Annotated in this window: 51 protein-coding genes and 1 tRNA gene (2 of these 52 running past the window's edge); 28 read left to right on the top strand and 24 right to left on the bottom strand. The window is 59.6% G+C overall.

Annotated features, from left to right (window positions below):
* The 6 genes from EAY64_RS02625 to EAY64_RS02650 all read left to right on the top strand — a co-directional run.
* On the top strand, positions 1–462 hold the final stretch of the coding sequence (locus EAY64_RS02625; protein ID WP_103523233.1) for an ABC transporter substrate-binding protein. The gene continues 1,116 nt to the left of window position 1, outside the view; 462 of the gene's 1,578 nt are visible here — the last part of the coding sequence; the start codon falls outside the window, past its left edge; its stop codon occupies positions 460–462.
* A 527-nt stretch (positions 463–989) separates the two neighbouring features.
* The gene (locus tag EAY64_RS02630; RefSeq protein ID WP_103523234.1) at positions 990–2,153 is read left to right on the top strand and encodes an efflux RND transporter periplasmic adaptor subunit; all 1,164 of its coding nucleotides are present in this window, start codon (positions 990–992) and stop codon (positions 2,151–2,153) included.
* Between the two features lie 15 nt (positions 2,154–2,168).
* Positions 2,169–5,312, top strand: a complete 3,144-nt coding sequence (locus EAY64_RS02635) for an efflux RND transporter permease subunit (protein WP_103523235.1) — start codon at positions 2,169–2,171, stop codon at positions 5,310–5,312.
* Positions 5,312–6,751 carry an AdeC/AdeK/OprM family multidrug efflux complex outer membrane factor gene (gene adeC / locus EAY64_RS02640; RefSeq protein WP_103523236.1) on the top strand — a complete coding sequence of 480 codons (1,440 nt, stop codon included), beginning with the start codon at positions 5,312–5,314 and terminating at the stop codon, positions 6,749–6,751. The genes EAY64_RS02635 and adeC overlap by 1 nt, the downstream gene beginning before the upstream one ends.
* Positions 6,752–6,841: 90 nt before the next feature.
* A complete protein-coding gene (locus EAY64_RS20335) occupies positions 6,842–7,492 on the top strand; it encodes a TetR family transcriptional regulator (RefSeq protein ID WP_158604599.1) in 651 nt (216 codons plus the stop codon).
* Between the two features lie 134 nt (positions 7,493–7,626).
* The gene (locus EAY64_RS02650) at positions 7,627–9,030 is read left to right on the top strand and encodes an EAL and HDOD domain-containing protein (protein ID WP_103523285.1); all 1,404 of its coding nucleotides are present in this window, start codon (positions 7,627–7,629) and stop codon (positions 9,028–9,030) included.
* A gap of 90 nt (positions 9,031–9,120) precedes the next feature.
* Here the strand turns inward: EAY64_RS02650 and EAY64_RS02655 are convergent, their stop codons facing one another.
* Positions 9,121–10,290, bottom strand: coding sequence for a tyrosine-type recombinase/integrase (locus EAY64_RS02655; protein ID WP_103523237.1), 1,170 nt, complete (start codon positions 10,288–10,290; stop codon positions 9,121–9,123).
* 958 nt (positions 10,291–11,248) lie between these two features.
* Here EAY64_RS02655 and EAY64_RS02660 point away from each other — a divergent pair.
* On the top strand, positions 11,249–12,301 hold the full coding sequence (locus tag EAY64_RS02660; RefSeq protein ID WP_103523238.1) for an NADP(H)-dependent aldo-keto reductase: 1,053 nt from the start codon (positions 11,249–11,251) through the stop codon (positions 12,299–12,301).
* A gap of 75 nt (positions 12,302–12,376) precedes the next feature.
* Here the strand turns inward: EAY64_RS02660 and EAY64_RS02665 are convergent, their stop codons facing one another.
* On the bottom strand, positions 12,377–12,631 hold the full coding sequence (locus EAY64_RS02665; protein WP_103523239.1) for a hypothetical protein: 255 nt from the start codon (positions 12,629–12,631) through the stop codon (positions 12,377–12,379).
* Between the two features lie 154 nt (positions 12,632–12,785).
* Positions 12,786–14,267, bottom strand: a complete 1,482-nt coding sequence (locus EAY64_RS02670) for a DNA recombination protein RmuC (RefSeq protein ID WP_226034141.1) — start codon at positions 14,265–14,267, stop codon at positions 12,786–12,788.
* Between the two features lie 263 nt (positions 14,268–14,530).
* Here EAY64_RS02670 and gdhA point away from each other — a divergent pair, with 263 nt between their 5' ends.
* Together gdhA and EAY64_RS02680 are read left to right on the top strand one after the other, a co-directional pair.
* The gene (gene gdhA / locus EAY64_RS02675; RefSeq protein ID WP_199105658.1) at positions 14,531–15,868 is read left to right on the top strand and encodes an NADP-specific glutamate dehydrogenase; all 1,338 of its coding nucleotides are present in this window, start codon (positions 14,531–14,533) and stop codon (positions 15,866–15,868) included.
* Positions 15,869–15,956: 88 nt separating this feature from the next.
* Entirely contained in the window at positions 15,957–16,667 is a 711-nt protein-coding gene (locus EAY64_RS02680) for a hypothetical protein (protein ID WP_103523241.1), read from the top strand.
* A gap of 10 nt (positions 16,668–16,677) precedes the next feature.
* Here EAY64_RS02680 and recJ read toward each other — a convergent pair whose 3' ends face one another.
* Positions 16,678–18,369 carry a single-stranded-DNA-specific exonuclease RecJ gene (recJ, locus tag EAY64_RS02685; protein WP_103523242.1) on the bottom strand — a complete coding sequence of 564 codons (1,692 nt, stop codon included), beginning with the start codon at positions 18,367–18,369 and terminating at the stop codon, positions 16,678–16,680.
* A gap of 7 nt (positions 18,370–18,376) precedes the next feature.
* Complete coding sequence (locus tag EAY64_RS02690; RefSeq protein WP_103523243.1) at positions 18,377–19,390, bottom strand: hypothetical protein; 1,014 nt, start codon at positions 19,388–19,390, stop codon at positions 18,377–18,379.
* A gap of 190 nt (positions 19,391–19,580) precedes the next feature.
* Between EAY64_RS02690 and EAY64_RS02695 the strand changes: the two genes are divergently transcribed.
* The 6 genes from EAY64_RS02695 to EAY64_RS02720 all read left to right on the top strand — a co-directional run bounded on the left by EAY64_RS02695 (position 19,581) and on the right by EAY64_RS02720 (position 28,493).
* On the top strand, positions 19,581–20,915 hold the full coding sequence (locus EAY64_RS02695; protein WP_103523244.1) for a M23 family metallopeptidase: 1,335 nt from the start codon (positions 19,581–19,583) through the stop codon (positions 20,913–20,915).
* Between the two features lie 17 nt (positions 20,916–20,932).
* Entirely contained in the window at positions 20,933–22,033 is a 1,101-nt protein-coding gene (locus tag EAY64_RS02700; protein WP_103523287.1) for an anhydro-N-acetylmuramic acid kinase, read from the top strand.
* Between the two features lie 94 nt (positions 22,034–22,127).
* The gene (locus tag EAY64_RS02705) at positions 22,128–24,428 is read left to right on the top strand and encodes a DNA translocase FtsK (protein WP_103523245.1); all 2,301 of its coding nucleotides are present in this window, start codon (positions 22,128–22,130) and stop codon (positions 24,426–24,428) included.
* A gap of 86 nt (positions 24,429–24,514) precedes the next feature.
* The gene (gene hemH / locus EAY64_RS02710) at positions 24,515–25,603 is read left to right on the top strand and encodes a ferrochelatase (protein WP_103523246.1); all 1,089 of its coding nucleotides are present in this window, start codon (positions 24,515–24,517) and stop codon (positions 25,601–25,603) included.
* Between the two features lie 193 nt (positions 25,604–25,796).
* The gene (locus tag EAY64_RS02715; protein WP_103523247.1) at positions 25,797–27,014 is read left to right on the top strand and encodes a branched-chain amino acid ABC transporter substrate-binding protein; all 1,218 of its coding nucleotides are present in this window, start codon (positions 25,797–25,799) and stop codon (positions 27,012–27,014) included.
* A gap of 279 nt (positions 27,015–27,293) precedes the next feature.
* Complete coding sequence (locus EAY64_RS02720) at positions 27,294–28,493, top strand: branched-chain amino acid ABC transporter substrate-binding protein (protein WP_103523248.1); 1,200 nt, start codon at positions 27,294–27,296, stop codon at positions 28,491–28,493.
* Between the two features lie 66 nt (positions 28,494–28,559).
* On the opposite strand, the gene EAY64_RS02725 is transcribed toward EAY64_RS02720, so the two are convergent.
* Genes EAY64_RS02725 through EAY64_RS02735 form a run of 3 tightly spaced genes read right to left on the bottom strand, consistent with a single transcriptional unit; the run spans position 28,560 to position 30,497 of the window.
* On the bottom strand, positions 28,560–29,372 hold the full coding sequence (locus tag EAY64_RS02725; protein WP_103523249.1) for a crotonase/enoyl-CoA hydratase family protein: 813 nt from the start codon (positions 29,370–29,372) through the stop codon (positions 28,560–28,562).
* 10 nt (positions 29,373–29,382) lie between these two features.
* A complete protein-coding gene (locus tag EAY64_RS02730) occupies positions 29,383–29,883 on the bottom strand; it encodes a DUF4442 domain-containing protein (RefSeq protein WP_103523250.1) in 501 nt (166 codons plus the stop codon).
* Positions 29,884–29,906: 23 nt separating this feature from the next.
* A complete protein-coding gene (locus EAY64_RS02735) occupies positions 29,907–30,497 on the bottom strand; it encodes a TetR/AcrR family transcriptional regulator (protein WP_103523251.1) in 591 nt (196 codons plus the stop codon).
* A 120-nt stretch (positions 30,498–30,617) separates the two neighbouring features.
* Here EAY64_RS02735 and dapF point away from each other — a divergent pair, with 120 nt between their 5' ends.
* From dapF to EAY64_RS02750, 3 genes are read left to right on the top strand one after another with little or no spacing between them, the layout of a single operon-like run.
* Positions 30,618–31,448: a diaminopimelate epimerase gene (gene dapF, locus EAY64_RS02740; RefSeq protein WP_103523252.1), complete on the top strand. Its 831-nt coding sequence runs from the start codon at positions 30,618–30,620 to the stop codon at positions 31,446–31,448.
* Positions 31,449–31,485: 37 nt separating this feature from the next.
* Positions 31,486–32,136 carry a DUF484 family protein gene (locus tag EAY64_RS02745; RefSeq protein ID WP_103523253.1) on the top strand — a complete coding sequence of 217 codons (651 nt, stop codon included), beginning with the start codon at positions 31,486–31,488 and terminating at the stop codon, positions 32,134–32,136.
* Complete coding sequence (locus EAY64_RS02750) at positions 32,133–32,702, top strand: hypothetical protein (protein WP_147456167.1); 570 nt, start codon at positions 32,133–32,135, stop codon at positions 32,700–32,702. Before EAY64_RS02745 ends, EAY64_RS02750 begins: the two co-directional genes overlap by 4 nt.
* Before the next feature lie 63 nt (positions 32,703–32,765).
* Here EAY64_RS02750 and aroF read toward each other — a convergent pair whose 3' ends face one another.
* The 13 genes from aroF to EAY64_RS02815 all read right to left on the bottom strand — a co-directional run bounded on the left by aroF (position 32,766) and on the right by EAY64_RS02815 (position 45,817).
* Positions 32,766–33,785: a 3-deoxy-7-phosphoheptulonate synthase gene (gene aroF / locus EAY64_RS02755; protein ID WP_103523255.1), complete on the bottom strand. Its 1,020-nt coding sequence runs from the start codon at positions 33,783–33,785 to the stop codon at positions 32,766–32,768.
* 107 nt (positions 33,786–33,892) lie between these two features.
* A complete protein-coding gene (locus EAY64_RS02760) occupies positions 33,893–34,456 on the bottom strand; it encodes a hypothetical protein (protein WP_103523256.1) in 564 nt (187 codons plus the stop codon).
* A gap of 37 nt (positions 34,457–34,493) precedes the next feature.
* Entirely contained in the window at positions 34,494–35,075 is a 582-nt protein-coding gene (locus tag EAY64_RS02765) for an LOG family protein (protein WP_226034143.1), read from the bottom strand.
* Positions 35,076–35,147: 72 nt separating this feature from the next.
* Positions 35,148–36,221, bottom strand: a complete 1,074-nt coding sequence (gene pheA / locus EAY64_RS02770) for a prephenate dehydratase (RefSeq protein WP_103523258.1) — start codon at positions 36,219–36,221, stop codon at positions 35,148–35,150.
* Positions 36,222–36,225: 4 nt separating this feature from the next.
* Positions 36,226–36,813: an O-methyltransferase gene (locus tag EAY64_RS02775; protein WP_103523259.1), complete on the bottom strand. Its 588-nt coding sequence runs from the start codon at positions 36,811–36,813 to the stop codon at positions 36,226–36,228.
* A 131-nt stretch (positions 36,814–36,944) separates the two neighbouring features.
* Entirely contained in the window at positions 36,945–38,168 is a 1,224-nt protein-coding gene (locus EAY64_RS02780) for an MFS transporter (RefSeq protein ID WP_103523288.1), read from the bottom strand.
* Between the two features lie 115 nt (positions 38,169–38,283).
* On the bottom strand, positions 38,284–39,369 hold the full coding sequence (serC, locus tag EAY64_RS02785) for a 3-phosphoserine/phosphohydroxythreonine transaminase (protein WP_103523260.1): 1,086 nt from the start codon (positions 39,367–39,369) through the stop codon (positions 38,284–38,286).
* Between the two features lie 61 nt (positions 39,370–39,430).
* Positions 39,431–39,871: a PaaI family thioesterase gene (locus tag EAY64_RS02790; RefSeq protein WP_103523261.1), complete on the bottom strand. Its 441-nt coding sequence runs from the start codon at positions 39,869–39,871 to the stop codon at positions 39,431–39,433.
* The gene (locus EAY64_RS02795; protein WP_103523262.1) at positions 39,871–40,335 is read right to left on the bottom strand and encodes a PaaI family thioesterase; all 465 of its coding nucleotides are present in this window, start codon (positions 40,333–40,335) and stop codon (positions 39,871–39,873) included. Before EAY64_RS02795 ends, EAY64_RS02790 begins: the two co-directional genes overlap by 1 nt.
* Complete coding sequence (gene gyrA, locus EAY64_RS02800) at positions 40,332–43,028, bottom strand: DNA gyrase subunit A (RefSeq protein WP_103523263.1); 2,697 nt, start codon at positions 43,026–43,028, stop codon at positions 40,332–40,334. Before gyrA ends, EAY64_RS02795 begins: the two co-directional genes overlap by 4 nt.
* A 243-nt stretch (positions 43,029–43,271) precedes the next feature.
* On the bottom strand, positions 43,272–44,939 hold the full coding sequence (locus EAY64_RS02805) for an ABC-F family ATP-binding cassette domain-containing protein (RefSeq protein ID WP_103523264.1): 1,668 nt from the start codon (positions 44,937–44,939) through the stop codon (positions 43,272–43,274).
* A 293-nt stretch (positions 44,940–45,232) separates the two neighbouring features.
* A tRNA-Thr gene (locus EAY64_RS02810) sits at positions 45,233–45,308 on the bottom strand.
* 44 nt (positions 45,309–45,352) lie between these two features.
* Positions 45,353–45,817: a hypothetical protein gene (locus tag EAY64_RS02815; protein WP_147456168.1), complete on the bottom strand. Its 465-nt coding sequence runs from the start codon at positions 45,815–45,817 to the stop codon at positions 45,353–45,355.
* 174 nt (positions 45,818–45,991) lie between these two features.
* Here EAY64_RS02815 and EAY64_RS02820 point away from each other — a divergent pair, with 174 nt between their 5' ends.
* On the top strand, positions 45,992–46,726 hold the full coding sequence (locus EAY64_RS02820) for a substrate-binding periplasmic protein (RefSeq protein WP_103523266.1): 735 nt from the start codon (positions 45,992–45,994) through the stop codon (positions 46,724–46,726).
* A gap of 69 nt (positions 46,727–46,795) precedes the next feature.
* On the opposite strand, the gene EAY64_RS02825 is transcribed toward EAY64_RS02820, so the two are convergent.
* Complete coding sequence (locus tag EAY64_RS02825; RefSeq protein ID WP_103523267.1) at positions 46,796–47,212, bottom strand: hypothetical protein; 417 nt, start codon at positions 47,210–47,212, stop codon at positions 46,796–46,798.
* Positions 47,213–47,708: 496 nt separating this feature from the next.
* Here EAY64_RS02825 and EAY64_RS02830 point away from each other — a divergent pair, with 496 nt between their 5' ends.
* From EAY64_RS02830 to prmB, 4 genes are all read left to right on the top strand, one after another.
* Positions 47,709–48,278 (top strand): aminodeoxychorismate/anthranilate synthase component II, encoded by a 570-nt coding sequence (locus EAY64_RS02830; RefSeq protein ID WP_103523268.1) that lies wholly within the window; start codon positions 47,709–47,711, stop codon positions 48,276–48,278.
* 89 nt (positions 48,279–48,367) lie between these two features.
* Positions 48,368–49,396 carry an anthranilate phosphoribosyltransferase gene (gene trpD, locus EAY64_RS02835; protein ID WP_103523269.1) on the top strand — a complete coding sequence of 343 codons (1,029 nt, stop codon included), beginning with the start codon at positions 48,368–48,370 and terminating at the stop codon, positions 49,394–49,396.
* Between the two features lie 83 nt (positions 49,397–49,479).
* Complete coding sequence (locus EAY64_RS02840) at positions 49,480–50,856, top strand: phosphomannomutase/phosphoglucomutase (RefSeq protein WP_103523270.1); 1,377 nt, start codon at positions 49,480–49,482, stop codon at positions 50,854–50,856.
* Between the two features lie 136 nt (positions 50,857–50,992).
* The gene (prmB, locus tag EAY64_RS02845) at positions 50,993–51,913 is read left to right on the top strand and encodes a 50S ribosomal protein L3 N(5)-glutamine methyltransferase (protein ID WP_103523271.1); all 921 of its coding nucleotides are present in this window, start codon (positions 50,993–50,995) and stop codon (positions 51,911–51,913) included.
* A gap of 68 nt (positions 51,914–51,981) precedes the next feature.
* Here the strand turns inward: prmB and EAY64_RS02850 are convergent, their stop codons facing one another.
* Positions 51,982–52,605, bottom strand: coding sequence for a LysE/ArgO family amino acid transporter (locus EAY64_RS02850; RefSeq protein WP_103523289.1), 624 nt, complete (start codon positions 52,603–52,605; stop codon positions 51,982–51,984).
* A gap of 128 nt (positions 52,606–52,733) precedes the next feature.
* Positions 52,734–53,675 carry a LysR substrate-binding domain-containing protein gene (locus tag EAY64_RS02855; protein ID WP_103523272.1) on the bottom strand — a complete coding sequence of 314 codons (942 nt, stop codon included), beginning with the start codon at positions 53,673–53,675 and terminating at the stop codon, positions 52,734–52,736.
* A 194-nt stretch (positions 53,676–53,869) separates the two neighbouring features.
* Between EAY64_RS02855 and EAY64_RS02860 the strand changes: the two genes are divergently transcribed.
* The 5 genes from EAY64_RS02860 to EAY64_RS02880 all read left to right on the top strand — a co-directional run.
* The gene (locus EAY64_RS02860; protein WP_103523273.1) at positions 53,870–54,592 is read left to right on the top strand and encodes an isochorismatase family protein; all 723 of its coding nucleotides are present in this window, start codon (positions 53,870–53,872) and stop codon (positions 54,590–54,592) included.
* 83 nt (positions 54,593–54,675) lie between these two features.
* Positions 54,676–55,422, top strand: a complete 747-nt coding sequence (locus EAY64_RS02865) for an SDR family NAD(P)-dependent oxidoreductase (RefSeq protein ID WP_103523274.1) — start codon at positions 54,676–54,678, stop codon at positions 55,420–55,422.
* A gap of 13 nt (positions 55,423–55,435) precedes the next feature.
* Complete coding sequence (locus EAY64_RS02870; RefSeq protein ID WP_158604600.1) at positions 55,436–55,732, top strand: putative quinol monooxygenase; 297 nt, start codon at positions 55,436–55,438, stop codon at positions 55,730–55,732.
* 149 nt (positions 55,733–55,881) lie between these two features.
* A complete protein-coding gene (locus EAY64_RS02875) occupies positions 55,882–56,778 on the top strand; it encodes a pirin family protein (protein ID WP_103523276.1) in 897 nt (298 codons plus the stop codon).
* Positions 56,775–57,671, top strand: partial view of an MFS transporter gene (locus EAY64_RS02880; RefSeq protein ID WP_103523277.1) — the 5' portion only. Its footprint extends 309 nt past the window's final position; 897 of the gene's 1,206 nt are visible here — the first part of the coding sequence; its start codon is at positions 56,775–56,777; its stop codon lies off the right edge, out of view. Before EAY64_RS02875 ends, EAY64_RS02880 begins: the two co-directional genes overlap by 4 nt.

A 57,671-nucleotide genomic window follows, 5' to 3' on the forward strand; every position in this document is an offset into this window, starting at 1 on the left:
CCGGTGCAGCGGCCAACCAATCCCAATGGCAAGCTGATGGCGCAGATGATCCAGCAAGACTGGGCCAGGATAGGCGTCAAGGCCAATATCCAGAGTTACGAATGGGGCGAGTATCTGAAGCGGGCGGGGCAGGGCGAGCATGATGTCTATATGAGCGGGCTGACCAGCGACTCCGGCGATCCTGATGACTTCCTGTGGACCTCACTCTCCTGCAGCGTCAGCAAGAATGGCCAGCGTTTCTGCAATCAGGAATTTGACCAGCTTTTGCTGAAGGCCCGCCAGACTAACGACCGCAAGCAGCGCACGGCCTACTACCTGAAAGCGCAGGACATTTTCAAGCGCGAACGGCCGTGGATCACCATGGCGCATTCGCGCATTTATATTCCGATGCGCAAGGAAGTACAGGGTTTTGTGATGAATCCGAACGGATCGTTCGGCTTTGAGGATGTCTATGTGAAATAGGCCGCCCCGGCTGGCAGCGGGATCATTCCCGCTGCCAGCAAGGTCTGGCTTGTTGACTGCCTTGGCAGTCTGTTCCCGCTTGCACGCATCTTCCCCGATGTGTTCGCACACCGTTGCCGGAGCCTTCCCCAAGGCCTGCCCGGCAGCTTGTCACAGAGTATTCAGGCGGCTGACATATTGTTGCCTGCTCGCTGTATCTGTTGGTCCTATCTTACTTATTTCTGAGAGCCTTCTCAGACAATATGCAAATAACTCGTGAAAATACCTAAGTAAACTTACGTAGTGTTGCGTGAATGTCATTATTGTGAAGTTTTGATTGAATAAATTGCGGCTATTTGGTTTAAAGAATGAAGTGTTGGGCAATAAATCCGGCCGTTCGCAGCATGCGAGCCTATGTTTTACCGGAATTTACCTGCTTATTTGCAAGCATACAGTCGCGTATGTATTTAAAATGAGCCAACTGAACGACTGGGCGCTCAGACCCGGCGCAGTGCAGTTCTTCATCATCTTCAAGCTCTGGAATGTTTATGCACATCAAGCAAGCCTCACCCGCTCTCAAGCTTGTCGCCGCCTTGCTGCTGTCCGCTGCACTGAGCAGCTGTGGCAAGTCGCAAACCGCCGGCATGCCAGCCGCCGGCCCGGTCAGCGTCGGCATCATGACCCTGCAAGCACAGGACACCGTTATCAGCCGCGAGTTGCCGGCACGAATTTCTGCCTTTACCGTGGCCGAAATCCGCCCGCAAGTTGGCGGCATCATCCAGAAGCGCCTGTTTACCGAAGGCGGCGAGGTCAAGGCCGGACAGGTGCTGTACCAGATTAATCCGGACACCTACCAGGCGGCCTACCAGACCGCTCAGGCCAGCCTGGCCAAGGCGGAGGCCACACTGACTTCGGCCGACCTTAAAGCCAAGCGTTATGCCCAGCTGGCGGAAATCAAGGCCATCAGCAGCCAGGATAATGACGATGCCCGTGCGGCATTGCTGCAGGCGCGTGCCGATGTGGCTACCGCCAAGGCCTCGGTAGAAACTGCCCGCATCAATCTGGCTTACACTCGCATCACCGCGCCGGTCAGCGGCCGTATCGGCAAATCCAGCGTGACTGCCGGCGCCCTGGTGACCGCCAACCAGACCACCGCGCTGGCCACGGTGCAGCAACTGGCCACGGCCTATGTCGACATGACTCAATCCAGCACCGAGCTGTTGCACCTGCGCCGCGACTTCGCCAAGGGGGCACTGCAAAGCCAGCCGGGCAAGGCCAAGGTGAAGTTGATCCTGGAAGACGGTAGTGAATACGCCAAAGAAGGCGAACTGCAGTTTTCCGACATCACGGTGGATGCCAGCACCGGCATGGTGACCTTGCGCGCCACCTTTGATAACCCGAATGGCGAATTGCTGCCCGGCATGTTTGTCCGTGCGCGACTGGAGCAGGGCGTACGCCAGCATGCCTTGCTGCTGCCGCAGCAGGCCGTTACCCGCAATCAGAAGGGTGATGCCATCGTGATGGTGGTAGGCCAGGACAACAAGGTTAGCGCCCGCACCATCCAGACCAGCCAGACCGTTGGCAATAAATGGCTGGTGGACAGCGGCCTGCAAGGGGGCGAGCGCATCGTGGTGGAAGGCTTGATGAAGGTGCAGGACGGTACCGTCGTCAAGGCGGAACCGCTTGCTGCCAACGCTTCTGCTGCCAAGTAAACCGGGAAAAGATTCATGTCGAAATTTTTTATTGACCGGCCGATCTTTGCCTGGGTGATCGCCATTGTGATCATGCTGGCCGGCCTGCTGTCGATTCGCAGCCTGCCGGTGTCACAGTACCCGGCCATCGCGCCGCCGCAAATCGCCATCAACGCAACCTATCCCGGGGCTTCGGCCAAAACCGTGGAAGACAGCGTTACCCAGGTGATCGAGCAGAAGATGCAGGGTATCGACCACCTGCGTTACATGAACTCCACCAGTGACGACACCGGTGCAGTCACCATCACCATGACCTTCGATGCCGGCACCAACCCGGACACCGCACAGGTGCAGGTGCAAAACAAGCTGCAGTCCGCCATGGCTGCCTTGCCCACCGTCGTGCAGCAGCAGGGCATTACTGTGACCAAGTCGGCGCGTAACTTCCTGATGGTGGTGGGTTTTGTCTCGGAAGATGGCAGCATGAACGGCACCGACCTGGGTGACTATGTTGCCAGCAACCTGCAGGATACCCTCAGCCGGGTCAATGGCGTGGGTGAAGTGTCCTTGTTTGGTTCGCAGTATTCGATGCGCATCTGGCTGGACCCCAACAAGCTCAATAGCTATCAGCTGACCACCGGCGATGTTTCCACCGCCATCACGGCACAGAATGCCCAGGTATCCGCTGGCCAGCTGGGTGGCTTGCCGGCCAAGCCTGGTCAGCAGCTGAATGCCACCATCGTGGCGCAGACCCGGCTGTCCAGCGCCGAGCAGTTTGGCAAAATCCTGCTGAAAGTGAATACCGATGGCTCACGCGTGCTGCTCAAGGACGTGGCCCGTATCGAACTGGGGGCAGAAACCTATCGCACCAAGGCCCTGTTCAATGGCAAGCCGGCGACCGGTGTGGCCATCAAGCTGGCCAGTGGTGCCAATGCACTGGACACCGCCCAGGCCGTGCGCGACAAGGTGGCCGAGCTGTCGGCCTACTTCCCCAAGAGTGTGAAGGCGGTTTACCCGTATGACACTACGCCGTTTGTAAAAATCTCCATCGAAGAAGTGGTGAAGACGCTGGTGGAAGCCATCGGCCTGGTGTTTGTGGTGATGTATGTCTTCCTGCAAAACTTCCGCGCCACGCTGATTCCCACCATCGCGGTACCAGTAGTGCTGCTGGGTACTTTTGGTGTGATGGCCGCCACGGGCTTTTCCATCAATACCCTGACCATGTTTGGCCTGGTGCTGGCCATTGGCCTGCTGGTGGATGATGCCATCGTGGTGGTGGAAAACGTCGAACGGGTGATGAGCGAGGAGGGCCTGCCTCCGCGTGAAGCCACGCGCAAATCAATGGGCCAGATTACCGGCGCACTGATCGGTATCGCGCTGGTGCTGGCGGCGGTGTTTGTGCCGATGGCCTTCTTTGGTGGCTCTACCGGCGTCATCTATCGCCAGTTCTCCATTACCGTGGTGTCGTCGATGGCACTGTCGGTGCTGGTGGCCCTGGTGTTGACTCCGGCTTTGTGCGCAACCTTGCTCAAGCCGGTAGAGAAAGGCCATGGTGTCGGTCATGAATACACCGGTATCTTCGGCTGGTTTAACCGTACCTTCGACCGCAATAGTGAGCGCTATCAGGGCATCGTGGCGCGCATGCTGAAAAAATCGCTGCGCTATATGGTGATTTACCTCGGCATCATCATCGCCATGGCGGTGCTGTTCATGCGGCTGCCGACGTCCTTCCTGCCGGAAGAAGACCAGGGCATTCTGTTTACCCAGGTGCAATTGCCGCCGGGTGCCACCCAGGAACGTACCGATGCTGCCTTGCTGCAAGTGCAAAAGCATTTCCTGGCGGATCCGGCCGTCAATTCGCTGTTTACCGTGTCCGGCTTCGGTTTTGCCGGTAGCGGCCAGAACATGGGTCTGGGTTTTGTCCAGCTCAAGCCCTGGGATCAGCGTAACCGGCCGGACCTGACCGTGAAAGCGGTCGCTGGCCGTGCCATGGGTGCATTCAGCCAGATCCGCGATGCCATGATCTTTGCCTTTGCCCCGCCAGCGGTGATGGAGCTGGGCAATGCCTCCGGTTTCGACCTGCAATTGCAGGACCGTGCCGGCTTGGGGCATGACAAGCTGATGGCTGCACGCAACCAGTTGCTGGGCATGGCTGCCAAGAACCCGCTGTTGATGGCGGTACGCCCCAACGGTCTGAGCGACAACCCGCAATACCTGCTGGATGTCGATCACGAAAAGGCCAATGCCTTGGGTGTATCGGTTGCTGACATCAATACCACGCTGAGTACTGCCATCGGTTCCAGCTATGTCAACGACTTCATCGACCGCGGCCGTATCAAGAAAGTCTATCTGCAGGGCGATGCGCCATACCGCATGTCACCGGAAGATCTGGGTAACTGGTATGTGCGTAACAGCAGCGGCAGCATGGTCCCGTTCTCGGCCTTTGCCAGCTCGCACTGGGGCTTTGGCTCGCCGCGTCTGGAGCGCTACAACGGCCAGTCGTCGGTGGAAATCCAGGGTTCGCCGGCAGCCGGTGTCAGTACCGGTACTGCGATGAGCGAGATGGAAAACATGATCAAGCAGCTGCCGCCTGGCATAGGTTTCGAATGGACCGGGCTGTCTTACGAAGAGCGCCTGTCCGGCTCGCAAGCGCCGGCGCTGTATGCCATTTCGCTGCTCATTGTCTTCCTGTGCCTGGCGGCGCTGTATGAAAGCTGGTCGATCCCCTTCTCGGTGATGATGGTGGTGCCGCTGGGGGTGATCGGTGCCTTGCTCGCTGCCAGCCTGCGTGGCCTGTCCAATGACGTGTATTTCCAGGTGGGTCTGTTGACCACCATCGGTCTGGCCTCGAAGAACGCCATTCTGATTGTGGAATTTGCCAAGGAGCAGCAGGAACACGGCAAGGAATTGATTGCCGCCACCATGGAAGCGGTACGCATGCGGCTGCGCCCCATCCTGATGACTTCACTGGCCTTCATTCTGGGTATTTTGCCGCTGGTGATCAGCCATGGCGCCGGCTCCGGCAGCCAGAACGCCATTGGTACCGGGGTGATGGGCGGCATGATCTCCGCCACTGTGTTGGCGATTTTCCTGGTTCCGGTCTTTTTCGTGGTCATCCGTCGCCGTTTCCCGCCCAAGAAGCGGGCAGATGATATGCACGGCATCAGTAAGGAGGGCCTGTAATGTCCCGATTCATCAAGCTATGCAGCCTGTCGCTGTTGGCTAGTGCACTGGCCGGCTGCTCGCTGATCCCGCAATATCAGCAACCCGCATCGCCAGTCGCGGCGCAATGGCCGAGCGGCCCGGCCTATCTGGGGGTGCCGGCCGCCAAGGCTGGCAGTACATCGGCTGACCAGCTGGCCTGGCAGCAGTTTTTTACCGATCCGGCCATGCGGCAGCTGATCACACTGGCGCTGGAGAATAACCGCGATCTGCGTGTGGCAGCATTGAATATCGAAGCGGCGCGCGCGCAGTACCAGATTACCAAGGCGGATCTGTTCCCATCTGTCAGTGCCAGTGGCAGTGGCACCAGTCAGCGTGTGCCGGCCAGCATCAGCAGTACTGGTCAGGAGTACATCAGCCATAGCTACACAGCCGGCATCGGCTTTAGCGCTTACGAACTGGATGTGTTCGGCCGCCTGTCCAGCCTGAAGCAACAGGCGCTGGAAAACTACTTCTCGCTGGAGGAAACCCGGCGTAGCACGCAGATATCGCTGGTGGCCGAGGTGGCCAATGCCTACCTGACCCTGCTGGCAGACCGACAGCACTTGCAAGTGGCGCAGGGCACGCTCAAGTCGCAGCAGGCTTCGTACGAGCTGACCCGGCGCAAGCTGGAGGTGGGCGCAGCAACCGAGCTGGATCTGAGCGATGCCGATACCACCGTACAGACGGCACTGGCCGACCAGGCCAGCTATCAGCGACAGGTGGCGCAGGATGAAAACGCGCTGACCTTGCTGGTGGGGAGCAGCATTCCGCCGGACATCCTGCAAGCTGGCGATCTGGAAACACAGGGCCGGCTTGCCGACTTGCCGGCTGGTCTGCCGTCCGAGCTGCTGCAGCGCCGACCGGATATTCTGGCGGCGGAGCACGACCTGAAAGCGGCCAATGCCAATATCGGTGCGGCGCGGGCGAAGTTTTTCCCCAGCATCAGCCTGACCGCCAGTGCCGGTGCCAGCTCCAGCAATCTGTCCGATCTGTTCAAGGCTGGTAGTGGTACTTGGTCGTTCAGCCCGTCGATCAATCTGCCCATCTTCAATGCAGGCAGCCTGAGCGCCAATCTCGAGTCAGCCAAAGTGGCGCGGGATATCACGGTAGCCAAATACGAAAAGGCCATTCAGACTGCTTTTGGCGAGGTGGCGGATGCACTGGCGGTGCGTGGCACAGTAGGCACCCAGTTGCGGGCACAGCAGGCGCTGGTGCAGTCCAGCCAGCGCAGCCTGCAGCTGTCGGAAGCCCGTTTCAAGGTGGGGGTGGATAGCTACCTCACCTTGCTGGTGGCACAGCGCAGCCTGTATTCGGCGCAGCAAAACCTGATCAGCACCCGCTTGTCGCAAGCTTCCAATCTGGTGACCTTGTACAAGGTGCTGGGCGGTGGCTGGCAGGCGCCAGAGCAGGCCGGCTAAGCCAAGGCCGCCGTGCCTGCGGCATGGCGGCCACTGAACTTACTCCAAAGGCCGGGCAATGTACCCGGCCATGATTCCGGTGATGACAAGATGGCACGCAAGACCAAAGAAGAAGCAGACAAAACCCGCCAGCTGCTGCTGGATGCTGCCGAGCAGCTGTTCTGGGAGCAGGGCGTCAGCAAGACCACGCTGGCCGGCATCGCCGAACACGCCGGCCTGACGCGGGGAGCCATTTACTGGCACTTCGACAACAAGTCCGACCTGTTCAACGCCATGTGCGAACGGGCCTTTCCCCAATTCGAAGAAATGATGCAGGCACTGCTGACCGAAGACTACTGCCCGGAGCTGAGTCCGGCACAGCGCTTGTGGCAACACAGCTGCGAGGTGTTGCAACTGGTGGCGACCAGTCCGCGCATTGCCCGCGTGGTGGGCATCATCAATTTGCGCTGCGAATTTGTCGGCGAAATGCAAAACTCCTTTTTGCTGGATCGTACCTGGCTGATGGAAAAGGTGGGCAATCTGCACGCCATGCTGAGCCAGGCCGCAGAAAGAGGGCAGGTCAGGCCGGGCATTGATCTGGCCTGTGCCTCCGGCTGTCTGCATTCGATGATTTGCGGTCTGGTTGACAGCTGGATGCTCAATCCGCAAGTGGTCGATCTGGAAAATCACTGCGAACAGCTACTGACCCCGTTTTTTGCCGGGGTGTTTGTTGCCGATTGCTGGCTACCTGCTGCGCAGTGAGTTGCAGGATCTGATTTTCCCTTTTGCGCAATACTGACTACACTGTCATGGCCATGGCGTAGCTGTCTTTTTGGACGGTTGTGGGCAGCCTGGATATCAGCGGCCAGCTAGTCGTTTCAGTCAGAGAGTGGATCATGTTCAAAAAAATATTCGGCGGCTTGCTTGGTCGGGGAGAGCAGGCAGCAGACAGCCTGCCATCGCGGCTGCAAGCTGTTGCTGTCGTCGATGAGGATGTTGCCGCTCAGGCGCCCCCCTTCAGCCTGCCACAGACGCTGGGTTTTGTTTCGCACCAGCCCATTCAGGATCAGTCGCAGCGCATTGTTGCTTACGAATTCGCCGTCAAGGATAGTGTGGCGCTGGCCAGGCCAGCCGCCAGCCGGCGCAGTTTTGACCAGCTACTGTTCAATACCCTGAAAAACATGAATATTTTCCGCCTGCTGGCTTTTCGGCGGGCGTTTATTCATGTGTCGCTGGCTTCGCTGGACGACTTGTTGCAGCAGGAATTGCCAGTGGCCAGCGCCATTTATTTGCTGGAACTGCAGGATGGCGAACAGCTGGCGGACACGGTGATGCCACAACTGGATGCACTGCGTGCCGCCGGCTTGCGCTTTGCCGTGGAGCCGGCGCGCTATGGCACGGCTCCGGCTGCGCTGGCACTGTATCAGCGTGTGGATTACATGGTGCTGGATTTCGCCGCACCGAATACGCGGGCGCTGTTTCCCTTGCTGGAACAATTGCCACAGCGTTATCCGCAAATGCGCTGGCTGGCCCGCAATATCAATACTGCCGAAGAACTGGCACTGTGCCGCCACTCGCCCAATAGCGAGCGTTTTGCCCTGTTTCATGGCTCTTACCTGTCAGTGGCGCAAAACCGGGTCAGTCAGAAAGAAGGTGCAAGCCAGGGGCGGGTGCTGGAAATCATGCGGCTGCTGCGTGCCAATGCACCGGCGGCGGAGATTGAAGCCCAGTTCAAGCTGGATTCGCTATTGCTGTTCAAGCTGCTGCGCTTTGTCAACTCACCGGTAAATGGCCTGTCGCGCAAGATTCAGACCATCGATGAGGGCCTGATGCTGCTGGGGCGCAGCGCCCTGTTCAAATGGCTGTCCCTGTTGCTGTTTACCTCGGATGGCGACGGTGGTGCCACCTTGTCGCTGCTGGAAAAATCGCTGATCCGTGCCCACTTCATGGAAGAACTGGGCATCATCCGTGGCAACAAGCTGGAAGCCGAGCATCTGTTTCTGACCGGCATGTTTTCCCTGCTGGGCGATTTGCTCAATCTGACGCTGGCCGAGGCGCTGGAGCCGCTGGACCTGCCCTTCATGATTTCTGATGCGCTGCTGCAGCAGAAGGGATTGTTTGCCGCCCCCCTGCAGCTGGCCCAGGCTTGCGAACAGGATGATGGCGAAGGCATCACCAGCTTGGCCGCGCAAATGGATGTCGACCTTGATCAGGTCAGCAGCGTGTATATGGAAGCGGTGGTGTGGGCGCAGGAAGTGCTGAGCGAGAGCGAGGTGCAAAGCAATGTGGAAGGGGTGTAGCGCCCTATCCAGCGGAGCCAGCCTCGTTGTAGTTGCATAGGGGGCGGGGCAGGGCAGTTGGCATGCTTGCTGCCCACCGCCCGCAATCCGCTACTGTTCGCGTGAGCGCTTGCCTGGCTTGCTCCAGTTGACGGTGGCCTGGTGCCGGTCGTCATCTTCGGTATGCAGGTAACGCCGGGTGGTTTCAATCTGCGAATGACGCAGATTCTGGCTGACTGTCAGCAGCGGCAGGCCGGCCTCCAGCTGATGCGAGGCCGAACTGTGCCGCAGCCAGTGCGTGGTGGCGTGTTCCAGATTGGCGGCAATCTGGCTGTGACCGCAGGCCCTGGCATCATCTGCTGCTGATTTCATGATCGACTTGATGATTTTGTACAGCGAGTCGGCACTGATCGCGGCCATTTCCCCGTACACACTGCACACCAGCGGCGTGGTTTCGCCCGGCGAGGGCAGGGGAGTCAGCCCCAGAAAGCCGCGATAGCGTTGCAAGGCAGCCAACAGGGCAGCCGGCACCGGCACCAGCCCCTCCTTGTCACCTTTCCCTGTCACCCGGAACCACCAGTTGCCCCGGATCAGCCGCATGTCAGCCATGCGTGCCGCCGGGATTTCGCGCAAACGTGCAGCGGTGTAGTAGTACAGCGAAATAATCCACAAGGCCCGCTCGGCATGGCGCTTTTCCCGCTCGGTTTCCGCCGGCAATGTTTCCAGCCAGTTGAACAGGAAATCGATGGTTTCTTTTTCCAGCAGACGTTCGTCATGAATGGCCCGCGCTTCGGGCGAACGCCCGCGTTTGAGCGCGAACGGGTTGTGGCGCAGATAACCAGCCTCAACCAGGTAGCGGAACAGATTGGCCAGAATGACCTGGGCTTGCAGGCAGGATGATTCCGACAAGCCGTGTTTGTGCGGCGACCACTTGGCAAACGGCTTCCAGTCAGGATGGCTGCGCGGCCGGGTTGGCCCGCACCAGCTGACATCCGGATTACGCAGGAAATCGCTGTATTCCAGCACATCATCACGATTGATGTCGGACAGGTTCTTGCCGCGCTTGAGTGAGGCCCACAGCAAAAAGCGTTCGGCCTCCTTGCGATACGAATCCAGCGTGCGCGGCCGCTTGCGGTATTCCTTGAGCCAGGTGCGCACCGCCTCGACATCGGAATCGGCATCGATCAGGCAGGCGCCTTGCTGGCGATTCCAGCCATGTGCCGTAGCGGGCTGCAGCGTGGACGAGCTGGCAGCGGCCGATTCGGTCTCTGTCTCAATCATCAAGGCAGGGAAATTCAATCAATCACTCCGACGGCAGCCAAAAGCGCCAGCAAAAGCACCAAGGCGATGATGGTTAATTTATAATTTTTCATTTAAATAAATATCAACATTATGTGGATAATGGTGAATTATAACTGGATTTTTGTCGGCTCGCCTGCTCTTGCCCATGAGCAATCACCCGTTCAGCTTGGGCTGTAACACCGATAAATCCCGCCCGCAGGGGAGGTGTGGCCGGACGCCCTGTCGGGATGATTCCAGCGCATCCTGGCCTCAAACAGGTCGCAGACCGAGGCAAGGCATCCAGAGGCCTGGCACCCAGAAGTAAGGCACCCACTGGTTCACGCAATCCGGGTAGTTTTTGTGGAGTGCCGTCGTTTGCGCTATCGGGTCTTGCTGGTGCCGGCGATGCGTAGCAAGACCCGATACAGTCAATAAGCATTCGTAGCCAGGCTCATTTGGCATTGGCCTGCCATGGCCCAGCCAGAACCACGCAAACATGCCTTGGTTTTATCGCGATAATCTGACAACCAGTCGGTTACGACCGGGCAAGTTCTGAATCGGCATTGATTATCGCGTGTCCGACTCACTGCAGGGCTGGGGCTGATCTGCATGACGACCTTAGGACTGGCCGAGCACGTGGGCCAGTTGATCGGGTTGGTCAAGGCAGGCCCGACGCGGCACTGTGGCAGACTCATTTCCTTGCAGGATCTACAGCGCATCACATTGATTAATCCAGCAGGTGTTCTCACGCATACGCGGTCACGCTGCATCAAACATAATTGTCAATTTGACATAATATATATTATGCGAATCGACGAAGCAGGCCAATGTAAATTACCCTGCAAGGGACAAGCTACGGGACAAACCATGTCCTTGCTGTGGTCATATATGGCTTCTCACCCGCCAGGCTGGCCGTTACCATAGCTGGCTTGACCCACCGCACTGAAAGACAAGCACCATGCAATACCGCAAGTTGGGCGATACCGATGTTTCGGTCAGCGTGATCGCTCTGGGTACCATGACCTGGGGCGAACAGAATACCGAAGCCGAAGCGCATAGCCAGATTGATCTGGCACTGGAACATGGCGTCAACCTGATTGATGCTGCCGAAATGTACCCGGTGCCGCCGCGCCCGGAAACCCAGGGCTTGACCGAGAGCTATATCGGTAGCTGGCTGAAAAAGTCCGGCCTGCGCGAGCGTATTGTGCTGGCCAGTAAGGCCGTTGGCCCGGCAAGCGATCCCAAGCGGCCCAGCCACTTTCGCGATGGCAAGCCGCACTTCGATCGCAAGAATCTGACCCAGGCGCTGGATGCCAGCCTGCGCCGCCTGCAAACCGATTATCTGGATCTGTACCAGCTGCACTGGCCGGATCGCACTGCCAATACCTTTGGTACGCTTGGTTTTCCCTGGCAGGATGATCCGGATGGCAGTACGCCCATCGAGGAAACGCTGGCCATTCTCAAGGAGTTTATCGATGCGGGTAAAATCCGCGCCATTGGCTTGTCCAATGAAACGCCCTGGGGTCTGGCACAGTTTCTGAAAGCCTCGGAAAACCTGGGTTTGCCACGGGTGGTGAGCATCCAGAATCCTTACAGCCTGCTCAATCGGCTGTTTGAGATCGGCCTGTCCGAGTTCAGCCGTCGGGAAAACATTGGTTTGCTGGCTTATTCGCCGCTGGCTTTTGGCGTGTTGTCCGGCAAGTATCTGAATGGTGCACGGCCTGCGGCTGCCCGCCTGACGCTGTTCGAGCGCTTTACCCGCTATAGCAGTGAAGGGGCTGCATTGGCGGCGCAGGCTTATGTCGATCTGGCACAACGCCACGGCCTGAGTCCGGCCCAGATGGCGCTTGCTTTCGTCAATAGCCGCCCTTTCGTGACCAGCAACATCATTGGTGCGACCACCCTGCCCCAATTGCAGGAAAATCTGGACAGTATCCATTTGACGCTGGATGAGACCGTCATGCAGGAGCTGGAAGCCATTCATGGCCGCATGCCCAACCCCTGCCCTTGAGCCCGGCCTTGCCCGCTGACGTAAAAAAGCCCTGGTTTATCAGGGCTTTTTCTTGGGCAGACATGCCTGTCAGGCTTACTCGATGTCTTTTTCGCGCTGGTACAGAGCGTAGCTGAAAATCGGCCAGCCAGATGCTAGGGCCTGTTCCAGTGTCAGCTGTTGCGGCTGCCAGTGTTCCGGCTGATCGTCATCGAATTCGCCGAACACGTCGTACAGGGTGGCAGACAGCACGTCATCCAGTTCGTCGGCGGATTTCATTTCCACCACGATGAAGTCGTACATTTTTTCCCATTCGCTGGAATTGCGCATCGGGATCTTGAAGAACACCATACTGTTACTCCTGTTATCAATGCGGGCCGCAAGGCTGCGACCCTGCTTCATGTTGCGCTGGGCGCTATCTTACCATTTGCACGGAATTGTTCATCCCCGTCTGGGACAAAATGCTGCGCCTGAAGTTTGCGTGACGACCGCCCGTTGGGACTTTTCAGTCATCGTCGCCCTCCCCGGCGGCATCGCCCAGCAAGTGGCCGGGCAGCTGCTTGTTGGGCTTGATGCCCATCTTGCGCAGCCTTTCTGCACTGGACAACAAGTTGCCGCGCCCGCTGGAGAGTTGCTTCATGGCATCGCCAAACGTGTCGCGGGTACTATCCAGCTGTTTGCCGAGTTTTTCCATATTGCCGACGAAGCCGGCCAGCTTGTCGTACATGGCACCGCTTTGCCGGGCAATCTCCTGGGCATTCTGGTTCTGGTATTCGTAGCGCCAGATGCTGGCCACGGTACGCAGGGTAGCCAGTAGCGTGCTGGGGCCAACAATCATGATGCGCCGCTCGAATGCCTCGTTGAACAGGCTCATGTCGTGCTGCACGGCCAGCAGATAGGCTGGCTCGACCGGAATGAACATGAAGACGAAATCAACGGTATTGAGGTGGTAGAGATCCTGATAACGTTTTTCCGACAAGCTGCGAATGTGCTGGCGTATGGCCGTTGCATGCAGTTTCAGCTCTTGCTCGCGCACGGCCGCGTCATCGCTGGCCACATAGCGTACATAGGCATTGAGACTGACCTTGGAATCAACCACCAGTTGCTTGCCTTCCGGCAGGTCGATCACCACATCGGGCTGGTAGCGTTTGAGGCCATCTTCGGTCTCCACTATATCCGACACTTGCACCCGGTATTCTCGGTCACGGGTCAGGCCGGATGTTTCCAGCACCTTTTCCAGCACCATTTCGCCCCAGCCACCCTGGGTCTTGTTGTTGGCACCGGTCAGCGCCTGAGTCAATGCCACCGCATCCTGGTTCAGTCGGGTATTCAGCTCCTGCAGGCGGCGCAATTCGTGTTCCAGTGTCAGCCGCTCTTTGGAGTCCTTGTCATAAGTATCCTGCACCAGCTTGCCAAAACCCTGGATGCGTTCGTGCAGCGGGCCAAGCATGGCACCGATATTTTGCTGATTCTGTTCGGTAAACCGTTTGGATTTTTCTTCGAGGATGTCGCTGGCTAATGCCTTGAACTGATTACTGAGCGTTTCGCGGGCTTCGCTGAGCAAGGCCAGTTTTTCGGCGGATTGCTGTTTTTCCTGTTGCAGCAGGGTTTGCAGCTCTTGCTCCCGGCCGCCCAGTCGCACCACTTCCTCGCCGTGCAGGCGCAGTTGCTGCTGCTGTTGCTGCCATTCGCTGCGCAGCTGCTCCAGCTGTTTGACTTGCTCCTGCCGGCTGGCCCAGTGCGCTGCGGTTTGTTGCTGTGCTTCGTTCAACTGTTGGCGCAGACTAGCCTGCTCCTGCTGCAATTTGTCTTCGCGTTGGGCGGCCTGCGCACTGTTGTCCTGCGCTGCTTGCAGTTGCGCCTGCAAAGTGGCTTCGCGCTGCAGCCATTGCTGTAACTCCAGCTGTTGACGGCGCTGTAGTTGGTAACGCGCCAGCAGCAGGCCGCTTGCCGTGCCCAGTAATATACCCAGTGCCAACTCAATCATCGGTTCATCCTGAAGCATGTCGGTTGCGGGCAAGCATAACTGATTATTTGATTTTGTACCAATTCATGAAGGGCCTTTGCATCAGCATTGCCGGCAGCGCCTGCTGCGGTTGTTTCCGATCAGATCGAATGGATTTCCGTACCGGGCAAAGAATATTCCCAATATCGACCGGTGGCGCAATGATCCAGGAATTCTGGGACAAAATAGCCTTCCTCCGTTGCAACCGCAACGTCATCAAACCACTGCTTGCAAAGCCATTGATCATGCCCAGTCTTCAGCCATTTTTACAGCACATCCAGGCCCGCAACCCGGATCAGCCAGAATACTTGCAGGCGGTAAGCGAGGTCGTCGCCAGCCTGGAACCTTTTTTGCAGCAGCATCCCCGCTATACCGAGCATGCCTTGCTGGAGCGGCTGGTCGAGCCGGAGCGCATCGTGATGTTCCGGGTCTGCTGGACCGACGACCATGGCCGGGTGCAAGTCAATCGCGGTTACCGTGTCCAGCACAGCATGGCTATTGGTCCTTACAAGGGTGGCATCCGTTTTCACCCCTCGGTCAATTTGTCGGTGCTGAAGTTTCTGGCGTTTGAACAAACCCTGAAAAACGCACTGACCACCCTGCCGATGGGCGGAGCCAAAGGTGGTGCTGATTTCGACCCCAAGGGCAAGAGTCCGGCCGAGGTGATGCGATTCTGCCAGGCATTTGCCAGTGAATTGCGTCGCCATATCGGTGCCGATACCGATGTGCCGGCCGGCGATATTGGTGTCGGTGGCCGCGAAATCGGTTATATGGCGGGCATGGTGAAGAAACTGAATAATCGCGCCGACTGCGTGTTTACCGGCAAGGGACTGAGTTATGGCGGTTCGCTGATGCGGCCTGAGGCCACCGGTTTTGGCACGGTATATTTTGCACAGGAGATGCTGCAGACCCGTGGCTTATCACTGGAGGGTTTGCGTATCAGCGTGTCCGGCTCCGGCAATGTGGCGCAATACGCAGTGGCCAAGGCGATGGAACTGGGTGCCAAGGTGCTGACGGTTTCCGACTCCGGCGGCACAGTCTTTGACGAGGCGGGTTTTACCCCGGAGAAACTGGCCGAGTTGATGGAAGTGAAAAACCACCTGTATGGCCGCGTCAGCGATTATGCGGCCCGCGTCGGACTGCCGTTTCATGCGGGCATCCGTCCCTGGGGCGTGCCGGTGGACGTTGCCCTGCCCTGCGCCACCCAGAACGAGCTGAATGAGAGCGATGCGCGCCAGTTGATTGCCAATGGCGTGTGCTGCGTGGCCGAAGGCGCAAACATGCCCTCCACGCTGGAGGCGGTGCGTCTGTTCGAGGAGGCTGGCGTACTGTATGCCCCGGGCAAGGCCAGCAATGCGGGCGGCGTGGCCACCTCTGGCCTGGAAATGAGCCAGAATGCCGCTCGGCTGAACTGGAGCCATGGTGAGGTTGACGCCCGCCTGCACTCCATCATGCAGGGGATTCATCAGGCTTGCCTGCTTCATGGTCGCGGGCCGGATGGTCGCCACAGCTATGTGCGCGGTGCCAATATCGCCGGTTTTGTCAAAGTGGCGGATGCCATGCTGGCGCAAGGCGTGCTGTAGCGCCGGGCGGTCGGTGGCCATTTGCCGCTGGCCGCAGATCTGGCCTGCGGTGATAATGCACTGTCATGAACCCTGTCCAGTTTATGCCATGCGCTTCCTACTTTTGCTGCTGACTCTGCCTGTCCTGTATACGCCATTGGCTGTTGCCGATGACATCCCGCCGCACCTGCAACTGGCGCGCCAACTACTGGAGGACGTCAGTCCGGCGCGCAATAGTTATCAGCACAATGGCAGGGTGCGCTGGAAGGGTGACTTTGGATTGTTTGGCAGCGTCACTGAGCCGGAAGTCAAGACGGACTGTAGCGGCCTGATCGACGCCCTGTTCGAGCGCGTCAATAGCCAGGCACTGGCTGCCGTGCACCATGGTCACTGGAAGGGCTATCCCAAGGCGGAAAACTACTTCGAGGCAATTGCCAGCGGCGAGGGATTCCTCCGGCGCGAGGTGATAGCGCAAGTGCGGCCGGGCGATATCTTTGCCGCCAAGTATCAGAATGAAAAAGACACCGGGCATGTGATGATCATCAACGCCATGCCACAGCCACTGAACCCGTCAAAAAAGCCGCAAATCGATGGCACCCTGCAGTGGGCGGTGGAGGTGATCGACTCCTCAAGCGCCCACTGGAAAGGCGATACACGCTATCGCGAGGATGGCAGCCAGCAAACGGGCATCGGGCGTGGCACTATCCGGCTCTACACCTTGCCGGATGGTAGTCTGGCTGGCTGGGCCTGGTCGCTGGGGCCGGCCAGCCGCTATCGCGATCACGACCAGTTGGCCATCGGCCAGCCGCTCTACCAATAGTGATGCCGGTTTATTCTGCTGCCTCCCAGTGCTGCAGGTAGATCTGCAGCTCCTTGCGTCCCTGCCATTCATTCGCTACCAGCTGGTAGACGGCATTGATATTGTCCGGCAGCCAGTCCACCTGATTGAACAGCATGGCGTCGAATTCCTGGCCCTGCTTGGCAATGCGCAACTTGAGATGCTTGTCGCCCACTACGCGCTGGCTCATCACCGCAAAGCGGTCGTAAAAATACGGGACCGGAAAGCCCTGCCCCCATACCTCGGCTGCCAGTTCTTCGGCAAAGGGCAGGTGCAATTCACGCGCATCCAGCCCGCCATCGGTCTCGATGGTGCGGGTCAGTTGGTTTTCATCCAGCAGTTCGCGCGCCACCTGCTCGAACGCCTGTTGGAATTCGCCAAAGCGCGCCTCGGCCAGCGTCATGCCGGCTGCCATGGCATGGCCGCCGAATTTCAGGATCAGGCCTGGATGGCGCTTGTAGACCAGATCCAGCGCATCGCGCAGATGAAAACCGGGAATGGAGCGACCGGAGCCCTTGATTTCCCCTTCGTCGCCGGGGGCGAACACGATGGATGGTCGATGAAAACGCTCTTTCAGCCGTGACGCCACAATGCCGACCACCCCTTGATGCCAGTCGTCGCGGTATAAGGTGAGCGTGTAGCGGTCGGCCGGATCAAAGCTGGCCAGTACCGCCAGCGCCTCGTCCTGCATGCCGTGCTCGATCACCCGGCGCTCGCGGTTGAGCCGGTCCAACTCCTGTGCCAGCGTCATGGCCTGGCTTTCACTGCCAGCCAACAGGCAGGCAATGCCCAGGCTCATGTCATCCAGTCGCCCCGCGGCATTCAGCCGTGGCCCCAGGGTAAAACCCAAATCAAAGGTATTGGCCTTGTAGTGGGCGCGGCCGGCAATGCGAAACAGCGCGGCAATGCCCGGCGCCATGCGTCCGGCGCGCATGCGACGCAGGCCATTTTCCACCAGGATGCGGTTGTTCTGGTCCAGCCTGACCACGTCGGCCACCGTGCCCAGCGCCACATAGTCCAGCAGCTCACCCAGATTCGGCTCGGTCTTGCCGGCATATACCCCGCGCTGGCGTTGCTCGGCACGCAAGGCCATCAGCACATAGAACATCACCCCCACCCCGGCCAGATTCTTGGAGGGAAATTCGCAGCCGGGCTGATTGGGGTTGACGATCAGCGCCTGCGGCAGGGTATCGCCCGGCAGGTGATGGTCGGTAATCAATACTTCGATGCCCAGCTCGCGTGCCCGCTCTACCCCGGCCACGCTGGCAATGCCGTTGTCCACGGTGACGATGATGTCCGGCTGGCTTTGCGCTGCCAGCTCGACAATTTCAGGCGTCAGGCCATAGCCGTATTCAAAGCGGTTGGGGACGATGAAGTCCACCTTGCCGCCCAGCATGGACAAGCCCTTTACCGCAACCGAGCAGGCGGTTGCGCCATCGGCATCGTAATCGGCCACCACCAGCATGCGCTGGCCGCTGGCGATGGCATCGGCCAGGCGCTGAGCCATGGCCTGGATGTTCTTCATCTGCTGATAAGGCAGCAAGGCCTTGAGGGCGTAGTCCAGCTCTTCGCAGCCGGCAATGCCGCGGGCGGCATACAGACGGGCCATCAGCGGACTCAGCCCCTGGGCAACCAGGGTGGAATGCGAGTCTGCGGAGACACTGCGGGTAACAATGTGCGACATAGTGTTCTCAGTACACGGCGGCCAGCGCTTGTGGCCGCTGCCAGAATTTCCACAGCGCGTGGCGGGAAATGGTTAGTTCGAAACCAGCCGGGCCATGGCACAGCAAGCGTAGCTGCTGCAGTTGACCCTGTTTCAATAGCTGCAGCAAGGGAGCAAACCAGTCCTGTTCCATGCGCTGCAGTTGTTCGCGCCAGCCCCAGGCGTCGCGGTACTGCGCGGCGGCCAGCAAGGCATCTTGTACCAAGAGCACATGCTCACACTTGCCAGCTGCCGCCAGCAAGCCATCGCAGGCGTATGGGGCTGCGTCACAGGGCAGCCCGGCTGCCGTCGCCTGCAGTTGCAGCAGCTCATCATCGGCCAGAACCAGATCCGGCCGCTCCACTGCGCTGCCCGGTCCTGCCTCGACGGCATCGCCCCACAGCCAGACGCTGTTGACCGGCAACTCGCCGCGCGCTTCGCGTTCATCATTCAGCGGGTGGATATACAGCAGCATCTGCATTTCATTGAGCAGGCGGCTCCAGTGCAGGCCGCGCTCGCCGGCAGGCAGGTGTTCGTTGACGTTCTCCCCCACGGCATCGGGCAGCGGGGTAAAGCTAGCCCGGCTGGCATCGGGTAGTTGCAGCAACCAGCGCCCCGGCTGTGATGCATGAAATTGCAGGCCGTCTTCGGCAAAGTGCTGATTCAGGCTGAGCAGCAGTGCATCGGCCTCGTGCTGGGCGAGGGTCATCACCCCGACGTCGGCCAGCAAGGCGCGGTCACGGTCGATGCGCACATGCACCGGATCGGCCAGCAGCCAGTGGCCGGCGCCCAGTCCGGCGCGTTGCGCCAGCTGGCTGGCGATGCTGGCACCAGGCATGCCCAGCGGTTGCTGATACAGGCTGCTCAGGGTGCTTGGTGCGGTGTGCCGGGTTCCGCGCCCCAGCAAGGTGGATAAGGCAGGCAGCGCCAGTCCACGGCAAACTTCGGCCCAGTCATGGGCATCCAGCCAGCTCAGGCCGGGCATCAGCAGTGTCAGCTTCATTGATTGAGGTACGGGCAGGTGGCGGGCAAGTTTCTTGTCCGCACGGCACTCGGCAGCGAGGCCAAGTCCTTCATTGAATGGATGGTTTTCGGAACTTATGACAGCAGGACTCAACCAAGTTGGTCGGGCGCACTGCCACTTGTCACAAAACCTGTATTTTCCCGGAAGCACGCATGGCGTCCACCAAAAGATGAATTATCGCAAACTGCTGCAGTTACCGCAAAATTGTACCCGCCGTCTGATCAATCACCACCTCAGCTGGCTGGGCTTGGCTGCCAGCCTGCCCTTGTTCGGCATGGCCACCGCCTTTGCCGTGGCGCCGGGCGACCCGCAGCCGGCAGCCGCCGAAGTGCGCCAGCGCATGGTCACCGAAAAGCTGGCCCTGCCCGTTTTCACCCCGCCAAGCAATGGCACGCGCTACTGGCGCAATGAAACGGTGAATCGTGGCGACACCATTGCCCACGTACTGAACCGGCTGGGCGTGCGCGATAGCGAGGCGCGGCGCTTCCTGTATTCCAGCCCGCTGTCGCGTGACCTGCTCAAGCTGAACACCGGTGCCACCCTCGCCGTGGAAACCAGCGATGAGGGCGAGCTGTACGCCCTGCGTTTTCTCAATGATGACGAAAACGGCGAAAAAGTGCTGGTGGCCATCGCCAAGCAGGGCGATCAATGGCAAGCCAGTGCCGACCCGCTGGCGACCGAGAGCATGGACAGCCTGCGCTCCATTACCGTCCGCCGCAGTGCCGTGCGCGAGTTGCAAGCGGCGGGTGTGCCGCGTGAGGTGATGGCACAGCTGGCGGACATTTTTGCCGACCAGTTCTCACTGGACAGCTTGCAGCCCGGCGACAGCATTCAACTGGTATTCGAAAGCCTGATCTACAACGGCAGCCCCATTGCCAATGGCAATATCCTGGCAGCAGAAATCAGTCGTGGCGGTCAGTGGCATCGCGCCTTTTACTTTGCCCATGATAGTGAAAGCGGCGCCTATTACGATGCAGCTGGGCGACCGGTCAAAAAAGGCTTCAGCCAGCAGCCGGTAGCCCATTACCGTATCAGCTCGGGCTTTGGCACCCGCTATCACCCGGTATTGCATTCCCTGCGCATGCACCAGGGCGTGGATTACGCCGCCGCACCGGGGACGCCCATTGTTGCGCCGGCCGATGGCGTGATCAGTGCTGCAGAAACGCAGAATGGCTATGGCAAAGTCATCACCCTGAGACATAATGCCAAGCTGAGCACGCTGTATGCGCACATGCAGCGTTTTGCCCCCGGCGTGAAGGTGGGCAAACCGGTCAAGGCCGGCGATCTGCTGGGCTATGTCGGCAGCACCGGGCGCGTTACCGGGCCGCATCTGCACTTTGAGGTAAAACTCAATGGCCAGGCGGTCGATCCGGCTACCGCCGCCCTGCCCGCCCCGGGCCTGGCCGCCAGCCAGCGCCTCGCCTTTGCCAAACTCAGCCGCCAGCTCACCGACAAACTGGCGCTATTGCGTGACACGCCGGGAACGATTGCACAACTGGATTGATGAAAAGACCGGAGCAGATGACGGAACGCTATATCGGACTGATGTCCGGCACCAGCCTTGATGGCGTGGACGCAGTTTTGCTGAGCATGGACGAACAAGGCCGTCCTCGGGTCGAGGCTGACAGCTTTCTGGCCTTCCCGCTGGCAATCCGCCAGCAGGTTCTGCAACTGCAACCGACGGGGCCGAACGAGCTGGATCGCGCCGCACGGCTGGGAAATGAATTGGCCCGGTTGTATGCCGAAGTGGTCGCGCAACTGCTGGCCGAACAGCAGCTCCCGCCCTCGGCCATTACGGCCATCGGCTGTCACGGCCAGACCATCCGCCATGCCCCGCATGCCGGCTATACCTTGCAGATTGGCAATCATGCGCTACTGGCCGAGTTGACCGGCATCGACGTCATTGGCGATTTTCGCAGCCGCGATGTCGCAGCAGGTGGCCATGGCGCACCGCTGGTGCCGGCCTTTCATCAGCATGTTTTTGCCAGCGACGCGGAAAATCGCGTCATCCTGAATATTGGCGGCATCAGCAATCTGACCCGTCTGGCGAATGGCGCAGCTGTTATCGGTTTCGATTGCGGCCCGGGCAATATGCTGCTGGATGCCTGGTGCCAACGCCACACCGGTGCCAGCTTTGATGCCAATGGCAGCTGGGCGGCCAGTGGGCGGCTGCATGTACCGCTATTGCAGCAGATGTTGGATGAACCATTTTTCCGCTTGCCACCGCCCAAAAGCACGGGGCGCGACCTGTTCGATCTGGCTTGGCTGCAGGCCCAACTGGCGCAGCAGCCCGATATTCCTGCATCCGACGTGCAGCAAACCCTGCTGCAGCTGACTGCCCACAGTATTGCTGATGCCATTACCCGCCACTGTCCGGATACCCGCAGCGTTTATGTTTGCGGCGGCGGCGCGCTGAATGCCGCGCTGATGCAGGCCCTGCAGCAGCAACTGCCGCAACAGGTCATCAGCAGTACCGCCGCATTGGGTTTGCCGGTGCACCAGGTGGAAGCCGCTGCCTTTGCCTGGCTGGCCTGGCGCTTCACTCACCGCCTGTCGGCCAATCTGCCGGAGGTGACCGGCGCCAGCGGGCTGCGGGTGCTGGGCGCACTCTATCCGCGCTGAACCAGCACAGCGGCCGTAGGCCTGACAACGCCAGCCACTCTGAGTGGCCTTGTCAGGCTATAATCAGCCACTGTCATAGCCCATAACGAGAAAAATGCGACTTTTCAAAAGAAAGGCCGTCGTCAAGAACAGTCAAACGCCATTGCCGCCCAAGCTTGCCAGCCTGCTGCGCGAAGCCTGGTGGCTGCTGATGGCCGTTGCTGCGGTCTACCTGGTGCTGGTGCTGGCCAGCTACTCCGCACAAGACCCTTCCTGGTCACATAGTTCGTCCGACCCTACCGTGCGCAACTACGGCGGCGCTTTCGGCGCCTGGCTGTCCGACATGCTGCTCTATGTATTCGGCCTGTCCGCCTGGTGGCTGGTGGTGTTCTGCCTGGTGGCCATCGCCTGGGGCTACCGCCGCATGGAAACACTGGGTTTTCGCCTCAATCCGATGACGCTGGCCGCCATGGGCGGTTTTTTCCTGCTGCTGCTGTCCAGCTCCAGCGTGGAGGGCATCGTCCTGGCCAGCAAGCAACTGAACTTGCCGCTGACTGCCGGCGGCATGCTGGGGCACTGGCTGGGCAAGGCCCTGGCGCATGGTCTGGGCCAGTCTGGCGCCTATCTGCTGCTGTCCGTAAGCGGGGCTATAGGTTTCTCCCTGTTCACCGGCCTGTCCTGGCTGGACATCATGGAAAAAATCGGTGGCACGCTGGAAGATGGCGTGCTCAAGCTGTGGCATGGCTGGCAGGCGCGCAAGGATAGGGAAATCGGCCGCGAAACCGCCCAGCAGCGCGAGGCCAAGGTCAGTACTGAAAAGAAAAAGCAGGAAGAAAAAGCCCCGGTACGCATCGAAGCCACGCTGGCTGAAGTGCCACTGTCGCCCAAGGTACAAAAACCGGTGCAGCAATCGCTGTTTGCCGACCCCGACCGTGGCGAGCTGCCCGGACTGAGCCTGCTGGAAGCGCCCAAGGATCAGCATGAGCCGGTATCTGCCGAAACGGTGGAATACACTTCACGCCTGATCGAGCGCAAGCTGGCCGACTTCGGTGTCGATGTCAAAGTGATAGCCGCCTATCCCGGCCCGGTGATTACCCGCTACGAGATCGAACCGGCGGTCGGTGTCAAAGGCGCGCAAATCGTCAATCTGATGAAAGACCTGGCGCGCGCCCTGTCGCTGGTGTCGGTACGGGTGGTGGAAACCATCCCTGGCAAGACTTATATGGGCCTGGAACTGCCCAATCCGAAGCGGCAGATCGTGCGCCTGTCGGAAATCATCGGCTCCGATGGCTACCAGAACATGAGCTCTCGCCTGGCCATTGCCGTCGGCAAGGATATTGCCGGCCAGCCAGTCACGGTGGATCTGGCCAAGATGCCGCACGTACTGGTGGCCGGCACCACTGGCTCGGGCAAGTCGGTGGCCATCAATGCCATGATCTTGTCGCTGCTGTACAAATCGACGGCGCGTGAAGTACGCCTGATCATGGTCGACCCGAAAATGCTGGAATTGTCGGTCTATGAAGGTATTCCGCACCTGCTGGCTCCCGTGGTCACCGACATGAAACAGGCCGCCAACGCGCTTAACTGGTGCGTGGGCGAAATGGAACGGCGCTACCGCCTGATGTCCAAGCTGGGCGTGCGCAACCTGGCCGGCTACAACCAGAAGATCAAGGATGCCGACAAGGCTGGCGAGAAAATCCCCAACCCTTTCAGCCTGACCCCGGAAACCCCCGAGCCGCTCGACTCCCTGCCGCTGATCGTGGTGGTGATCGACGAATTGGCCGACCTGATGATGGTGGCCGGCAAGAAGATCGAAGAACTGATCGCCCGCTTGGCCCAGAAAGCGCGTGCCGCCGGCATTCACCTGATTCTGGCCACCCAGCGCCCCTCGGTAGACGTGATTACCGGCCTGATCAAGGCCAATATTCCGACACGGATTGCCTTTCAGGTGTCCAGCAAGATCGACAGCCGCACCATTCTCGACCAGATGGGTGCTGAGGCCTTGCTGGGGCAAGGTGACATGCTTTATCTTCCGCCAGGCTCCGGCTACCCCAATCGGGTGCATGGTGCTTTTGTTGCCGATGACGAAGTGCATCATGTGGTGGAATTCCTCAAGACCACCGGCGAGCCCGACTACATTGAAGGCATACTCAGCGGCCAGAGCGAGGCTGACGAGGGTGCCGCCGCCAGTGGCGGCGATGTCGATGGCAGCGGCGAATCCGACCCCTTGTACGACGAAGCTGTTGCCATCGTGGTCAAAACCCGCAAGGCTTCCATTTCTTCGGTGCAGCGGCATTTGCGCATAGGCTATAACCGCGCGGCGCGGCTGATCGAACAAATGGAAAGCGCAGGCCTGGTTTCCGCCATGGAAACCAATGGCAATCGCACGGTATTGGCGCCGGCACGCGAGGATTAAGCCGGCAGCGCCAGCCATGCAGCAAGACAACTCGGCCACCGGCTATCCTGCCGGTGGCGCAACCCAGCACCGGTAGCGAGAAACCCATGTCCGGATACCTTCCAGAGCCCCCCTTCTCTCATGACAGCCAGGCCAAGACCGGCATTTTGCTGATTAACCTGGGAACGCCAACAGCCCCCACCGGCCAGGCGGTACGTCCTTATCTCAAGCAATTCCTGTCCGACACCCGGGTTATCGAAATTCCCAAAACCGTCTGGTGGCTGATTCTGAATGGCATCATCCTCAATGTGCGGCCGAAAAAATCTGCCGAAAAATACGCCAGCATCTGGAGTAAGGACGGCTCACCGCTGCTGGTGAATACCCGCAAGCAGACCAGTCTGCTCAAGGGCCTGCTGGGCGAACGCGGCATGCGCAATATTGTGGTCGACTACGCCATGCGCTACGGCCAGCCATCGGTCGAAAGCGTCATTCAGAACATGCGCGCCCAGGGCGTGGACAAGCTGCTGGTACTCCCCCTGTATCCGCAATACGCTGGTTCATCCAGTGCTACCGCCCTGGATGATGTATTCCGCGTACTGATGAAGCTGCGCAACATGCCCGAGCTGCGCACGGTGCGTCACTTTCATGACGATCCAGGCTATGTCGACGCACTGGCGCAACAAGTGCAGGCGCACTGGCAGCAGAATGGCCGGGCAGAAAAATTACTGATGAGTTTTCATGGTGTGCCGCGCTTCACCCTGGACAAGGGCGACCCCTATCACTGCGAATGCCTGAAAACCGGGCGTCTGCTGGCCGAACGACTGGGCTTGAGCAAGGAACAATACGTGGTCAGCTTCCAGAGCCGCTTTGGACGTGCCGAATGGCTGCAGCCCTATACCAGTGCCACGCTGGAACAACTGGGCAAGGCTGGCACCAAAAGCCTGGATGTGATTTGCCCTGGCTTTGTCTCTGACTGTCTGGAAACGCTGGAAGAAATCGCCATGGAAGGCAAACACAGCTTCCAGAGCAGCGGCGGCGGTGAGTTTCGCTACATCTCTTGCCTGAATGACAACCCGCAATGGATTGCTGCACTGGCGGGCATTGTGGGGAAAAATCTTCAAGGATGGCAGGAAGTTATAGAACAAGATACCGCCCAGCGCCAGCAGCGCGCGCAGTCGCTTGGGGCCAAGAGCTGACCTTCGGAAAAATAAATTTTAAACGCCCGAATAAACCCCGTTGACACTCGCGCAAACTGCTCCCCATAATCAGCGCAGCTGGTAGCCATTCCAAAAGAATGGCCTGAATCAGTAATGAGCAAGGTCTGAATTTCAATCAGACTGCTCGCAGAGATCGCCAAGTCTACATAGATAAGATCAGGGGAAATAAAATATGAATAAGTATGCTCGTCTGAGCCTCATCGCTGCTGCCGCCATGACCCTGGCTGCCTGCGGCAAACAAGAGCAACCGGCCGCTACCGACGCTTCCGCTCCCGTAGCGGCAGCCAGCACCGGCGGCGACGTGACCGTCAAGATCGGTCAGGTATCCCCGATGTCCGGCCCGATCTCGCATCTGGGCAAAGACAACGAATTTGGCGCCAAGCTGGCCATCGAAGACCTGAACGCCGAAGGCGTTGAGATCGGCGGCAAGAAAGTCAAGTTCGAACTGGTTTCCGAGGATGACCAGGGCGATCCGAAAATCGGTACCCAGGTTGCCCAGCGCCTGGTTGATGCTGGCGTCGTTGGCGTGGTTGGCCACCTGAACTCCGGCACCACCATCCCGGCGTCCAAGATCTACTCCGATGCAGGCCTGCCGCAGATTTCCCCGTCCGCCACCAACCCGGACTACACCAAGCAAGGCTTCAAGACCACCTTCCGCGTGATCGCCAATGACGTGCAGCAAGGCACCGCACTGGGTCAGTTCGCTGCTGACGGCCTGAAAGCCAAGAAGGTCGCCATCATCGACGACCGTACCGCTTACGGCCAAGGCCTGGCCGACGAGTTTGAAAAAGCCGTCAAGGCCAAGGGCGTGGATGTGGTTAAACGCGAGTTCACCACCAACACCGCTACCGACTTCAATGCCATTCTGACATCCATCAAGGCTACCAAGCCGGACGTCATCTTCTACGGCGGCATGGACGCACAAGCCGGCCCGCTGGCCAAGCAGATGAGCCGTCTGGGGATCAAGGCCAAGCTGATGGGTGGCGATGGCTGGCAGACTCCGGAGTTCATCAAGCTGGCTGGCGACGCTTCTGAAGGTCAGTTCTCCTCCAGCTGCGGCGTTCCGCGCGACAAGATGCCGGGCTTTGCTGCCTTCAACGACAAGTTCAAGGCCAAGTTCAACACCGAAGTACAAATCTACGCTCCGTATGAATACGATGCCGTACGTGTACTGGTTGATGCCATGAAGCGTGCCAAGTCCACCGATCCCAAGGTATATCTGCCGGAAGTGGGCAAGACCGACTACACCGGCGTAACCGGCAAGATCACCTTTGACGACAAGGGCGACATCAAGAATGGTGCCGTTACCGTTTATCAAGTCAAGGGCGGCAAGTGGGAAGTGGTTTCCACTGTAGGTGGCCCGGCTGCAGCAGCCAGCGCTGCTCAGTAATCACCTCCTGCTTCACCAGAAAAGCGCAGCCAAGGCTGCGCTTTTTTTACGCCGGTCACCAAGTGGATCCGGCCATTTTGACGGTGAGCTGATCTGGATCAGCCACAAAGGTTGACGAAATGCTGCAGAACAACAAAAATGTCCGGGTCAGTGGCGTAGATTGTATCCATTCCATGCCATCAACAGACCCCACCACCCCCGGGGTGTGCTGACATGAAATGCCAAAAGCTTTCGTGGCGAATGACCCTCATCCAATTCTAATTAGACCAGGGCATTTCCATGTATCTCCCGCGTATTACCCTTATCACCGCCGCCGTGCTGGCACTGGCTGCTTGCAGCAAACAGGACGCCGCCGCTCCGCAACAAAACGCATCTGCCGGTGCTGCTGCCAGCGATGCCGTTATCGTCAAGATCGGCTCTGCCAATCCGCTGACCGGTCCGTTCGCCCACTGGGGCCGCGATGCCGACAATGGCGTGAAGCTGGCTGCCGAAGAAGCCACTGCGGAAAACCTCAAACTGGACGGCAAGCCGGTCAAGTTTGAAGTCGTGTCCGAAGATGATCAGGCCGACCCGAAAACCGCCACCCAGGTGGCGCAGCGCTTTGTCGACAACAAGGTTGCTGGCGTCATTGGTCACCTGACTTCCGGCGCAGCGATTCCGGCCTCCAAGATCTACTCCGACGCAGGCATTCCGATGATTGCCGGTTCGGTAACCAGCCCCAAGTTCACCGAGCAAGGCTTCAAGAACACCTTCCGCATCATTGCCAATGACCAGCAGCAGGGACAGGCGCTGGCCAAATTTGCGGTGGGGGACCTGAAGCGTGCGCGCATTGCCATCATCGATGACCGCACCACCTACGGCCAGGGCCTGGCTGATGACTTCGCCAAATCGGTAGAAGCTGCCGGTGGCAAGGTGATCAAGCGTGAATTCACCACCAATAGCGCTACCGACTTCATGGCCATCCTCACCTCGATCAAGGGCGAAAAGCCGGATCTGGTGTTCTACGGTGGCATGGATGCCCAAGCGGGTCCGATGGTGAAGCAGATGCGCAAACTGGGCATCACGGCTGACTTCATGGGTGCCGATGGCGTGAATACCGCCGAATTCGGCAAGTTGGGCGGCAAGGATGCCGATGGCAGCTACGCTTCCAGCGCTGGCGCACCCAAGGAAAACATGCCGGGCTTTGCTGCTTTCAACGACAAGTTCAAAAAGCGCTTCAATGCCGAAATCCAGGCTTACGCACCGTACACCTACGATGCCACCCGCGTGATGATCGAAGCCATGAAGCGTGCCGGCTCGGCCGACCCGGCCAAGTACCTGCCGGAAGTGGCCAAGACCAAGCTGCAAGGCGTGACCGGTGAAATCGCCTTCGACCCCAAGGGCAATATCATGAATGGTACGGTTTCCCTGTACCAGCTCAAGAACAGCAAGTGGGAATCGGTAGCCAAGCCGGCCGCAGGAGCCAGCGCAGCGCAATAAGCATTTGCGTGATCGCCAAAGAAAAACGGCAGCCACAAGCTGCCGTTTTTCATGTGGCGCACCAGTTCAGTCGCGGAAACTGGCGGTTTGGCGCGTCATCATGGCCATGCCGGCCTGCTGGATGTCTTCTGACAGCAGCATGGCGGCATTCCAGGTGGCTACGTGATTCAGGCTGTCTGCCACGCTGTGGTCACGCGCGTAGTTAAGCATTTCCTTGCTGCCACGCACGGCCAGCGGCGACTTGCCCGCCATCAGCTGCGCGGTTTCCAGTGCAGCGGCCAGTAGGCTGTCGGCATCCGGTAGCAGCCTATTCACCAGACGGATGGCCAGCGCCTCTTCCGCACCCACATCGCGTCCGGTCAGCGCCATTTCCCGTGCCATGCCCTGCCCGACCACACCTGGCAAACGCTGCAGCGTGCCCACATCGGCCACCATGCCGATATCCACTTCGCGCACGCCAAATACGGCATCGGCTGCGGCAAAGCGGAAATCAGCCGCCAGCGCAATATCCAGCCCACCACCCAGACAGGCACCATGAATGGCGGCTACCACCGGCTTGCGACAATTCTCCAGGCTGGAGACAGTGTCCTGTAGCTGCAAAATGAGCCGCCGCAGCTTTTCGCGTTTGCGGCCTTCACAGTCATCCGCAATCACCGACTGGATGCCCATCAGCATGGCCAGATCGATGCCGGAGCAAAAATGCCGGCCCTGCCCGGCCAGCACCACCGCACGCACGGTCGGCTCGGCGTCTGCCCACTCCATCACCGCCTGCAGTTCCAGCCACATGGCCTGATTCAGCGCATTGGCCTTGTCCGCGCGGTTGAAGCGCACCAGCGCCACTTTGTCCTGCTGTTCGACGCTAAAGGTCTGCCATTGCATCGTCTGCTCCTTATTGCGGCCGCTTCTTGGGAATCCACGCCCACACCATCTCGCACTGGATGGGCGACTCACCAGACTCGTCAGTTACCGTGACTTCAACCAGGGTTTCACCTTTATCAATATGGTACAGGTCGCGGATCTGTGCATCGCTCAAGGTGGCCACGGCCCGCATATCGCCCTGGGAGCGCTTGGTGTAATTCACCTTCATCGACTTGAGCAGCATCAGCTTGTCATCCGGCACATTCATGCCCACCACGAAGCCGCTGGCTGTTTCGGCCAGCAAGGCCATGGCTGCAGCGTGCACACCCTTGATATGGTTCTGCACCTTGCGCTGATTACGGATCGATACCGTCAACCTGGTATGGTCGACCTGCTCGAAGCGCAAGCCGGATGTGGCAAGAAATGGCACCAGGCGGCCAAACAACAGGGAAAGTACCCTGCTGCGCAGGCCAACCGGCAGTTTCCCCACTTTGTCGGCGATGCGGCTCATGCTGTTTTTCTGATAGTCCATGCGTGTTAGCCCTCTTTGTTATGTCATGGAAGTGGAGTGGCCAGGCCCAGCAAGGCCCGGATTTGAATCTTCAGTGCCGGCAATACCGATTGATCGGTGCGCGCCAGTTGCAAGCCGCCCTGCAAGGCGGCCAGCATCAGCAAACCCATGGCCTGTGCCGTGCCTGCGTAATGCATGCTGCCATCCTCCCTCCCGGCGTCTGCGATGCGTACCGCCCAGTCACGCATCTCGTCGACGAAGGCATTGGCCTCTGCCTGCATCTCGGCTGGCAAGGTCTGGTATTCGGTGGTCAGGATGCCGCTGGGGCAGATCTGCTGATCCTGCTCGAAATAGGCATCGGTCAGGGTGAAGTAGCGTTCCAGCTGCTGCTGCGGGGCCAGCGTGTGCTGGGCATCGACAAAGCGCTGGAAGCGGCGGCGATAACGCTGGATCAGCGCTACGCCCAGATCGGTCTTCTTCGGGTAGTGATAATGGATGGCGGCATTGCGCACTCCCAGCTCCGAGCTGATGTGCTGGTAGCTGAAAGCATTGAAGCCGCGCGTCAGCAATAGCTGCTCGGCAATATCGAGAATGCGTTTACTGGTATCGTTTTTGGCATCGGCGGCAGGTTTCATGCGGAAACTCTACTTACTGGTTAGTAAGGTGTCAATCCAATACCCCTGAAAGCTGGACAGGCTTAGCGTATCAGTTATGATGGAAGGCATTTGGCCAACCCTGAGACCGGACCTTTTCCGATGCGACTCAAATTCAGCAAGATGCATGGCCTGGGCAATGATTTTATGGTGATAGACGGCGTCAGACAGACCGTTTCACTGGATACCGACAGAATCCGCCAGCTCGGCAACCGCCACTTCGGCATCGGCTTCGACCAGCTCCTGCTGGTGGAATCCCCCCACGCAGAAAACAACGATTTCCGTTACCGTATTTTCAATAACGATGGCAGCGAAGTAGAACAATGCGGCAATGGCGCACGCTGTTTCGCCAAATTTGTTTGCGACCAGAAACTGACCAATAAAAAGGCCATCCGGGTGGAGACCGCCAAGGGCGTGATCATTCCGGAATACCTTGGCCAGAACCAGGCTGTGGTCGATATGGGCGTGCCACGCTTCCGTCCGGTAGACATTCCCTTTGTCGCCGAAGGCGAAGCCATCACCTATCCGCTGGACATCGCCGGCTACAGTTGCGACATCAGCGTGGTGTCCATGGGGAACCCACACGCCGTTCAGGTGGTCGATAGTGTCGACACTGCACCGGTACAGCAACTGGGCGCCCTGATAGAAACCCACCACCGCTTTCCGGAAAAGGTTAACGCCGGCTTCATGCAGATTGTTTCGCGGCAGGAAATCCGCTTGCGCGTGTTTGAACGCGGTGCTGGCGAAACCCTGGCCTGCGGCACCGGTGCCTGCGCCGCCGTGGTGGCCGGCATTCGCCGTGGCCTGCTGGATGCCAAGGTGCTGGTGCATACCCGTGGTGGCGATCTGCAGATCGAATGGCATGGCGAAGGCCAGGCCGTACGCATGACCGGCCCGGCCATGACCGTTTTCCAGGGTGAAATCGAAGTCTGAACGACCGGACCTACCCTCCATGAAAAGGATGTGATTGATGCATAGCGACGAGGTATTGGCTTACCTGGAGAATCATCCGGACTTTCTGCAGCACCATGCCGACCGTTTCGGCCTGCGCGCTGCAGCCGCCCAGCAGGATCGGGTGGTGGTATCGCTGGCCGACCGCCAGATGCTGGAGCTGAAAGACCGTAACCGCCAGCTGGAAGCGCGCCTGCATCAACTCATCCGCCATGGCGAGGCCAATGACCAGATCATCCACAGCGCACACCGTCTGTCCTTGGCGCTGCAACGCTGCCTTACCCTGCAGCAGGTAGCCGACGGACTGGCCAGCTGCTTTCAGCAGGATTTTGCCCTGGAGCGCATGGCCTTGCGCCTGTGGCACCCGGCAGCCGAGGCCTCGCCGCTGTTCAATGCCCGCCACGAAGTGCAGGCATTGGCGCGCAATCTGTCCGCCCCCTACTGCGGTCCTTACGTCAATGACGAAGTGCTAGGCTGGTTCCCCGCCACGCCGGTGCTGCAGTCTTTCAGCCAGATCCCGCTGACCGATGCCAGTGGCGCGGCCTTCGGCTTGCTGGTGCTGGCCAGTGACGATGCGCAACGCTTTACCTTCGACATGCATACCCATTACCTGGCCCAAATGGGCGAGATCATTTCTGCAGCATTGCTGCGTGTACTGGGCCAGGCATGACAGCAACGTTGGGCGGCTGGATCCTGATTCTCCTGCTGGTAAGTTACTACTTGCACATTCTCTGGCGGCAGATCGCTGCGCGCAGCCCCGTGGCCATTACCGCTTTCGTGGCGGGCTACTTCATGCTGGCAGCGCTGTTCCGTCACGCTGAGCCCTATCCATTGCTGCGGCCGATCTGGCTACCTTTCATTTACTGCTATGTCTGGCTGGCTTTCTCGGCTGCCATCTGGCTGCTGGCTACCGCCAAAGTGTCACGGCGCGGACTCAGCTTTCCCGGCGAGCCCCCCCTGATCAGCGCCCTGCTTAGCTCGCAGCTCACGCTCAGCCTGGGCACCCTGCTGCTATCACCTTTACTGGACTGGCGCCCCATGGCGGCCTATGTGATGCTGCCGCCGGTGATCGTGGTGATCAGCTATCTGCTATACCGACTGTTTGCCATCCTGCTGCGGCGCAATGCTGACAATCGGCTCTCCTGGGCAGTGCTGCTGACCAGTACCCTGCTGTCGCCACTGCTCAGCATGTTGCTGGGGGCATGGCTTGCACCTTATCTGTTAGGTTGGACCTGACCCAGCTCTGCATGGCAATAAAAAAACCGGCCTCTGGCCGGTTTTTGCATGACTGCCAGCAGCTCAGGCCAGTGTACGGCCAAGCGCCAAGGCCAGTGCGGCCAGCTCCCCCAGCAATTGGCGGAAATCCTGCGGATTGAGCGCCTGTTCGCCATCACACCAGGCATTGGCAGGATCCGGGTGAATATCCAGCATCAGCCCATCCGCACCTGCCGCGATGGCGGCCTTGGCCAGGGACGGCACCATCCAGGCCTTGCCGCCGGCATGGCTGGGGTCGACGATGACCGGCAGATGGGTTTCCCGCTTCAATACCGGGATGGATGACAGATCCAGCATATTGCGATAACTCGGCTCAAAGCTGCGCACGCCGCGTTCGCAGAAAATAATGTTGTGGTTGCCACCCGCTGCAATGTGTTCAGCTGCCATCAGCCATTCGGTGAGGGTGGCAGATGGGCCGCGCTTGAGGATGACCGGCTTGTTGATCCGCCCTACTTCCTTGAGCAGCCCGACATTCTGCATATTGCGTGCGCCGATTTCGATCATGTCGACATCCAGCTCCAGGAATGTCTCCAGCATGCGCACGTCCAGTAGCTCGCTCACCATGGGCAGGCCATGCCGGCCGGATTCCTGGCGCAATTGTTCCAGTCCGGCCACGCCGATTCCGGGAAACGCATAGGGGCTGGTGCGCGGTTTGAAGGCACCACCACGCAGCAAGCGGCAACCTCCGGCCTTGACCAGCTCCGCGCACTGGGCCATCTGCTCGGCGGTTTCCACCGCGGCCGGGCCGGCGATGATCTGGATGGCCTTGCCGCCAAAGGCCTGGCCGCGCACTTGCACCACGCTGTCTGCCGGGTGTACTTCACGCGAAACAATGCGGTAATCCTTTACCACCCGCATGGCCCGTTCCACTCCCGGCATCAGCTCGAAAGCATCCGGACTGAACACCCGTTCATCCCCCACTGCGCCGATGATGGTGCGCTCGGTACCGCGCGAAACATGCTCGCTCAGTCCGGCGGCGCGAATCTTGTCTACTACCGCCTGGATATATTCATCCGGGGCGTGATGCTTCATCACAATAATCATGCGGATTTCCTGCAAGGGAAAGATCCGGCCTGCCTCTGCAGACGCGGACGGAGCTAATGGTTTGACTGTGCGATTCTAGCAGATCGTTCCAGTTTGCCTGCGGCTGGCTATTTGCGCAGATGCTGCCACTGGCGCGACAGACGGCGGCCCAGTCGCATCCAAACCGCCGGCCGCCTGTTGCGCAGCTGTTGTCGCAAGGCTTGCACGGCCTGCCAGTAGCGCGAGGCTGCCAGCCGGTCAAACACATAAGCCTTGAAGCGCAGGAAAGCCTGATAGCTACGCGCAAACCAGGCCACCTGCAGCAGCTGATTGCGAGTCAGCTCGAACAGGCGCGCAGCGACGGCAGTGCCCAGCAGCTTGGCCAGCACAATCACCAGCAGGCCAAACAAGGCATGGCCACGGCCGATCAGCAATACGGCCATCAGTTTTACCGGTAGCAGGCCCAGCACCGGCAGCAAAAACAGGCTGAGCGCAATGGCCGGTGGGCGGCTGGCAATCCAGCGCTCGATCTGGCGCAATAGCGGCAATCGGCCAAGCCTGGCCAGTATCGCCGCCAATTCGTCCCAAGCAAACTCCTCGAAGGCGATTAGCAGTGCTGCCAGCAGCACCAGCGGGCCGCTCACGATGCGCTTGATGCGCCAGGTAATGGTTTTACTGCGGCTGTCGCACATGGCGGGCTTTATGAAAGACGATGGCTTACAGGTGGGGTCAGGTATGAGCCAGATCAAGCCACTTGGCGGTGTGGCGCGGCTGATAATTACGCATGGTGTCCAGTAGTGTCAGGATGTCGGACGAATGGCTGAACAATTCCATATTGCTGGCCGGCACAAAACCTTCGGCCACGGCATGCCGGGTCAGCGCCAGCAGCGGTTGATAAAAGCCGGCCACATCCAGCAGCCCCACCGGCTTGTCGTGCACGGCGAGCTGCGCCCAGGTGAGGATTTCAAACAGTTCGTCAAACGTGCCAAAGCCACCGGGCAACGCGACAAAGCCATCAGCCAGTTCGGCCATCAGCGCCTTGCGCTGGTGCATGGTGTCGGTGACGTGTAGCTCGGTCAGGCCCAGATGGGCCACTTCCTTGGCCTTGAGAAACTCGGGAATCACACCGATCACCTTGCCGCCAGCGGCTAGCGCGGCATCAGCCGCCACACCCATCAAGCCCACCTTGCCCGCGCCATACACCAGGGTGATGCCCTGCTCGGCCAGCGTGCGGCCAAAATCGGCGGCGGCAGTGATGTACTCCGGGCGCTGACCCTTGTTCGAACCACAAAACAGACAAACAGACTTCATGTTCACACTCTCCCAAAAAGCCGCAGCCGGGTGGAGTGCTCCAGCCCGGCTGCGTATGGCATGTCGATAAGCTTACAAAACGGCTTGCGGGTAGGAACCCAATACCTTGACGAAGGAAGTGCGCTCCGCCAATCCGGCCAGCGCAGTGGCGACATTGGCGTCGTCGTGATGACCTTCCATGTCGATGAAGAACACATAGTCCCATAGGCCGGCACGCGACGGCCGCGATTCGAACTTGGTCATGGAGACGCCATTGTCCGCAACAGGTGCCAGCAACTGGTGCACTGCGCCCGGGCGATTGGGCGCTGCCACCACGATGGAGGTCTTGTCCTGCCCGGTGGCACCCACCTGCTGATGGCCCAGCACCAGGAAACGGGTGGTGTTGTTGGGTTCGTCTTCGATATTCTCGGCCAGTTTGACCAGGCCATAGCGCTCGGCCGCAGCCTGGCCGGCAATGGCGGCAGCTTGCGCATCTTCCCCGGCCAGTCGTGCAGCCTCGGCATTGCTGGCCACCGATACGCGCTCCACGCTATCCGGCAGGTTCTTGTTCAGCCATTCGTGACACTGCGCCAAAGCCTGGGCGTGGGCATAGACGCGGCTAATGCCGGCCATGCCCTCCTGCTTGCGCAGCAAGTGGTGGTGAATGCGCAGCACTACTTCGCCGCAGATGCGCAAGGGGCTGCTGACCATCAAATCCAGTGTGCGCCCTACCGCGCCTTCAGTGCTGTTTTCCACCGGGGCAACCACATAATCCAGCGCGCGCGATTCTACCAGGCGGAAAGCCTCGTCCACCGAGGCGCAAGCCACGGTATGCGCGGCATGGCCGAAATGTTTGGTGGCTGCCAACTGGGTAAACGTACCCTCCGGGCCGAGATAGGCAATGGACAGCGGCTTTTCCAGCGCTAGGCATTCCGACATTACCTCGCGGAACAATCGCGCCACGCTTTCATTCGGCAGCGGGCCGGGGTTGAGCTGCTGGATGCGGCGCAAGACTTGCGCTTCGCGTTCCGGGCGGTAGATGATGCCGCCACCTTTGATCTCGCCGATTTCGCGGGCGTGATTGGCGCGGCTATTCAGCAGATTGAGAATTTCCACATCGATGGCGTCGATGGCGTCGCGGTGTTGCTTCAGCAGTTCTTCTGACACGTAATCAATCTTTCACTATGACAAACTGGCCTTTTCCGATCTGGTAAGTTTCCGCGAGATAGCCTTCCGTCGCAAGCACCAGTCGTATGAAATCGGCACATTCAGCGGCGTGCGACAACACATTGTCCACCACGATCAGCCCGCCGGGCCGCAAAACCCGGCATAAAGCGGGCCAGTAAGCGGGGTAACAGCTGCGGTCGGCATCAAGAAACACCATATCCACGCTACTGTCTGCCTGGGCAGACAAATAAGCGCCGGCATCTTCGCAGCGCAGTGTCACCTTGGCGCTCAGGGCAAAGTCTTGCAAATGTGCTGCGGCCTGCTGCTGTTTGGCGGGCAGAATATCCAGGCTGGTGATGCTGCCGGCGCGGTCGCGCAGGGCCAGCGCCAGCCACAGGGTGGAATAACCATTGGATGTACCAATTTCCAGAACCTGCCGCGGATTGGCATGGCGCAGCAGCTGGTAGAGAAAACGCCCGGTATCCGGTGTGATGAACAGGTTCTTCTGTGCCCGTTCGCTGGTCGCGTCATCGTGGCGTTCGCCCTGCTCCCAGATGGCTTGCAGTCTGGTGAGTACCTGGCTTGTCAGCATAAGTTTTCCCTCTTGTGGTCAGAAACAGGCGGTAATCAGGTCCGCAAAAGACAGGACAAAGCGTGGCTGCTGATACATGGCCAGCAGCGCCAGCAGAATGATGGCAGCCAATAGCAGCCAACCGGCGCTTTTCATGTGGCTGCCCGTTCGGCAAAGGCGGCGGAAGCGCGCTCGCGTATCGGCAGGTTGGCGAGCGCAGCCATCACGCCCAGTACGATGGCAATGCCCCACACGATGTTGTAATTGCCGTTCAGGTCGTACAGCTTGCCACCCAGCCACACCCCAAGAAAGCTGCCCACCTGGTGCGAGAAAAACACCGCGCCGGACAACATGCCCAGATGCTGTACGCCAAACTGGCTGGCAATCACGCCATTGGTGAGCGGCACGGTGGATAGCCACAAAAAGCCCATGACCGAAGCGAAAATCAGCACCGATGGCACGGATAGCGGCAGCAGCAGGAACAGACCGATGGCAATGCTGCGTGCCAGATAAATGCCAGCCAGCAAGGGCGGCTTGGCAAAGCGGCTGCCGGCTTCGCCAAACAGGAAGGTGCCAAAGATATTGAACAGGCCGATCAGTGCCAAGGCCATGCTGGCGACATTGCCACCCATGCCGTGGTCACGCAGATAGGCTGGCAGATGCACGCCGATAAACACCACCTGGAAACCACAGACGAAATAACCAGCCATCAACAGGCGGAAACCTGGCTCGGTCCAGGCGCGGCTAAAGGTATGCAGCATGCCTTGCAGCAAGTGTGGATGGCTGTGCGGCTGTGCAGTTTGCGGCAGCGCGGCGGCCTGGCGGGTTAGCGAGCGACCCAGCGGCAACATCAACAAGGCGCACGCCCCCAGCACCAGCAAGGCCGGCAGCCAGCCCAGGCCGTCGATCAGCGAGCGTTCGATCGGCACCATGGCGAACTGGCCAAAAGACCCTGCAGCGGCGGTAAGACCCATGGCGCGCGAACGATAGGCAGCCGGCACGGTGCGGCCCAGTACACCGAATATCACGCTATAGGTGGTGCCGGACAGCGCCAATCCCAGCAGCACCCCGGCAGACAGGGAGAACATCACCGGGCTGGCCGACACCGTCATCAGCAGCAAGCCCAAGGCATACAGCAGCCCGCCGCCCAGCAATACCTTACCCGGGCCGTGGCGGTCGGCCAATGCGCCGGCAAAGGGCTGGGCCAGGCCCCACACCAGATTCTGCATGCCCAGTGCAAAGGCAAAACTCTCACGCGTCCAGCCAAATGCAGAAGTCATGGGCGGCATGAAAAAGCCGAAACCGTGGCGCACACCCATGGCGAGTGAAACAATCAGGCCGCCGGCGAGCAGCAAGCGTTGGAGGGAGCGGTCCATGGAATGATTTCCGATATTGTTATGGTCATCCATCATATGACTGCAACGCACAAGAAAAAACCCGTGTTGAACACGGGTTTTTGCACACACTGTCGCCACAGCAGAACAATCACCCTCAGCCGTGCTGGCGGGCGAAATCCTGCATGAAGTTGGCCAGGGCCTTGACGCCTTCGATTGGCATGGCGTTGTAGATGGAAGCACGCATGCCGCCAACCACACGATGACCCTTGAGCTGGATCAGGCCGTTCTTGCGCGCTTCCATCAGGAAGCTCTCTTCCAGCGCGTCGTCCTTCAGGCGGAACACCACATTCATGCGCGAGCGGAACGGTGCATCGATATGGGTATGGTAGAAGCCTTCGCTGGCCTCGATGGCGTGATACAGCAGGCCGGCCTTCTCCGCATTGCGGCTTTCCATGCCCTTGACTCCGCCCAATTGCTTCAGCCACTTGAATACCAGGCCGGCAATATAGATGGGATAGGTGGCCGGCGTGTTGTACATGGAGTCGGCAGCGGCGTGGGTCTGATAATTCAGCATGGTCGGCAGGTCGGCACGGGCACGGCCCAGCAGATCCTCGCGCACCAGCAAGACCACCAGGCCGGACGGGCCGATATTCTTCTGCGCCCCGGCATAGATCAGGCCGAACTTGCTGACATCCACTTCACGCGACAGGAAGTCGGACGACATGTCACAAACCAGCGGCACGCCTTGATCCGCAGGCACAAAGGGGAACTGCAGGCCGCCGATGGTTTCGTTGGAGGTGTAGTGCAGATAAGCAGCATTGGGGTCACGCTGCCAGGTGTCTTCTGCCGGTACATAGGCAAAATTACGGTCTTCGCTGCTGGCCACCACATTGACATTGCAATAGCGGCGCGCTTCCTTGACTGCCAGCTTGGACCAGTGGCCGGTATTGACGATATCTACCGACTGTTTGTCACCCAACAGATTGAGCGGCACCATGGAAAACTGCATGGAGGCGCCACCCTGCAGGAACAGCACCTTGTAACCGGCCGGCACGTGCATCAGCTCGCGCAGATCGTGTTCGGCATCATGGATGATTTCCATGAATTCCTTGCCACGATGGCTCATTTCCATTACCGACATGCCGGAGCCGTGCCAGTCCAGCATTTCGCTCTGGGCTTGAGCCAGTACTTCGTGGGGCAATACCGCCGGTCCGGCAGAAAAGTTATACACCTTGGCCATGTCTGTCCTCAGTCATTGCTTCAATGTTGCGGCATGACCCGGCAGGCCATGCCGGTGTGTGTCACTGCGTGAGCAGGAAATGGGCCCGGGCAACAGCCACCGGCTTGCGGCGGTCTTCCTGCCAGGCTTCTATCAATACATGGGCGACACGCTTGCCCTGCTTGGTGATTTCGCAGCGGGCAAACAGGGTTTGCGGCCGGCCTGAACGCAGGTAATCCAGCGAAAAATCGACAATCTTGGGGGCTTCGAGCGATTCGCGATGCCAGATCAGGTGCAAGAGCGCGGCATTTTCCAGAAAGCCGCCAATCAGTCCGCCGTGCAGCGCCGGCAACGCGGTATTGCCGACATTGCGCGGATAAAACGGCAGCTGGAACAGCAGTTCGCCATCGTCACCCGTACTCACTTCCACGCCCATCAGCCGGGCATAGGGAATGGCCTCGCACAGCGCGGCAACATTATTGTCATCGCGCAGCGCGGCCAGTTGCTGCATGAATTCGCTCATCAGGCCCCCTCTTTCAGCATGGAGGCGCGGCTGGATTCACGCATGAAGGTGGCCACGCCATGGGCAATGGGGTCTGCGGGGTCGTCGTGGTAGCACACCGCGCGGGTGAAGGCGATCTGGCTGGCCAGGCGGTAACATTCCGCACGGCAGTAGATGGCCTTGCCTGGCGTGGCAGCCTTGAGATAATCGATGCGCAGATCCAGCGTGGCGATGGTTTCAAAGTCTGGCAGGCAGGCCGTCACTGACACGGCACTGGTGGTATCCACCAGCGAGGTAATGACCCCGCCGTGGATGGTGCCGCTGGCCGGGTTGCCAACCAGGTCTTCTCGCCAATCCACTTTCAGCGTGGGCTTGCGGCCCTCGGTGCCCAGATACTGGAAACCGAGGGTGGCGCAGTGCGGCAAGGAGACGAAGAGCGCGCTCATCGTCTCCAGCACCTGCGCATTGGCAGGCGTTGCCGTCATGCCTCGGCGTCCCCTGCGCTGGCTGCGTCAGCTGCCGGTACGGCAGCATCCACGCCATCAGCCACGTCACCGTCGACCACTTCCGCCTCGTCGTCAGACTCGCCTTCGGCAACCTTTTCCAGGCCGATCAGTTTCTCGCCCTCGTCCAGATTGATCAGGCGCACGCCCTGGGCCGAGCGGCCGGTTTCGCGCACTTCCGATACCTTGGTGCGGATCAGCACGCCACCGGTGGTGATCAGCATGACGTCGTCGCTGTCTTCCACCAGGCTGGCGGCCACCAGCTTGAGACCGGTCTTGTCGGTCAGATCCATGGCGATCACGCCCTGGGTGCCACGGCTGGTATGACGGAACTCGCCGGTGCGGGTGCGTTTGCCATAGCCGCCATCACTGGCGGTCAGCACTTGCTGCTCTTCCGAATTGGTGACCAGCAGCGAAATCACATGCTGACCTTCGGCCAGCATCATGCCACGCACACCGGCTGCAGTACGGCCCATCGGGCGCACATCGGTTTCGCTGAAGCGCACGGCCTTGCCGCCATCGGAGAACAGCATGATCTGCTCGTTGCCGGAGGTCAGTGCCACGCCGATCAGGTTGTCGCCCTCTTCCAGACGTACGGCGATGATGCCGGCGGTACGCGGACGGGAGAAGGCTTCCAGCGGAGTTTTCTTCACCGTACCGTTGGCGGTACACATGAAGATGAACGGACCCTTGGCCTTGAGGGCGGCATCTTCGTCGTCCTCGATCTCGTCCTCGGTCTCGGCGTCAGTAAAGGCCTTGATTGGCAGCAGTGCGTTGATCTTTTCGCCATCGGCCAGCGGCAGCACGTTCACCATCGGTTTGCCACGGCTGTTGCGGCCGCCTTGCGGCAGATTGTAGACCTTGATCCAGTAGCAACGACCCTTGCTGGAGAAGCACAGCACGTAGTCGTGGGTATTGGCCACGAACAGGGTGTCGATGAAATCGTCATCCTTGGTGGCTGCAGCCTGCTTGCCACGACCGCCACGGCGTTGCGAGCGGTAGTCGTCGATCGGCTGGGTCTTGATGTAGCCGGTATGGGAAATGGTCACCACCATGTCTTGCGGGGTGATCAGGTCCTCGATATTGATGTCGCCACCAAAGGGCTCGATTTCAGAGCGGCGGCCATCGCCAAACTGGGTCTTGATGGCCAGCAGTTCGTCGCCGATGATCTGGTTGATGCGTTCCGGGCGTTCCAGAATGTCGATCAAATCCAGGATGATGGCCATGATGTCGCGGTATTCGCCGACGATCTTGTCCTGCTCCAGGCCGGTCAGGCGTTGCAGACGCATTTCCAGGATGGCCTGGGCTTGCGCATCGGACAGGCGATAGCCATCAGCATGCAGACCGAACTCGACGTCCAGGCCATCCGGGCGGGCCTTGCTCTGATCCACGCGCGACAGCATTTCTTCCACCAGTTCGGAACGCCACGGGCGCGCCATCAGCGCGATCTTGGCAGCCGGCGGGGTTTCCGAAGCCTTGATCAGGGCAATGATGTCGTCCACATTGGACAGCGCCACGGCCAGGCCTTCCAGGATGTGGCCACGCTCACGTGCCTTGCGCAGTTCGAAGATGGTGCGGCGGGTAACGACTTCGCGACGGTGCCGCAGGAATTCGTCGATGATCTGCTTCAGGTTCAACAGGCGCGGCTGGCCATCGACCAGGGCCACCATATTGATGCCGAAGCTGTCCTGCAGCTGGGTCAGCTTGAACAGGTGATTGAGCACCACTTCCGGCATTTCGCCGCGCTTGAGCTCGATCACGATGCGCATGCCGGACTTGTCCGACTCGTCGCGCAGATCGGAAATACCTTCAATCTGCTTGTCGCGCACCAGTTCGGCAATGCGTTCCAGCAGGCGCGACTTGTTCACCTGGTACGGAATTTCGTCGACGATGATGGCCTGGCGGTCGCCCTTGCCGATGTCTTCGAAATGGGTACGGGCGCGCATGATGACGCGGCCACGACCGGTGCGATAGCCCTCTTTCACCCCGGCGGTGCCGTAGATGATGCCTGCAGTCGGGAAGTCCGGTGCCGGAATGATGTCGATCAGATCATCGATGGTCAGTTCCGGGTTGGCCAGCAGCGCCAGACAGGCATCCACCACTTCCGTCAGGTTGTGCGGCGGAATATTGGTGGCCATGCCCACGGCAATGCCGGAGGAGCCATTGATCAGCAGATTGGGGATCTTGGCCGGCAGAATCAGCGGCTCGTGTTCCGAACCATCATAGTTCGGCCCGAAGTCCACGGTTTCCTTGTCGATGTCGGCCAGCAGTTCGTGCGCAATGCGCGCCATGCGGATTTCGGTATAACGCATGGCGGCAGCGCTATCGCCATCCACCGAGCCGAAGTTGCCCTGGCCATCCACCAGCGGGTAGCGCAGGCTGAAGTCCTGCGCCATGCGCACGATGGTGTCGTAAACAGCCGAGTCACCGTGCGGGTGATATTTACCGATGACATCGCCTACGATACGCGCCGATTTCTTGTAGGCGCGGTTCCAGTCGTTGGAAAGTTCGTGCATGGCAAACAGCACGCGACGATGTACCGGTTTGAGGCCATCACGCACATCGGGAAGCGCGCGGCCCACGATCACGCTCATGGCGTAATCGAGGTAGGAGCGGCGCATTTCCTCTTCGAGGCTGATTGGGATCGTTTCCTTGGCGAAAAGCTGATCTGTCATGGGTAAATGGCTATCTTTTCAGGAATCAAAAATAGCCTAGATTCTAGCACGTCCACCCCGTCTACGCATGCCTTGTCGCTTGATGAGCAGCTGCAATGACGGTCAGCCGGTCGCCGCCCTGCTGTGTCAGGTACTTAGCATCACCGGCAAGGGAAATAGTCTGCAAAACCGCCGCACCCAAGCGGGAGCAGTCATGACAAAGGGCCGCCCCTGGCGACCCTTGATCGGTACGGCAGCCGCCAATCAGCGCTTGCCGGCTGCTTCTTCGCGCCGACGACGCGCCTCTTCCAGCAGGTAGACCTGGTAATCGTCCAGGTCGCCATCGAAATCCTTCACCCCGCCGCGCGAAACCAGCCAGAACTCATCACACACCGCACGCAGCAAGGCGCGGTCGTGACTCACCAGCATCACCGAGCCTTCGAACTCGTTCAGCGCCACGCTCAAGGCCTCACGGGTAGCCAGGTCCAGGTGGTTGGTCGGCTCATCCAGCAGCAGCAGATTGGGGCGTTGCCACACGATCATGCACAGCACCAGCCGCGCCTTTTCGCCGCCGCTCATGCTGCCGACCTGCTGCTTGACCATGTCGCCGCTGAAGTTGAAGGTGCCGAGGAAGTTACGCAGCCCCTGCTCGCGGCAATCATTGGCTGGCGGACGGATGGCCGCCGGAATGTCACGCGCCAGGCGGAACATGTGCTCGAGTGGATTATCCTGCGGGCGCAGTACATCCAGCTCCTGCTGCGAGAAGTAACCGATATTCAGCCCCTTGCCGCGAATGATCTCGCCGCCGGTTGCCTGCAAGGCCTCGGCCACGGTCTTGACCAGGGTCGACTTGCCCTGCCCGTTCGCCCCCAGAATACCGATGCGCTGACCAGCCAGTACCGAGCGATTGACGCCACGCACGATGACGGTGGGTGGTGTACCTGCCGGTGCATCCTCGGCTGCCGGATAGCCAAACTCGGCCTGCGACATGGTCAGCATGGGATTGGGCAGGCTTTGCGGCTCTTTGAATTCAAACTGGAAATCTGCCTCGGCCAGCACCGGAGCAATCTTCTCCATCCGCTCCAGCGCCTTGACCCGGCTTTGCGCCTGCTTGGCCTTGCTGGCCTTGGCCTTGAAGCGATTGATGAAGCTTTGCAGGTGGGCAATCTTCTCCTGCTGCTTGGCCTGCGCCGCCTGCTGCAGAATCATCTGCTCGGCGCGCATGTCTTCAAATTTGCTGTAATTGCCGCCGTAGCGCACCAGCTTGGCGTTGTCGACATGCAAGGTGACGTTGGTGACTGCATCAAGAAATTCGCGGTCATGACTGATCACCACCATGGTGCCGCCATAGTTTTTCAGCCAGGCTTCCAGCCAGACCAGTGCGTCCAGATCCAGGTGGTTGGTTGGCTCGTCCAGCAGCAAGAGATCGGACGGACACATCAGTGCACGTGCCAGTTGCAGGCGCATGCGCCAGCCACCGGAAAAACTGTTTACCGGCTGGCTTAGCTCGGCCACGCTAAAACCCAAACCCAGAATCAGCGACTGCGCGCGCGCCGGCGCGTCGTGCTCGCCCGCATCATTCAACGCCGTATAGGCATGCGCCATGCGCATATAATCTTCGCCCGCCTCGGCCTCGGCCACTTCCAGCCGCGCCGCCAGCAAGGTGGTATCGCCCTCGACCACGAAGTCGGTGGCAGTCTGCTCGGTTTCCGGCATGTCCTGCGCCACCTGCGCCATGCGCCATTGCGCCGGGATCGACACATCGCCGCCATCTTCATGCAGGCTGCCATTGAGCACTGCAAACAAGGAGGACTTGCCCGCGCCATTGCGGCCAACCAGGCCCACTTTCTCGCCCGGATTAAGCGTAACCGAGGCGTTGTCGAGCAAAACTTTACTACCGCGACGCAAGGCCACGTTCTTTAAGATAATCATTGAGTCAGTTGCGCATTCATGAGGGCGAGGTGAATTTCACTTGAGTGAGCCGCATCGGGCCCGCAGCCATGGACAGGCTGCTGGCAACCCTGGCTTGGGCAAACGAGGCGGCAGTATCGCACGAAACGACCCGCCTGGCGGTGTCTTGCACTCGTCCGCAACGTACGCGTCGCAGACGAATTGGTACGACGAGACGAGCAACAAAGCGGTATGGGCGGTGATTTCGTCTAAAATCTTTTGCCGAAAACGCAAATGCAAAACGGGCCTTGTATTTCTACAAGGCCCGTGGAATATGGTGCCGGCGGCAGGAATCGAACTCGCGACCCCCTGATTACAAGTCAGGTGCTCTACCAACTGAGCTACACCGGCGAAGGGCTGCAATATAGCGTCTTGCCCCTTGGCTGGCAAGCCCGTCAGTGCATTTTTTTATGCTTCTTGATCGGCTTTTTCGCTAGCTTATTGTTTTTGCTTGATTTGTGATGAGCGGGCTTGGCGGTATTTTTTTTGCCTGCCGTCACTTTGCCGGCAGGCTTGTGTGTTGCCGCGGCCGCGTGCTTGCCATGCTGACGGTGCTGCCCCTTGCCCGCGGCATGATGCTTGCGGCTGGACGGCTTGCTGGCTTTGCGGTGCGTATTGGCGGTATTGGCCCGACTGGCTGATGCATGATGCGCTGGCTTCTTGGCAGACTTGAGCGGTGCGCTCGGCACATCGCCCGGCAGCGGGATGTCTTCGGTTTCTGCATGGGCGAAGCCGCCCAGCAGCAGTGCACCCAGCAACAGGGCAGTGCGAATAAATGAATGATTCATGGTGAAGTCTGGGCCCTTAGTGGTTGGCCATCTGGCTTGATGAACATGGATGCAAGGTGGCAATACTAGCATGGCTTGTCTGCGGCATCACCCAGCCGGGGCCAGGGCATTGCCCTGGCCGTGTGCTCCATTACGATACGCATGTGCATTCAATTTGCATTTGACTGGGCAATTACTCCGACAAAGCTGATGCCGTGGGCTTATAAATAATGCTAAAGACATTTGCTTCGCAAAGGAGCGCATTTCATGCCCGGCTTTTTTTGCACACTGCTGGTACTTGGCCTGCTGCTCATGCCCGACCTTGCCCGGGCAGCAGAACCAAGCCAGGTCATCATGCTGGAATGCGACTATCTCCCCAGCATCTGCAATCAGCCAGACCAACCCAGCCCCGGGGTGATGATAGAAATTGGCAACGAAGTGATACGCCGGGCCGGCTTTACTCCTCAGACCAGAATTCGCCCTTGGAACCGCGCCATGCGCGAGGTGATCGCCAGCCGCAACGCCATCATCATTTACTTTGCCCGCACACCTGAGCGAGAACCGCTGTTTCACTGGATTGCCATCATCAATCGCACAGATTTCAGATTTTTCACCCGCGATGGCGCTGCGCCATGCAATACCTTGCAGCAAGCTGCTGCCGGGCGCATCGGCGTACGCAGTGGTTCCAGCGTGCTCAGCTGGCTGGCGCAACAAGGCATGCGCACACAACAAATCGAACAAGGCCAGCTGGCCGATATGGCCAAAATGCTTAAGGCTGGCCGTGTCGACAGTTTTCTGGGCAGTGCTGCCACCTTCAAGCCCAGCTACCAACAAGAAACCGGCGCCATGCCGGTAGAAGGCAAGGTGGTCTACAGTAGCGAAAACTGGATTGCCTCCGGCCCACTCTTTCCGCCCGAAACCGCAGCCAAGCTCGCCAATGCCCTCAGTCGCATGAAAGAAGACGGCTTTATCGAGCAGGTCATGCGTAAATATGGCAAGTAAATACAACGCATCAGGCTGTTGAGTGCAGCCTCTCACCGCCATGGACAAGCACGCCGGACAGGATACTTGTCATTCGGCCGTCACTGCTGCGCGCACGCTCCAGCAGGCCAGCACACCCCATAGCACAGCCAGTGCATTACCCAGGGTGAACAGCACATGAAAAACCTTGGGTGCTGCGAGCCAGCCTTCCAGATGATTTTCTCCCAGCAGCAAGGACAAGCCACATAACAATAAGGTGACATTACGCTTGGTACGCAGATCCGGCTGATGGGCAGCCCAGCCAAAGACAAAGGCGAGCAGCAAGTCGAAGTAAGCAATTTCCCGCTGCCAGTGTGGGGACGCGGCCCAGGTGGTGCCAGCAGCAGTCCATGCTGGCTGGACAATGTGGGCCAGTGCCGCACCAACAGCCGCACTGGCCCACAGCCGCAGCAAGATGTCGAAGCGGGCGCATCCTGAAGATGAGTTGATGGCTGGCTGGCGTTTCATCGGCAAGGGCTTTCTGCAAAACTGCTGTAGCTCCTCTCTCGAATAATGGCGAGGAGCGTGGTTTGAAGTAAACGGCAGATGATAATACTTGTATGTCATGATTGGCCATTCTCAAGAAAAGCCAGCATGAAACGCGCCCTTCTACTTCGACCTGCCCCCTCGCCTGTCAAACCCTGTACGCAGAATGCCCACCGCCTGGAGGCTGTGTGGCCCACGACGAAGTGCGTGACTGGCTGAGATAATCTGCGTGATGTGAATAATCATTCCTACGGCGGGAGCTGTTCCGCATGCAGGACCACAGTGGACAATGTGCTTGTCTGGCTTGGCTGAGGCGGCTTTGCATGGGCTGCACAGCAAACAGGGTTCCGGTATAGTAAAGCCCATCTCATTCACCTACCCGCTTACCCAAGCCCAATAAAAGCAATTGGGGGGGGAAGGGGGTGGCAAATAGCTGGAAAGTTAATTAAATCCAGTAAATTCAAGGGTTTATGCAATCATGCTGCTAATGATCGATAACTACGACTCGTTTACCTACAATCTGGTGCAATACTTCGGCGAGCTCCAGCAAGAGGTAAAGGTGTTTCGCAATGATGAAATCACCCTGGAACAAATCGAGGCCTTGCAGCCGCAGTACCTGGTGATTTCCCCCGGCCCCTGCACCCCGAACGAGGCCGGGATTTCAGTGGCGGCCATCAAGCATTTTGCCGGCAAGCTACCCATCATGGGGGTGTGCCTGGGTCATCAGGGGATTGGCCAGGCTTTTGGCGGCAAGATCATTCACGCCAAGCAGCTGATGCATGGCAAGGTGTCGCCGGTGCATCATCACAATATCGGCATGTTCCGTGACCTGCCCAACCCGGTTAGCTGCACCCGCTATCACTCGCTGGTGATCGAGCGTGAAACGCTGCCGGACTGTCTGGAAATCACCGCCTGGACCGACGATGGTGAAATCATGGGCGTGCGCCACAAAACCCTGCCCATCGAGGGTGTGCAGTTCCATCCCGAGTCCATCCTGACCGAGCATGGCCACCGCATGCTGGACAATTTCCTCAAGGAATTCGCCTGAGCGAATGACTGACGGCCCCGCCCAATACTGACGGGGCCTCTTTGCCGTGCTGCCAAGACAGCCCCGCCCGCGATTCAAGGACCCTCATCATGCTGACCCCCCAGGCCGCCCTCAACCGACTGATTGACGGCAACGAACTGTTTTTTGACGAAATGCTGGATCTGATGCGCCAGATTATGCGTGGCGAGCTGACGCCGGCGCAGACGGCTGCCATTTTGATTGGGCTGCGCACCAAGGTGGAAAGCGTGTCGGAGATTGCCGCTGCCGCCACGGTGATGCGCGAGTTCGCTACCCCGGTGCCGGTCAGCCGGCGCGAGCATCTGATTGATACTTGCGGCACTGGTGGCGACAAGAGCCACACCTTTAATATCTCCACCACCTCGGCCTTTGTGGTGGCTGCCGCCGGGGCACGAGTAGCCAAGCATGGCGGGCGTTCGGTATCGTCCAGCTCCGGCAGTGCCGATGTGCTGGAGCTGCTGGGGGTTAATCTCAACCTCAGCCCGGAACAGGTGGCCCGCTGCATCGATGAAATCGGTGTCGGCTTCATGTTCGCCCCCAATCACCACAGTGCGATGAAGCATGTTGCCCCCATCCGCAAGGAACTTGGGGCGCGCACCATCTTCAATATCCTGGGGCCGCTGACCAATCCGGCCAACGCCGATCACCAGATCATGGGGGTATTCCACCCTGATCTGGTCGGCATCCAGTCGCGGGTGTTGAAGCAGCTGGGCAGCAAGCATGTGATGATCGTGCACGGCCTGGACGGGCTGGATGAGATCACCCTCAGCGACCGCACCATGGTGGCCGAACTGAAAGACGGCCAGATCGAGGAATATATCCTGGACCCGCGTGAGCTGGGTTTCAGCTTCTTCGAACTCAAAGATATCCAGGCCACCAGCGCCACCGCGTCGCGCGACATCCTGCTGTCGGTACTGGACAACCAACCTGGTCCGGCGCGGGACATCGTCCTGCTCAACGCCGGCGCAGCGATTTATACTGCCGACATTTGCGCCACGCTGCCGGAAGGCATTGCGCTGGCGCGGGAAGTGCTGGCCAGCGGCCAGGCACGCGCCAAGCTGCAGCAACTGATAGACCTGAGCCAGTCACTGGCTGGCTAAACCCTGCTTTTGCACATCCGGCCACCGGTGTGGCCGGATGGTTTTACCATTGATTCCTGCTTCTCGAGATATTGCCTACCATCATGCGCACACCATCCCAAGACATTTTCAAGGCTTACGATATCCGCGGCATTGTCGGCAAAACGCTGACCGTTGAAGCCGCCCAGCAAATCGGCCATGCCATCGGCTCTGAAGCCGTGGCACGCAAGGTCAAGGCCATCGTCATCGGCCGTGATGGCCGCCTGTCCGGCCCCGATCTGAGTGATGCACTGGCCCGTGGCATCCGTGCTGCCGGGGTCGATGTCATCGATGTCGGCCGCGTGGCCACCCCCATGCTGTACTTTGCTGCGTACGAACTGGGCACGCTGTCTGGCGTCATGGTGACGGGCAGCCACAATCCCCCGGACTACAACGGCTTCAAGATGATGCTGGCCGGCGACACCCTGGCCGGCGAAGACATCCAGGCGCTGTACCAGCGCATTGCCAGCGGCGATCTGACGGAAGGTCCCGGCAACTACAGCACCCATAATATTGCCGAAGCCTACCTGACACGCATCACCAGCGATATCAAGCTGGAACGCAATATGAATATCGTGGTGGATTGCGGCAATGGCATCGCCGGTGACTTTGCCCCGGTGCTGTTCCGTCGCCTGGGCTGCCGTGTACGCGAGCTGTTCTGCACCGTGGATGGCACCTTCCCCAATCACCACCCGGACCCGGCCAAACCGGAAAACCTGCAGGACGTGATCGAAGCCCTGGCCAAAACCGACTCCGAGCTGGGCCTGGCCTTTGATGGCGATGGCGACCGCCTGGGCGTAGTCACCAAGGACGGCAATATCATCTGGCCGGACCGCCAGCTGATGCTGTTTGCCGCCGACGTACTGGAGCGCAACCCCAAGGCCAAGATCATTTACGACGTAAAATCCACCCGCCTGCTCAAGCCGTGGATTCTGGAAAACGGTGGTGAGCCGGTGATGGCACGTACCGGCCACAGCTTTATCAAGGCCAAGATCAAGGAAACCGGCGCGCTGCTGGCCGGTGAGATGAGCGGCCATGTGTTCTTCAAGGAACGCTGGTATGGCTTTGACGACGGCATGTATGCCGGCGTGCGCCTGCTGGAAGTGCTGTCGCGGGTGGAAGACCCCAGTGCCGTGCTCAATGCCCTGCCCAATGCCATTTCCACCCCGGAACTCAACCTCAAGATGAAAGCGGAGGGCGAAAATCACGCCCTGATCGCCAAGCTGCAACAGACGGCCAGCTTTGACGGTGCCGAGGAAATCAACACCATGGACGGCCTGCGCGTGGAGTATGCCGATGGCTTTGGCCTGGCGCGCGCCTCCAACACCACTCCGGTAATCGTGCTGCGCTTCGAGGCGGACAATGCCGAAGCGCTGGAACGCATCAAGGCCGACTTCCGCCGTGTGCTAGCCACCGCAACGGATGCCAAACTGCCGTTCTAAACGGAAATAGTGCAGCAGCGGCCGCTTGCCCTATAATGGCGGCCGAACCAGACTACAGGGGACATGGCAGGCCATGTCCCCTGTCATTATTGACAAGGGTTGGCCCACCGCGGCGCCCTGTCCCGAAAGGATGAGCATGTACGCCCAGGCTGCCAGCAGCTTTACCACCGTGCGCGATCTGCTGCGTTTTGCGGTGTCGCGTTTCAATCAGGCCGGCCTGACCTATGGCCACGGCACCGACAACGCCCACGATGAAGCCGCCTACCTGATTCTGACGACGTTGAAGCTGCCAATCGACCGGCTGGAGCCCTATCTGGATGCACGCCTGCTGCCTACGGAAGTCAAGGACGTCATCGACCTGATCGAACGCCGTGCCGAAGAAAAAGTACCGGTGGCCTATCTCACCCACGAAGCCTGGCAGGGCGAATTCAGCTTCTATGTGGACGAACGCGTGCTGGTGCCGCGCTCCTTCATCTACGAACTACTGGGCGAGCCGCTGCAGCCGTGGATCGAACACCCGGAACTGGTGCACCGCGCACTGGACCTGTGTACCGGATCTGGCTGCCTGGCCATCCAGCTGGCCCATCACTACCCGGATGCCGAAATCGACGCCGTCGACATTTCGCTGGATGCACTGGAAGTGGCAGCCATCAATGTGCAGAACTACGGCCTGGAACAGCAGATCCAGCTGATTCACAGCGATTTGTGTGAAGGCCTGGAAGAAGCCTACGACCTGATCATCGCCAATCCGCCCTATGTGGATGCCGAGTCGGTGGATGCCCTGCCGCAGGAATACCTGCACGAGCCGGAAATTGCCCTGGGTTCCGGCGAAGACGGCCTGGACGCCACCCGTGAAATCCTGCGCCGCGCGCCGGAACTGCTGACCGAGCACGGCGTGCTGCTGGTGGAAATCGGCCACAATCGCGAGATGCTGGAAGAATGCTTCCCCAACCTGCCCTTCATGTGGATGGAAACCGCCAGTGGCGACGGCTTTGTTTTCCTGCTGACCCGCGAAGACCTGATCAACGGTCTGGCGCTGGACGAAGCCGCCGAATAAGGCCAGTACTCGCTGCAATAGCAAAAGCCGGACAGCTGTCCGGCTTTTTTGCGTTTCAACACCCAAGCTCAGTGCGTGAAGCCGTAATTCCAGACCAGCAGGCTGCTGGTAAACAGCATGATCAAGCCGATGGCGCAATCCAGTACGCGCCAGCTGCTCTCCTTCTGAAAAAAGGGTGCCAGTTTGCCGGCAAAAAAACCAATGCCGGCGAACCATGCTACCGAAGCCGTGATGCTGCCCAGAATGAAGGAAGGCGCAGCCTGGCTGCCATATACCGATGCCACGCTGCCGATCAGGATCACTGTATCCAGCCAGACATAAGGATTAAGCAGCGTCACCAGCAAGATGGTGCGAATGGCACGTTTGCGGTCACGCTCCACCGAGCCTTCCAGCTTGAGTGCGCCAGGATGCGCGGCAGCACGGAAAGACTTGAAACCCAGCCACAGCAAGAAAGCCGCTCCCAGCCAGGCGACCGTCTGCACGAAACCGGGAATGGCACCGATGATCTGGCCCATGCCCAGCACCCCGCAGCTGATCAACAACACATCCGCCACAATGCAGATCAGCACGATGGGCAGGATATGGCTACGGCCGATCCCCTGGCGGATGATAAAAGCGTTTTGCGGACCAATACCCACGATCTGGCTGGTAGACAGCCCCAGGGCAGCCAGATAGACATTTAAATTGAACATGATTTTCTCGCCATGCAAGCGGCTGCCCTGCCGGCGGGCAAGGTGTGCCATGAATAGGCGCGTAGCTTAGAGTCAATTTGAATAGAAGTTAAGCTAATAATTTTTATGTGCAATAAGAAATTTTAATTTCAAGCCTCGCCCTGGCAGGCACGGTATTCCAGCAAGCCCGGCAACTGGCTCTTGAAGAAGTCAATCAACACCCGCACTGCCGGTGACAAACCGCGGCGGGTCGGATACAGCATCACCAACCGTCCATCCTTGGGCCGCCACTGCGGCAGCAGCAGTTGCAAGCGGCCATCTGCCAATTCCTCCGCACAGCTATAGAGCGGCAACCCGGCCACCCCCAGCCCAGCCAGTGCCGCCTGCTTCAGGGTTTGGACATTGTCGCTGCGCAGCAGCACATTCACCCGCACATCCTGGTAGCTGCCAGATTCGTGACGTAACAGCAAGGCATCCGTGCCACCTTCCAGTGGGCCGAACTGCAGGCTGCCCCGCCCCTCCAGTTGTTGCGGCCATAGAACATCACCTGCTTGCGCCAGCCATGCCGGCGTGGCCAGCAAACCCCACTGCGCCGTACACAGGTTGACTTGCACCAGGCTGGAGGATGTCTGATCGAAGTCGACACCGCGCACCACCACATCCACGCCCTCTTCCAGCAAGTCAACCTGGCGGTTACTGGCCTGCACGGACAGCTTCACCTTGGGATAACGCTGCATGAAATCGGGCAGCAAGCGCGACAGTACCGCATCGGCAATGGCAATCGGCACGCTCAGTCGCACCTGGCCGCTGGGCTCCTGCTGGCGCTGGCGCACGGCAGCCTCGCCGGCCTGCGCCTCGGCCAGCATGGCCAGGCAGTGGGCATACAGCGCTTCGCCAGCATCGGTCAGCCGCAGGCTGCGCGCATTGCGCTGCAGCAGGCGCGTTTCCAGTCGCTCCTCCAGCAAGCTGACCCGGCGTGAAATGCGCGACTTGGGCAGACCCAGGCTGCGGGCGGCAGCGCTGAAGCCCTGGCGCTGCACCACCTGGGAAAACAGAAACAGATCATTCAAATCAAGTGCGAGCGGGATCATGGTGTTCTCCTTACCGGCATTCTGGCATTTATCGTTCCACTGGCGGAACGATAAATACGATTTTTCCTATATTTTAATCATGGTGGCCTTATCCATAATACCTCCACGCAATCAAGCCTTTCGTACAGTCCCCACCCAGACCAGGCAGAACGAGCAGGGGCAGATTGCTTCAACCACAATGCAAAGGACCACGCATGAAAATCCGTCAACTGCTTTCCGCCACTCTGATCGGCCTCGCCACCCTGTCCGCAGCCAGCGTCTCGCTACCGGCCGCAGCAGCCACCACAACAGCCGCCCAACAAAACGCCAACCTCAGCATGCTGTCGCGTGACAATGCCGTGCTGCTGCTGGTTGACCATCAGGTCGGCCTGATCAGCGGCGTTCGTGACACCACGGTTGGTGATCTGAAACACAACGTCGTGGCCCTGGCCAAGGCAGCGCGCACCCTGGGCGTGCCGGTCATCGTGACCGCCACCATGCCGGACGGCATGTGGGGCCCGACCATGCCGGAACTGACCGCCGCCCTGCCGGGTGTGCAAGTGATCAGCCGCACCATGATCAATGCCTGGGATGACCCGAAAGTACGTGCGGCCATTGACAAGACCGGTCGCAAGCAAATCATCGTGGCTGGTGTGTCGCTGGAAATCTGCGCCAGCTTCCCGGCATTGTCGGCCAAGGCCGCTGGCTATGATACCCGCGTGGTACTGGATGCTTCCGGCACCTTCAATGAAGCCAAGCGTACCGCTGGCCTGCAACGCCTGCTGGGCGCCGGCATCCCGGTTACCGACTATGCCACCGCAGCTGTAGAAATGCTGCGCAGCAATGTCGACCCCAAGGCACATGATGTCTACGGCGATCTGGACATGCCGTTTGCCACGCTGGTATGGCAGATGCAAAGCGGTTTCAGCAAGAAGTAAGCCGCACCAGTCAATCCTGCCAGCGCCTGCATCGTGGTGCTGGCAGCCAACGCACTCCCCGTCATCCAGATAGAGCATTCATCATGAAACAAGCAGACAAGGTAGCCGTGGTCACTGGCGGTTCGCGTGGTATTGGTGCAGCCATTGCCCGCAAGCTGGCCAGCCAGGGTGCACAGGTGGTCATTGTTTATCGCAGCAATCAGCAGCAGGCCGATCATGTCGTTGCCGACATCATCAGCCAGGGTGGCAAGGCGGCAGCCTATGCGGCCGATGTCAGCCAGGAACAGGATGTGCGCGATGCGCTGTCTGCCATCGCCACGCGCTTTGGTCGCATCGACATCCTGATCAACAATGCCGGCCTGTTCGAGGGCCGCACTCTGGCCGACGTGGATGCCGAACACATTGCCCGTGTATTCAACGGCAATATGGGCAGCATGCTGCTGATGACCCGCCACGCCCTGCCGTTCTTCCCGCAGCAAGGCGGACGCATCGTCAATCTGTCCAGCAACCTGATTTACTCACCACGCATCGGCACCGCCATTTACTCAGCCAGCAAGGCGGCCATCTCGGTACTGACCCACGCCTATGCACTGGAACTGGGATCGCGCGGCATTACCGTCAATGCCGTGGCACCGGCCATGACCGAAACCGACATGACCGCAGCCACACCGCTGGCCCGGCGCGAAGCCGTAGCCAATGGCACCCCGCTGGGCCGGGTGGCACAACCGCAAGACATCGCCGACGTAGTGGCATTCCTGGCCAGTGAAGACGCACGCTGGATTACCGGCCGCACCCTGCTGACCGATGGCGGCCTGACCGATGCCCTGTAAGGCAGCAACAGACATGCATGTATTGACGGTTGAGCTGACCATCAAGCCGGAATGTCTGGCGGATTTCCTGCAAGAACTGCAGCAGTTCAGCCGTTTTATTTTGCAGCAAGAGGCAGACTGCCAGCGCTTTGAAATCTTCCAGGACGACGACGACCCCTGCCGCATCCTGTTGCTGGAAGGCTGGAGCAGCCGCCGTCATCTGGAAGAGGTGCAGTTGCAGCGCGCCTACTACCAACCCTATTTCGCCAGGGTGCACACCATGTTTGCGGCAGAACGCCAGCTGCGACACTGGCAAGCACTGCCCCTTTAGCACTGCGGACAAAGCCTCGCTGCACACCCTAAGCAAGGCGCGCCGATGCAGACAGCACCAGCCGGCGCAATGCCCAAACTGGGGCGTTGTCAGTAGGGCTTAACAACGCTGCGGCCGTTTGGCCCGGCGGCAATCAGGATACAAGCAAGATGACGCAATTGAAGATTTCCGCACCGGTCCATGGCCAGCCGCTCACAATCGGCAGTGGCTTCCAGGCCCAGCATTTTGGTGAACAGATGTTCGCGGGGCTGATCGACCCGGTGGTAATGGTGGATCACTTCCACATGACCGCCACTACCTTCGAACCCCACCCGCACGCTGGCATTTCTGCGGTGACTTATATGTTCGAAGACGCAGCCAGCCCGCATGTCAATTACGACTCCATGGGCAATCAGGGGCCTATCGTACCCGGTGCCTTGCACTGGCTGGCAGCCGGACGTGGTGCCGTGCATACCGAACAGCCGGAAGGCGTCAATCCGCACGTGCATGCGCTGCAGATTTTCGTCAACCTGCCGGCCAGCAAGAAAATGCAGGCGCCGTTTGCCGTACATGCCGAACCGGCCGACATCCCGGAATACCACGCACCCGGCGTACGGGTACGGGTAGCCGCCGGCAGCAGCAACGGCATTCAAGCGGCCCACACCGCAGCACTGCCGGAAGCCTTTACCTTGCTGGATGGCTTTCTTGATCCCGGCCAGCACTTTGCCCATGTGCTGGAGCCGGGCTGGAACGCCATGCTCTACGCCATCAGCGGTCCGCTACAGCTACAGGCGGCAGGGCAAACGGCTGACATTCCCGCCGGCAGCGCAGTGGGCATCGGCCTGGATGCCACGGCAGTACAGGGGGCCGAGCTGCAGCTGCATGCTGCCACGGGCAGCCACTTTGTCTTGCTGTCCGGCCCGGCACTGAACGAGCCACTGGTCAAGCACGGCCCCTTCGTGATGAATAGCGCGGACGAAATCAACGACCGTATCCGCGCCTATCAACGCGGCGAATTTGGTCAGCTAAACGACGACTGGCTGCACAATAGCCGTCAGCCCGCATGACGGCCCCGGCTCAGCCCCCAGTAGCACCGGCTACCCACTGGCCGGCCTTGCTGATTGCCATTTTCGCTGGTGCCGCCGGAGCCTTCTGCCTGGGCAAGGTGCCAGCAGTACTTGGCCTGCTGCGGCATGAGCTGGGACTGAATCTGGTACAAGGCGGCTGGATCGCCTCTGCCTTCAACAGCCTCGCGATTGTGCTCAGCCTGTTCATGGGCCTGTTGCTGGCGCGCTGGAATGCCCTGCAAGCCGGCGTCATCGGTCTGCTGCTATTACTGCTTGGTGGCGGGCTGGCCCTGCCGGCACACGGACTGGGCATGATGCTGGCGTCACGCATCATCGAAGGCATCGGCTTCCTGCTGGTATCGGTGGCCATGCCCAGCATGATCGTCAGCCTGGCCAGCGAACGCGACAAGCGGCTGGCCCTCAGCCTGTGGGCGGTTAATCTGCCGCTGGGGGCGGCCATCGGCATGCTGCTGACTCCCGCTTTGGCGGCACTGGGAGGCTGGCGACTGGCCTGGCTGGCCGGCATGGCGCTGCAGTTGCTGGCTCTACTGCTCTTGCTGGCGTGCAAGCCGGTCTTCCGGCAGCGCAGCCTGCAGGCTAGCCAGCCCATCGCCGCACAGGCAGCGCCATTCTCCGTGTTGCGGCAAGCTGCAGTATGGCGCTATGGCCTCGCTTTCATGCTGTATACGCTGATGCTATGGGCAGTGTTTGTCTGGCTGCCATCCATGCTGCATGGCCGACCAGAGCTGAGTGCCCGCCACATCGCCCTGCTGTCGGCACTGGCCGTGGTGGCGAATATTCCCGGCAACCTTGCCGGGGCCTGGCTGCTGCGCCGGGGCATGGCGCGTGACACGCTGATTTGCAGCGCGCTGGGGCTGATGGGCTTGAGCGGC

It is taken from the genome of Aquitalea palustris, from assembly GCF_003693445.1.
Lineage (GTDB): Bacteria > Pseudomonadota > Gammaproteobacteria > Burkholderiales > Chromobacteriaceae > Aquitalea > Aquitalea palustris.

Bases quoted from the DNA above. Each gene is read 5' to 3' on its own strand.
- EAY64_RS02695 (WP_103523244.1), top strand. From the start codon at position 19,581: ATGAATTATCGCAAACTGCTGCAGTTACCGCAAAATTGTACCCGCCGT.
- EAY64_RS02805 (WP_103523264.1), bottom strand. From the start codon at position 44,939: ATGATTATCTTAAAGAACGTGGCCTTGCGTCGCGGTAGTAAAGTTTTG.
- EAY64_RS02720 (WP_103523248.1), top strand. From the start codon at position 27,294: ATGTATCTCCCGCGTATTACCCTTATCACCGCCGCCGTGCTGGCACTG.
- EAY64_RS02700 (WP_103523287.1), top strand. From the start codon at position 20,933: ATGACGGAACGCTATATCGGACTGATGTCCGGCACCAGCCTTGATGGC.
- EAY64_RS02875 (WP_103523276.1), top strand. From the start codon at position 55,882: ATGACGCAATTGAAGATTTCCGCACCGGTCCATGGCCAGCCGCTCACA.
- dapF (WP_103523252.1), top strand. From the start codon at position 30,618: ATGCGACTCAAATTCAGCAAGATGCATGGCCTGGGCAATGATTTTATG.
- EAY64_RS02630 (WP_103523234.1), top strand. From the start codon at position 990: ATGCACATCAAGCAAGCCTCACCCGCTCTCAAGCTTGTCGCCGCCTTG.
- EAY64_RS02750 (WP_147456167.1), top strand. From the start codon at position 32,133: ATGACAGCAACGTTGGGCGGCTGGATCCTGATTCTCCTGCTGGTAAGT.
- EAY64_RS02745 (WP_103523253.1), top strand. From the start codon at position 31,486: ATGCATAGCGACGAGGTATTGGCTTACCTGGAGAATCATCCGGACTTT.
- aroF (WP_103523255.1), bottom strand. From the start codon at position 33,785: ATGATTATTGTGATGAAGCATCACGCCCCGGATGAATATATCCAGGCG.
- EAY64_RS02855 (WP_103523272.1), bottom strand. From the start codon at position 53,675: ATGATCCCGCTCGCACTTGATTTGAATGATCTGTTTCTGTTTTCCCAG.
- prmB (WP_103523271.1), top strand. From the start codon at position 50,993: ATGTACGCCCAGGCTGCCAGCAGCTTTACCACCGTGCGCGATCTGCTG.
- gdhA (WP_199105658.1), top strand. From the start codon at position 14,531: ATGCCCAGTCTTCAGCCATTTTTACAGCACATCCAGGCCCGCAACCCG.
- trpD (WP_103523269.1), top strand. From the start codon at position 48,368: ATGCTGACCCCCCAGGCCGCCCTCAACCGACTGATTGACGGCAACGAA.
- EAY64_RS02735 (WP_103523251.1), bottom strand. From the start codon at position 30,497: ATGAAACCTGCCGCCGATGCCAAAAACGATACCAGTAAACGCATTCTC.
- EAY64_RS02795 (WP_103523262.1), bottom strand. From the start codon at position 40,335: ATGACGGCAACGCCTGCCAATGCGCAGGTGCTGGAGACGATGAGCGCG.
- EAY64_RS02760 (WP_103523256.1), bottom strand. From the start codon at position 34,456: ATGTGCGACAGCCGCAGTAAAACCATTACCTGGCGCATCAAGCGCATC.
- EAY64_RS02765 (WP_226034143.1), bottom strand. From the start codon at position 35,075: ATGAAGTCTGTTTGTCTGTTTTGTGGTTCGAACAAGGGTCAGCGCCCG.
- EAY64_RS02775 (WP_103523259.1), bottom strand. From the start codon at position 36,813: ATGCTGACAAGCCAGGTACTCACCAGACTGCAAGCCATCTGGGAGCAG.
- EAY64_RS20335 (WP_158604599.1), top strand. From the start codon at position 6,842: ATGGCACGCAAGACCAAAGAAGAAGCAGACAAAACCCGCCAGCTGCTG.
- adeC (WP_103523236.1), top strand. From the start codon at position 5,312: ATGTCCCGATTCATCAAGCTATGCAGCCTGTCGCTGTTGGCTAGTGCA.
- EAY64_RS02715 (WP_103523247.1), top strand. From the start codon at position 25,797: ATGAATAAGTATGCTCGTCTGAGCCTCATCGCTGCTGCCGCCATGACC.
- EAY64_RS02730 (WP_103523250.1), bottom strand. From the start codon at position 29,883: ATGGACTATCAGAAAAACAGCATGAGCCGCATCGCCGACAAAGTGGGG.
- EAY64_RS02780 (WP_103523288.1), bottom strand. From the start codon at position 38,168: ATGGACCGCTCCCTCCAACGCTTGCTGCTCGCCGGCGGCCTGATTGTT.
- EAY64_RS02860 (WP_103523273.1), top strand. From the start codon at position 53,870: ATGAAAATCCGTCAACTGCTTTCCGCCACTCTGATCGGCCTCGCCACC.
- EAY64_RS02790 (WP_103523261.1), bottom strand. From the start codon at position 39,871: ATGAGCGAATTCATGCAGCAACTGGCCGCGCTGCGCGATGACAATAAT.
- EAY64_RS02820 (WP_103523266.1), top strand. From the start codon at position 45,992: ATGCCCGGCTTTTTTTGCACACTGCTGGTACTTGGCCTGCTGCTCATG.
- EAY64_RS02665 (WP_103523239.1), bottom strand. From the start codon at position 12,631: ATGGTGTTCTTCAAGATCCCGATGCGCAATTCCAGCGAATGGGAAAAA.
- EAY64_RS02655 (WP_103523237.1), bottom strand. From the start codon at position 10,290: ATGATTGAGACAGAGACCGAATCGGCCGCTGCCAGCTCGTCCACGCTG.
- EAY64_RS02660 (WP_103523238.1), top strand. From the start codon at position 11,249: ATGCAATACCGCAAGTTGGGCGATACCGATGTTTCGGTCAGCGTGATC.
- recJ (WP_103523242.1), bottom strand. From the start codon at position 18,369: ATGTCGCACATTGTTACCCGCAGTGTCTCCGCAGACTCGCATTCCACC.
- EAY64_RS02825 (WP_103523267.1), bottom strand. From the start codon at position 47,212: ATGAAACGCCAGCCAGCCATCAACTCATCTTCAGGATGCGCCCGCTTC.
- EAY64_RS02680 (WP_103523241.1), top strand. From the start codon at position 15,957: ATGCGCTTCCTACTTTTGCTGCTGACTCTGCCTGTCCTGTATACGCCA.
- EAY64_RS02635 (WP_103523235.1), top strand. From the start codon at position 2,169: ATGTCGAAATTTTTTATTGACCGGCCGATCTTTGCCTGGGTGATCGCC.
- serC (WP_103523260.1), bottom strand. From the start codon at position 39,369: ATGGCCAAGGTGTATAACTTTTCTGCCGGACCGGCGGTATTGCCCCAC.
- EAY64_RS02815 (WP_147456168.1), bottom strand. From the start codon at position 45,817: ATGCTAGTATTGCCACCTTGCATCCATGTTCATCAAGCCAGATGGCCA.
- EAY64_RS02870 (WP_158604600.1), top strand. From the start codon at position 55,436: ATGCATGTATTGACGGTTGAGCTGACCATCAAGCCGGAATGTCTGGCG.
- EAY64_RS02670 (WP_226034141.1), bottom strand. From the start codon at position 14,267: ATGATTGAGTTGGCACTGGGTATATTACTGGGCACGGCAAGCGGCCTG.
- EAY64_RS02690 (WP_103523243.1), bottom strand. From the start codon at position 19,390: ATGAAGCTGACACTGCTGATGCCCGGCCTGAGCTGGCTGGATGCCCAT.
- EAY64_RS02850 (WP_103523289.1), bottom strand. From the start codon at position 52,605: ATGTTCAATTTAAATGTCTATCTGGCTGCCCTGGGGCTGTCTACCAGC.
- EAY64_RS02705 (WP_103523245.1), top strand. From the start codon at position 22,128: ATGCGACTTTTCAAAAGAAAGGCCGTCGTCAAGAACAGTCAAACGCCA.
- EAY64_RS02725 (WP_103523249.1), bottom strand. From the start codon at position 29,372: ATGCAATGGCAGACCTTTAGCGTCGAACAGCAGGACAAAGTGGCGCTG.
- EAY64_RS02865 (WP_103523274.1), top strand. From the start codon at position 54,676: ATGAAACAAGCAGACAAGGTAGCCGTGGTCACTGGCGGTTCGCGTGGT.
- gyrA (WP_103523263.1), bottom strand. From the start codon at position 43,028: ATGACAGATCAGCTTTTCGCCAAGGAAACGATCCCAATCAGCCTCGAA.
- EAY64_RS02840 (WP_103523270.1), top strand. From the start codon at position 49,480: ATGCGCACACCATCCCAAGACATTTTCAAGGCTTACGATATCCGCGGC.
- hemH (WP_103523246.1), top strand. From the start codon at position 24,515: ATGTCCGGATACCTTCCAGAGCCCCCCTTCTCTCATGACAGCCAGGCC.
- EAY64_RS02830 (WP_103523268.1), top strand. From the start codon at position 47,709: ATGCTGCTAATGATCGATAACTACGACTCGTTTACCTACAATCTGGTG.
- EAY64_RS02650 (WP_103523285.1), top strand. From the start codon at position 7,627: ATGTTCAAAAAAATATTCGGCGGCTTGCTTGGTCGGGGAGAGCAGGCA.